Consider the following 56,719-nt stretch of genomic DNA (forward strand, 5'->3'; position numbering starts at 1 on the left):
GGCAAGAGTATCCATGCCGACCCGCTCTATGTGCCGGCGCTGGTGCTGATCCTGCTCGGGGTGTTCACCAAGTCGGCCCAGTTCCCGTTCCATTTCTGGCTGCCGCATGCGATGGCCGCGCCAACTCCGGTCAGCGCCTATCTTCACTCGGCGACCATGGTCAAGGCCGGCGTCTTCCTGCTCGCCCGGCTGTTCCCAGCACTCTCCGGCTCTGAGGCCTGGACCTGGATCGTCGCCCCTGTCGGCATGCTGACGCTGCTGATCGGTGCTTATAACGCCTTTTTCAAACATGACCTCAAGGGCCTGCTGGCCTATTCGACCATCAGCCACCTCGGCCTGATCACCTTGCTGTTCGGCATTGGCACGCCCTTGGCGGCGGTCGCTGGCGTGTTCCACATCATGAACCATGCGACCTTCAAGGCCTCGCTGTTCATGGCCGCCGGCATCATCGATCACGAGGCTGGCACGCGCGATATGCGACGCCTCGCCGGACTCTGGAAGTTCATGCCGCAGACCGGCCTGTTGGCAATGATTGCCGCCGCCGCGATGGCCGGCGTGCCGCTGCTGAATGGATTCTTGTCGAAGGAGATGTTCTTCGAGAAGACCGTCTATATGGCCAGCTTCGCCGAAAGCTTCTGGTTGTTGCCGGTGCTGGCGACGATTGCGGGCGCGCTCGCGGTCGCCTACTCGCTACGCTTCATCCATGACGTCTTCTTCAACGGCACCCCAACTGACCTGCCACGCACCCCGCATGACCCCTCGCGCTGGATGCTGGTGCCGGTCGAGGTGCTGGTAGTGATCTGCATCGCGGTCGGTATCCTACCGAGCCTCACCTTCGGGCCGCTGCTCGGAGTCGCGGTCGGTGCCGTGCTGCAAGGCCCCGCCCCAGACTACAGCCTCAAGGTCTGGCACGGCTTCACGCCAGCGCTCGGCATGAGCATGCTGGCGCTAGCCGGTGGCGCCCTGATCTACGCGATTCGCCAACCGCTGTTCCGCTGGCACGAGACACTGTTCGGCCGCATCGATGCGCGCGCCCTGTTCGAGGGCTTTGAGCGCGCCCTGCTCTGGAGCAGCCGCGCCCTAGATCAGCTGATCCATCGTCGATCATTACAGTTCATGCTGGTCGTGCTGATCAGTGCCGCACTCGTCATGCTGGCGCGCGGTTTCTGGGGCATGCCCATCACGGGCAGCGCCACCCTGCTCCCGATCGACCCGGTCAGCACCAGCGCCGCCATCTGCCTAGCAGCCGGTGCCATCGGCACGGTCGTCTGGCATCGGCAGCGCTGGACCGCGCTGGTGATGCTGAGCGTGGTCGGTCTGATCATCGCGCTGGCCTTCGTCAAGCTCTCAGCGCCGGACCTGGCACTCACCCAGCTCTCAGTCGAGATGGTCACCATCGTGCTGCTCTTGCTGGCGCTGCATTTTCTGCCCAAGCAGACGCCGCGCGAGTCCAGTCTGCCGCGCAAGCTGCGCGACCTGCTGCTGGCCCTGCTTGGCGGCGGCGCCACCGGACTGCTGACCTGGGCAGTGCTGACACGCCCCTACGACAGCATCTCCGGTTGGATGCTCGAGAACAGCGTTCCCGGTGGTGGCGGTACGAATGTGGTGAATGTGATCCTGGTCGACTTCCGCGGCTTCGACACCCTCGGTGAGATCACCGTGCTCGCCATCGCCGCGATCGGCATCTACATGATGCTGCGCGATCTGCGGCTCGACGTCCCGCTCACCGACGACCAGGGCCGGCCCTGGAGCAGCGATGTGAATCCGCTCATTCTCGCCACCTTCTCGCGCTTGCTGTTGCCCTTGGCGCTGATGGTCGCGGTGTTCATCTTCCTGCGCGGCCATAACCTCCCTGGCGGTGGCTTCATCGCCGGGCTGATCATCTCGGTGGCGCTGGTGATGCAATATCTGGCCAATGGCATCGCCTGGACCAAACTGCGCCTCTCTGGCGAGCTGCATCCGCTGATCGGCCTGGGCCTGCTGCTGGCAACCGCCACCGGGCTCGGCAGCTGGTACTTCGGCTATCCGTTCCTGACCTCGACCCATGGCCATCTGCATCTACCCGTCATCGGTGATCTCGAGCTTGCCTCGGTCATGCTGTTCGATCTCGGCGTCATGATGGTAGTCATCGGCATCACCCTGGTGATCCTGATCCGACTCGGCCGCATTGGTCTCGTGCAACGCCGTGTTGCCATCGACGATTCCGACTTAAACCGCTAATGGAAGCACTCATCGCTCTCTCCGTCGGGCTCCTAACGGCCTGTGGTATCTACCTGCTTCTGCGCGGACGGACCTTTCCGGTCGTGCTCGGCATCACCCTGCTGTCTTATGCGGTGAACCTGTTTTTATTCGTGATGGGCCGCCTGAGTATCGGGGTACCAGCGATCCTCGAGCCGAATCGCGCCGACTATGCCGACCCCTTACCCCAGGCGCTGGTGCTGACCGCGATCGTGATCGGCTTTGGCATGACGGCCTTTGTCGTCGTACTCGCACTGCGGGCGCGGGCCGACCTGGGTAACGACCATGTCGATGGACGCGAGCCATGACTGACCTTGGCAACCATGTAGTCATTGCGCCGATCCTGGTGCCGTTGCTGACCGGCACCCTGCTGGTGCTGCTGCGCGGCAGTGCGACGCCGCTGCGCCGCACCATCAGCATGCTCGGCATCCAGCTACTGCTCGCGGCCTCGCTCTGGCTGCTGCTGCAGGTTGCAGACGGCGATCTGCTGGTCTACCAGCTCGGTAGCTGGGCCGCTCCTTATGGCATCGTGCTGGTCGCCGATCGACTCTCCGCGGCGATGGTGATGGTGACCTCGGTGCTCGCGCTGTTCGCGATGATGCACGCGATCCAGGGCAGCGATCGGCGCGGGCGCCAATACCACGTGCTGTTCCAATTCCTGCTGATGGGCCTGAATGGCGCCTTCCTCACCGGCGATCTGTTCAACCTCTTTGTCTTCTTCGAGATCTTGCTGATCGCCTCCTATGGCATGCTGCTGCATGGCGGTGGCGCAGCCCGGAGCAAGGCTGGCCTGCATTACGTGGTCGTCAATCTGGTCGGCTCGAGCCTGTTCCTGTTCGCGGTCGGCACCCTCTACGGCGTGCTCGGCACGCTGAACATGGCCGATCTCGCACTGCGTGTCGCCGCCTTGCCGCCTGAAGAGGTGGGTCTGGTCCGTGCGGCGGCGCTGCTCTTATTCGTGGTGTTCGCACTCAAGGCCGCGCTGGTGCCCCTCCACCTCTGGCTGCCCGGCGCCTATTCGGCCGCGGGTCCGGCCTCAGTGGCCCTGTTCGCGATCATGACCAAGGTCGGCGGCTATTCGATCCTGCGTGTCTATAGCCTGATCTTTGGCGCCGAGGCGGGTCCGCTCGCCAACCTGGTCGAGCCCTGGCTGCTGGTGCTCGGGCTACTGACCATCGTCGTCGGCACCATCGGGGTCTTGGCCAGCCGCAACTTAGCCCTGTTGGTCGCGCATCTGGTGGTGATCTCGAGCGGCAGCATCCTGACTGCGTTTGGCCTTGGCAGCCAGGCAGCACTGAGCGCCGGCCTCTATTACAGTTTCCAATCCGCATTGGTCACCGCTGCCCTGTTCATGCTCACCGAGAATGTCGCCCGTACCCGCGGTGCCTTTGCCGACCAGCTGCGTGCGGGACCGATGCTGCCGGCAGCGAATCTGCTCGGCGGGCTCTTCCTGGTCTTGGCCCTGGCCGTGGCTGGCGTGCCGCCGCTGTCTGGATTCATCGGCAAGGTCTTGATCATCCAGGCCAGCCTGGACACCCCAGCAATCGCCTGGATCATGGCCATCGTGCTCAGCACCAGCCTACTAACGCTGATGGCATTGGCGCGCGCCGGCAGCACCCTGTTTTTCAAGACCGACACCAATGCCGGCGCTGCCACCTTGCCGAATGCGGCGAACCTGGTCCCGGTCGCAGCGGTGGCGGTGATCAGCCTGCTTTACGTGGTCTTCGCCAGTCCGATCTACAGCTATACCGAAGCGGCTGCAGCCCAGCTCCTGAGTCCCGCGGACTACATCGAAGCGGTCCTTGACGGTGAGACGCTCGCTGGCGGTGAGACGCGACTCGACAGCGAGACGACGTCCGACGGCATGCCTCCAGACTCAGGCGGGCATGATTAATCGATGAAAACGTTATTCCCACACCCGATCCTGTCACTCATGCTGCTAGGCCTCTGGCTGCTGCTGGTCAACTCGATCAGCCCCGGTCAGATCCTGCTCGGCACGCTGCTGGCTTGGCTGATCCCGCTCTACACCGCGCGCTTCTGGACGGCTCAGATCCATATCCGGCGACCTCTGTTACTGCTCAAGCTTACCGGCACCGTGCTCGTCGATATCCTGATCGCCAACATTGCGGTTGCGCGCTTGATCGTCGGACCAAGGGCGCGCATCCAGCCCGGCTTTATTCGCATGCCACTGCGCGTGAAGGGGAATGTCAGCGTCAGCCTGTTGGCGAATATCATCACCCTCACACCTGGCACCCTATCAGCCTCACTGAGCCCCGACCGCAGTGAGCTGATCATCCACGCGCTGCAGGGCGAGGACAGCGCGGCGATTATTACTGAAATACGCGAGCGCTATGAGCAACCGCTGCTGGATGCGTTGGAGCAGACCTGAGGCGCTGGCGACCGTTTTTGGAGGTGTGGAATGCGAACGGTGATCAACCATTTCACCCTGTTATCGATGGCGAAATGAAGTCTGGCCACTGCAAGTCTGGCCACTGCAAGTCTGGCCACTGCAAGTCTGGCCACTGATGGAGACAAGGCGATGAACGAGCTGCCCGAGACCGGGCTGATCCTGAACCTGGCGCTAGCAGTGGGCTTCCTGCTGGTGACTGTGGCGGTATTGCTATCGCTCTGGCGCCTGATCATCGGCCCAGATCAGCCAGACCGCATCCTGGCCCTCGACACCCTCTATGTGAACACCGTCGCGCTGCTGGTCCTGCTCGATATCAAGCTCGCCAGCAGTCTCTACTTTGAAGCCGCGCTGCTGATCGCCTTATTCGGCTTCGTCGGTACCGTGGCCTTAGCCAAGTTCTTGACCAGAGGGGACATCATCGAGTGACTACCGAGCTAACAACGCTGCTGGTCGAGATCTTCGTCGCGTTGCTGATCCTGATCGGCGCCGGCTTTACCCTGCTCGGCTCCTTCGGCCTGGTCCGTCTTCGCGATCTCTATGAGCGGCTGCACACCCCAACCAAAGCCACCACCCTTGGCGTCGGTAGCCTGCTGATCGCCTCAGCGGTGTTCTTTACCTGGCGCGAGCCTGGCGTCTCACTGCACGAGGTTCTCGTCGCGGTATTCCTCTTCATCACCGCACCGGTCAGCGCGCACCTCATCGCCAAGGCCGCATTGCATCAGCGCAGCCCAAGCCGTTCTGGCTTGCCACCGGAAAGCCTGCTCGAGAAGCACGATGGTCATGGCGCCAAACCTAGGCCCAACGCCGAGGCCAAACAGAAACCTAGTCAAACCGGCTGACACTGACCATTGACGGCCCAAGCTGTGGCTCGTTCCAACGTAGCAAGCCGTATCTCTTGATGACGGACGTCTCCCGGTCATGCGACGCCTGAATCAGATCTCTGGCGCATCGTAATAGGTCAGGTCCAGCCAGCCCGCCAGATCTCCTCGCTGGGCAAAGTTCCAGGCATTGATCCAGTCGTAGAAGGGCCAGAACTCGCTGCTGTTGCGTAAGATGCCGTAGCGCTGCTTGAATGCGCTCCAGTCCTGCTTGGTTTTCACCGTGCTCAAGGCCGACAAGAAGCCAGGCGCGTCCTTTAGATCCAGATCAACGAACAGGTTCGGAAATCCATTCACCAGGGTCGGATAGACACTCATCGTGTCCTTCTCCGGCATCGACTCGCCATTCTCGAACACCAGCGTGTACTGGGACTTGTAGGCTCGGTTTGCGATCAGCGAATAGATCCGATGCTCGTCACCCTGATTGAGCCGGAGCATGATCACGCTTGGCAGATGCGGCACGAAAGACAGGCCTTCGACAGCGGTTAGCGTCGAGATCGCCGCCTCCCAGTCGCTAAAGCCGGCCATCGATGCGTCAAGCTCGACCTTCGGTTTCTGCTGCGGGTTCAGGGGATCAGGCAGGCCGCTGATCGTTGGGCCGAGACGGCGCTCAAGCTGCTCGATCAGATCCATCAGGGGATCATCGCCACTGACCTCGACCTGAGTCGGCTGATCCTTACCCGCGAAGGGTACCGCAGCCAGACCAATGCGACCGATGCCCTGCGTCCATGTATGCCGCAATGCCTCCCGATCCTCGCTCGGCAGCAATGTCAGAAAGTTGTCCTCGAACGCTTGGCGCAGGAAGTTGAAGAACAGCAGCGTCTCGAGCTTGAGTCCGTCACCCTCCCAGTAGGCAAAGCCGGCGACGGTGTCGTAATACATGCGCTCGAAGCCGGCGAAGCTGATCAACCAGAGCGAGCGCGGCACACCGCCCTGAGCGCCCTTGACCACGGAGACATTGGTCTCGTGACGCAACACCGTCAGCCAGGCATTGCGATCCGTTCCGTCGCCATCCCAAACCGCATCGAGCGACCAGCCCTCCGGAAACAGCTTGTCCTTCGTCTCGGCGAAGGCCTTCAGGTAATCGGCATTGCCGAACACCGAGCGGTCCATGAAGGGCTCCCAGCTATCCAGACCCAGCATCGGCATTTGCACGGAAGGATCGAATTGGGGATCGAGAAAGAAGACCCAGAACTGGTCCTTGACCGCATAGGTCGCTGTTTGGCCATTGCAGACCGGCCCGTAGGTGATGCCGCCGACGATCACTTCGGCGTTTTCGAGCATGAACCGGTAGCGCGATTCGGTCGGGATCGCCGCAAAGACCTCAAGCGCGTTGTCGCTGCCCCAGCCTGGGGTGAGGTCGATCTCATTTCCCCAGCCCTTACCGGTGTCAAGCGCGAACAGCGTGGTCAGATGATCGATCTGATCCAGCGACAGGGTCCAGAGGAAATGATTCTTCTGCACCGGCGGCGCGCTGAGCTTCTCGAGCCGATACCAAAATTGCTCGACGTTCGCGTAGCTGTAGGGATCATCGTAGGGCAGACCGGTGCCAATGATCGAGACCAGCTGCCCGGGCGGTGTCTTCGAGCGCACGAGGCGGAACTGATCGCCAGGGCTTTCTTCCAGCAGGATGGTCGCCAGGAAGACATGCTCGAAGAGATAGCGACTGACCAGCTGCGCCCGCTTATTATCTTGGTTGAAGAAGGCCTCCCAGCGCGCGACGGCTGCCGGCTCCGCGATCTTTTCCGCGGCCTGCTTCTGGGCATCGCTCGGACCTGGCGAGCCGGCAGCGACCCAGTCTTTCAGGGTCGTGAACTGGGGTTCGGTCAAGGCCGGCAGTCCAAACGGCATGCCGATCGCCGGATGTTTTTTGAGCTCCGCCTTGAGCGCCGCAGGCGTGGGTGCGCAGGTCGCGTTGAAGCGATCTGGGCGCAGACCGTCGAGCGCATCGCGCGCGAACCCGTGGTCGTTGTGGCGCATGCCGGCCTCGACCATCAAATAGAGTAGCGACTGATCGAGGTTCTCCGCCGCTGCACCCTGGTCAGCGATGATCGGGAAAAAGCCGATGTTGCGCCAGGCTTTCACCGAATCGGCCGCGTCCATGTCTGTGCGAGGATAGCTGCCGATGTGATTCGAGTAGGCGTTCAGGCCGAATCCACCGCGCTGCAGGCCCCGGAATGAGTCCAGCTTGACATTGCAGGGTGAGCCCAGGCAGCCATGGCAGGCGATGCAGCGGCTGTTGAACAGCGGCTGCACGTCATCGACGTAGTCGGGCGTGTTGCCGGCGTCCGAGGATCGCTCCGGCTGCGCCGGATCTGCCACCGATGTTAACTGGTCAGCGTCATCCGCATCAGCGGCGAGTGCCGCAGACCATGCAAGCACCGACAGCAACGCCAAGGCGGCGACGCCATGCCAGCGGATGAGCGATAGAGTCATTCGAAGAGACCTCGACGCAGGTAACCACTTGGGGCGGTTAGATTAACATGCTGCATCGGCTGCCGAGACCGTGGCTCCTGTGGTTGGAGCGCGCGGACAGGCCATAAAAAAGGCCCGGCAAAGGGATTGCCGGGCCGAACTGTCTCTTGGGAGAGAGACGAGGAGGACACTGAGCTGGCGGCTCGTCAGGTGGGAGCCGGCCAGGCTGAACCTAAAACCAATTAGTGCATGAACAAGCCGCCGTTTACGGGCAGATTGGCGCCGGTGACATAGCCATTGGCCTCGTCTAGGAGGAAGGCGACCGCGCTCGCAATCTCATCTGGTCGCCCCATGCGGCGCATCGGCACACTGGCGACGATGGCCTCGCGCACATCGTCACGCATGGCCAAGGTCATCGCGGTCTCGACATAGCCCGGCGAGATCGTGTTCACGGTGATGCCCTTAGCGGCGCCTTCTTGCGCTAGCGTCATGGTGATGCCGTGCATGCCGGCCTTAGCGGCGGCATAGTTGGCCTGGCCGAATTGCCCACGCTGGCCGTTCACTGAGGAGATGTTGACCACACGCCCAAAACCGGCCTCGAGCATGTCTTCCCAGACCTGACGGGTGACGTTGAAGACGCTGTTCAGATTGACGTCGATCACGGCGCGCCACTGCGCCTCTTCCATCTTCTTGAAGGTCTTGTCGCGGGTGATGCCGGCGCAGTTGATCAGCGCTGCGACGGGGCCTTGGTCGGCCTTGATCGCGGCAATCATCCGCCCGCAATCCTCGAAGTCAGAGACATCGCCGGCGATGGTGTCGACCGTAAGACCTTCGCCAGCCAGATCATTACGCCAGGCAACGGCGGCCTCTTGCTCCGACGGGTGATGGTTGGCAACCACGCGCCAGCCATCCTGTGCCAGACGCCGGCAGATCGCTGTACCAATGCCGCCGATGCCGCCGGTGACCAACGCCACGCGGCCAGCGGGCTGCTGGGCAGCCACTGTGTTTGAGTCAGTCATATCAATCAATTCCCCGTCTGCTGCGCGCCACGACCGGACCTCAGCGGTGAGTCGCGAGCCCGCAGGCTCGCTCATCAGCAGAGGTCCAATCTCGCCGATCGCTGTTCAGGCCTTGGCTGCGGCCTCGACCAGACTGCCACCCTTGCGCATCTCGGCAACGGTGGTCTCGTACCAACCCCGATACTCATCACGAGCCTCGGTCGCGAGCTCCAGGTTGGTCTTGGACTCCGCCATCATCTGCTCGCTGGCCTCCTTGGTCATGTCGACCTGGGCCTTGTACAGATCGCTGTAGCCGCGGGCCTCGGTGGCGACGCGCATCAGCTTGGTGCCCTGCTCCATCCAACGGCCGAACAGGTCCATCTGGCGGGTCGCCATGCGCTCGGCCAGCTTCATGTTCAGCTCGCCCAGGGCGGTCATGCGCTCGACACTGTTGTTGGTCAGCTCGTTCAGGGTCTTCATGTTGTCGTTGAGGTTCATGGTGGTGCTCCGATTTGTGCAGTGCAGCAATTGTTGCAGTGCACAATAGTCGCCACTCGAAACGCTGTCAAGACTCCTGAGCAGAAAAATGCTGCAGCGCAGCATTCGGCACCTGTGAGCACAAACACCCCTACCAGCGGTCTTGATCAGGCTCGCGGCGAACAGGCTCCACCCAGGCTGAGTGATCGCCTATCGTCGTCTTCAGCATGCTTTGCCAGTGCTTTGCCAGACATCGGCATCCAGTCGGAAATGAGTTGATGAACGCTGCCTTGGCAAGGGCTTGCACAAGCAAGCAGGCTGCATCAATCAGATTGCATCAATGGGTTGCATAGACAATTGCAATGATCCGCACATAAGAATCCTCAAGGCGTCCTGAGTCTTCGATGGTGCCTAATCGGCGCCCACGCTGAGCAGGCACTTTAAGCCGCGCCAGCAGCACTGCATCGCACTGCTGCGTCGGCACCTGCCGTCCGCGCTCAAGATCACACCTAAGCGCTGCCCCGGCAGCCGGACAACACTGAGGACAACCCGCCCATGGCACTCGACCAATCCGCCCGTTACGCCAATCTCGACCTCCGTGAAGAGGATCTGATCGCCGGCGGTAAACACATCCTCTGCGCTTACAAGATGCAGCCCAAGGCCGGCTACGGCTATCTGGAGGCCGCCGCGCACTTCGCCGCCGAGTCCTCCACCGGCACCAACGTCGAGGTCTGCACCACCGACGAGTTCACCAAGGGCGTAGACGCGCTGGTGTATCACATCGACGAGGCGAGCCAGGACATGCGCATCGCCTACCCGCTGGAGCTGTTCGATCGCAACATGATCGACGGCCGCATGATGCTGGTCTCGTTCCTGACCCTGACCATCGGCAACAACCAGGGTATGGGCGACATCGAAAACGCCCAGATGATCGACTTCTATGTGCCGCCGCGTGCGCTGCAGCTGTTCGATGGCCCGGCCACCGACATCACCAAGCTGTGGAGCATCCTCGGCCGCCCGGTGCAAGACGGCGGCTACATCGCCGGCACCATCATCAAGCCCAAGCTCGGCCTGCGCCCGGAGCCCTTCGCCGAGGCGGCCTATGCGTTCTGGCTCGGTGGCGACTTCATCAAGAACGACGAGCCGCAAGGCAACCAAGTCTTCGCGCCGACCAAAAAGGTCATGCCGCTGGTCGCCGATGCCATGAAGCGCGCCCAGGACGAGACCGGCGAAGCCAAGCTATTCTCGGCCAACATCACCGCCGATGACCACTTCGAGATGTGCGCCCGCGCCGATTTCATCCTCGAGACCTTTGGCCCGGATGCGGACAAGGTCGCCTTCCTAGTCGATGGCTTCGTCGGCGGCCCTGGCATGATCACCACCGCCCGTCGCCAGTACCCGAACCAATACCTGCACTATCATCGCGCCGGTCACGGCATGATCACCTCGCCCAGCTCCAAGCGCGGCTACACCGCCTTCGTGCTGTCGAAGATGGCGCGCCTGCAAGGTGCCTCCGGCATCCATGTCGGCACCATGGGCTACGGCAAGATGGAAGGCGATGCCGATGACAAGATCATCGCCTACATGGTCGAGCGCGACAGCGCCGATGGCCCGATTTACCATCAGGAATGGCTCGGCATGCGGCCAACGACGCCGATCATCTCCGGCGGTATGAACGCGCTGCGTCTGGTCGGCTTCTTCGAGAACCTCGGCCACGGCAACCTGATCAACACCGCCGGTGGCGGTGCTTATGGTCATCTCGACGGCCCCGCCGCTGGCGCCAAGTCGCTGCGTCAGGCCTATGCGTGCTGGAAGGCCGGTGCCGACCCGATCGCCTGGGCCAAGGACCATCGTGAGTTCGCCCGTGCCTTCGAGTCGTTCCCATTCGATGCCGACAAGATCTTTGCCGGCTGGCGTGATCAGCTCAGCATCGCTGCCTGATCAGGCTGCAACCGGGATGAGCGCGATGGCCATGGATGGCCAGAAAAAAGAAAACCCCGCTTCCGCGGGGTTTTTTTATCCACGATCAAACAGACCCCGCGTTCAAGCCAGCCTTTCGCTGATCTGACCAAGCGCTGACCTCCTAGGGTCCATCTTGAGCCACTAAACGCTACTCCCCTTTGCGCTCAGGCTCTGACTCACCATGGCCAAAGCCAGCGGCGCGAAGAAATTCCTTCTGCGCATTAGCCCAGAGCTCGAGGTTACGCTCGGTCATTCGGCCGATAAGCTCTAAGGGCTTGGTGCCGAGGTCGTCGGCCAAGTGCTGCTGCTGGCGGGCGAAGGCATCGAGCGACTGCTCGAGATAGTGCGCGAACATGCCCTGCATGGTGCCGCCATAGAAACGGATGATCTGCGCGAGCATGTTGGCGCTGAAGAGTGGCTCGCCGCCGGTCTCCTCCTCCAGCATGATCTGCAGCAGGATCGAGCGCGTGAGATCCGCGTCGTTGGCGGTATCCAAGACCCGAAACGCGGTGCCCTGCATCACCAGCGCACGCACGTCCGCTAGCGTGATGTAGCGGCTTAGCTCGGTATCATAGAGCCGCCGATTCGGATATTTCTTGATGATGCGTTCGGCGGTCATCGCGTCGCCCTACTGCGTGACTGACTCATCGTTGCAGTGTAGCCCAGCCTCAAGCCGCGCAAACTGTGTGGGATCAACGCACTGCATCCCACAGAGCCAGTCGAAGTGCCGTGGGCTTCTCGGCTGTGGATCTCGCCTGAGGCGAGCCACAGCTGCCGACTCCAGCTCGCCTTAGCAGGCTTGCGATCGGCCTGCTCACGGCGAACGATGAGCGTGAGCAGGCCCGGGCAGCGAACTGCCAGGGTAGCTCGCTGGGCCAATGATCCCGGCAATGAGATCGATCAGTCGCGCGCCACCGCCAAGGCCACGCCCTGCCCACCACCGATACAAAGCGTCGCGAGACCCTTCTTCGCATCACGCCGCTGCATCTCATGCAGCAGGGTCACCAGCACCCGCGCGCCCGAGGCGCCGATCGGATGGCCGATCGAGATGGCGCCGCCGTTGACGTTGACCTTGTCCTGATCCCAGCCCATCTCCTGATTGACCGACAGCGCCTGCGCGGCGAACGCCTCGTTGGCCTCGATCAAATCCAGATCGGCGACCGTCCAGCCGGCCTTTTCCAAGCACTTGGTCGAGGCGGGGATCGGGCCGGTCCCCATGATCGCCGGATCAACACCGGCGCTAGCGAAGGCCACGACGCGCGCGAGCGGCGTCAGCCCCAGCGCCTTGGCCTTCGACTCACTCATCACCAGCACCGCGGCCGCACCATCGTTGACGCCGGAGGCATTGCCTGCGGTAACGGTCCCGTCCTTATCGAAGGCCGGACGCAGCTTGCCCAGGGTTTCGGCGGTCGTGCCCGCGCGCGGGAACTCATCGCGGTCAAACACCACCGGATCACCTTTGCGCTGCGGCACCGCGACCGGCACGATCTCGTCAGCAAAACGATTGGCAGCCTGCGCCGCCTCGGTCTTCTGTTGCGAATCAGCCGCGAACTGATCTTGGAGATCGCGAGAGAACGCATACTGCTTGGCAATATTCTCGGCGGTGACGCCCATATGGCACTGATTGAAGGCATCCATCAGGCCATCGCTGAGCATGGTATCGACCATCTTCCAGTCGCCCATGCGCTTGCCCTGACGCGAGCCTGGAACCACGTGGGCTGACTGACTCATGCTCTCCTGACCGCCAGCGATCACCACCTCAGCATCGCCGAGGGCGACCGCCTGCATGGCTAAATGCACCGCTTTCAAACCGCTGCCGCAGACCTTGTTGATCGTCATCGCTGGCACCTTATGCGGCAAGCCAGCGTTAAGCGTGGTCTGGCGCGCTGGGTTCTGACCGACACCCGCTGCCAACACCTGCCCGAGAATGACCTCATCGACCTGCTCCGGGTCGAGCCCAGTCTTTTCCAACAGCGCCTTCACCACAGTGGCACCGAGCGCGGTTGCCGGCAGTGACGACAGGCTACCGCCGAAGCTTCCGACCGGGGTGCGCACAGCGGCGACGATCACAACATGTTCTGGCATCAGAGTTCCTCCTCACGGATAGGGTTCGACAGGGGTCGAATGAGCTTATTTGTCATGCATGTGCCCGCCGCGCCTCTTGCTCCAAGCGGGCGGTGCACCGATCAACGGGAGGAGTCTACGGCCTTTTGTTGCAGTGCACAAATTTCCGTGCTAGCTTCGCCGACACTTGATCAGAGGAGGCCCTGGCAGGGGTAAGCACCATGACACAAAACGCATTCTTCGATGACAGCTGGCTCAAACTGCAGCGCGACTACTGGGACGGCCTGGCCAAGATGGGCAGCCAAGCGATGGGCATGGAAAGCAGCCCAGCCAGCAACAGCGCGGCGGCGCCCTGGCTGGCGGCGATGGAGCAGTGGCGGAAAGCACTCGCGCCAGCGGCATCTGACCCGGCGCGCGACTTCATGCAGCGCTTGATGGACCAGGGCCAGGCCTACTTCGGCCTCGCCGAGCAATTCACCAAGGGGCTCGGCGACGCTGGCCTCGGCCAAGGCGGCGACACCACCCGCGCTTGGGACTGGCTGAACCAGACCATCGAGCAGATGCAGAAGGGCTTCAGCGGCATCGGCGCTGACCAAGACGAGAGCCTACGCCGGATGCTCGGCTTCTGGGAGATGCCACTCGACAACTGGCAGCGGATGATGTCGTCGCTCTCGCCGATGATGCCCGGCGACATGCTGCGCAACATGCCGAACGGGATGATGCGCGGCCCGATGCAAGAAGGCCTAGAGCAGATGCTCTCAGCGCCTGGCCTCGGCTATTCGCGCGAGGAGCAGGCCCAATATCAAGACCTGATGCGCGCCGGAATCGACTATCAGCGCGCCTTCCAAGCCTACAGCGGCTTCTTCAATCAGCTCGGCGTCAAGGCCCTGCACCGGCTGCGCGACCAGCTGCAGCAGAAATCCGAGGCCGGCGAGACCATCAATTCCGCCCGCGGCCTCTATGACACCTGGGTCGGCTGCTGCGAGGCGGTCTATGCCGATGAGGTCATCACGCCTGAATACTCGCGCGTGCACGGCCAGCTGATCAACGCTCAGATGGCGCTCAAGCAGCGGCTCTCGATCATGGTCGACGAATCGCTTGGCGCGATGAACATGCCCACCCGCGGCGAGCTGCGCACCCTGCAGGACCGCCTGCAGGAGACGCGACGCGAGAACAAAAAGCTGCGCCAAGAGCTGGACCAGATCCAGCGCCGGCTTGCGACTTTGCCAGCAGTCGCGCCGGCCGACAGTCAAGCCAAGGCCAGCACAGGTGGATCGACCACCAGTGGCACGAGCACCGGCGCGGCGAAAAAGACCAGCGCCCGCAAGAAGACCGCAGCAAAGCCGAGCACCCAACCCGACGCCAGCTGATGCCGCATCCTGCGCCTGCTGGTCGTCAGCCAAGCACGGATTAAGAAGGGACACCGCCAAGACGGGTCCGAACCAACACGCTATAGAGGAGCGCTGCCCCATGTTTCCGATCGATATCCGCCCCGACAAGCTCGGCGAGGAGATGCTCGACTACAGCCGCAAGCTCGGTCAGGGCATGCAGAACCTGCTCGACGCTGGCGACATCGACAGTGGCGTCAGCCCCAAGGATGCCGTCTACCGCGAAGACAAGCTGGTGCTCTACCGCTATCAGCGCCCAGCCGAGGTGGCCCAGCAGGAGACGCCGCTGCTGGTCGTCTACGCCCTGGTCAACCGGCCCTACATGACCGACATTCAAGAAGACCGCTCGACCATCAAAGGTCTGCTCGCCACCGGCCAGGACGTCTATCTGATCGACTGGGGCTACCCGGATCAAGCCGACAGCTCGCTGACGCTTGACGACTACATCAACGGCTACATCGATCGCTGCGTCGACCACATCCGCCACACCCATGGCGTTGACAAGGTCAACATCTTGGGCATCTGCCAGGGCGGCAGCTTCAGCCTGATGTACAGCGCGCTGCATCCGGACAAGGTGCGGAACTTGGTGACCATGGTCACCCCGGTCGACTTCAAGACCCCCGACAACATGCTGTCGAACTGGGTGCAGAACGTCGATGTCGACCTCGCCGTCGACACCATGGGCAATATTCCGGGCGAGCTGTTGAACTGGAGCTTCCTATCGCTGAAGCCGTTCAGCCTCACCGGCCAGAAGTACGTGAACATGGTCGACATGCTCGACAAGCCGGAAAAGGCGAAGAACTTCCTGCGCATGGAGCAATGGATCTTCGATAGTCCCGACCAGGCTGGCGAGACCTTCCGTCAGTTCATCAAGGACTTCTATCAGCAGAACGCCTTCATCAACGGCACCGCCCGCGTCGGCGAGCGCCCGGTCGACCTCAAGCAGATCCGCTGCCCGGTGCTCAACATCTATGCGCTGCAAGACCATCTGGTGCCGCCGGATGCATCCAAGGCCCTCAATGGCCTGACCGGCAGCGAGGACTACACCGAACTCGCCTTCCCCGGCGGCCATATCGGCATCTACGTCAGCGGCAAGGCGCAGAAAGAGGTCACGCCGGCCATCGGCGAATGGCTGAACGCACGCTGAGCTGAGACTGGCGATGCGCGCTAACTTAGATGGTGGCCATTGGTGGGCGCATCGGCACCACGCCGTGGCGGTTCATCACTTGCGTAGAGATCATCGTCGTTGAGACATCCGCACGGCCCCGCAGCTTCTGCGCCGTGCGGATGTCATAGTGCCACCCTCGAGCATCGAGCATCGAGCAGTTAAGTGGCAAAAAAATGCCTCTGCTGAGCTTGGCGTTATCCTCTGATCCGTGCCCGGAACCATGCTGTCAGGTTGTGCCCTAGCCGACGGGCAGCGCGGTGCGCTCCAGCACCTGGCGCAGCACGAAGCTCGAGTGCACCCCTGAGACACCCTCGATGCGCGTGATCTTGTGCAACAACAGCTCCTGATAGGCCTCCATATCACGCACGATCACCTTGAGCTGGTAATCCGCATCGCGACCGGTGATCAGCGAGCACTCCAGCACTTCCGGCAGCGTCGAGACGATGGCATCGAAGTTGGCAAAGCGCTCCGGCGTATGCCGGTCCATCGAGATGCTAACGAAGGCGATCAGGCTCAGCCCGAGCTTCTTGGCATCCACCATCGCCCGATAGCCGGCGATGATGCCGGCCTCCTCCAACGCCCGCACCCGGCGCAGACAGGGCGAGGGTGACAGGCCGATGCGGTCGGCCAGCTCCTGATTGCTGATGCGACCATCGGCTTGCAGGATCTCGAGGATGTGGCGGTCGTAGCGGTCGAGGGTCATGTCTCCCCGCTGGAGTCCGCCCGCACCCTACGCGCGGCCTGTTGCTCCCGGGCGCCAGCGATGAGTGCCCGCGTCGTCGCGTAAGCCTCCCGGCAGAAAGCGATGAAGGCTGTCTCAAGCTCTGGCGTTGGCCAGAGACCAGTGCCCGGCGTCACCGGCCCGACGGCGAGCTGGTAATCGGCCAGGGTCTCGATATACCGCTTGCGCTCACGGACATCGATCACCACCGGTAGATGTCCGGCCCGCAATACAGGCAAGTTGGCGAGCAACCGTGCCATGCGGCCATTGCCGTCCCAGAACGGATGGATATGCACAAAGCTCAGATGCAGCCTCGCATAGGCGCTGAGCGCCGCGTCCTCGTCCAGCGGCTCCGCACCCAGGCGGTTCAGCTCCGCGAGCCAAGTGTCCATCACTATTGGCACGTCGGCAGGCGCCGCGTAGTCGATGAAGGTCTGCCGACCATCCTTGGTCACCGCATAGGTTCCGTTCGGCTCGACCTTCCAGGCACCGAGAGGCTTATAGATGTCCGTGACGAGTCGCGTCTGCACCGCGCGATGCAGATCGAAAAGCCGCGCTGGCGTCACGGGCCGCGCCGGCCAATCATCGAGCAATCCGTAGAGCAGCTCGATAGCACGGGCGTGACCGACAACCTCTTCATGATCCTTCAGCGGCTTGCCGGAGACCGTAAGCCCCTCCTCAATGACGAACTTGGTCTCGCCGAGCGTCAGGGTGTTGCCCTCAAGCGCCGTAGAGCCATGGGTCCACAGATCCCGCACCTGGGCCAACAGCGAACACTGGAGGTCTGGGTCCAGGCCGGCTAGGGGGGCGAGCTTCGGCAAAGGCGTGCTCATGTACCTCGTTGCTTGCAAGTTGCGACCATACTCAGACGGCGCGCTCCCGCCAGTCCGTGACCTCGACCAGGCTCTGCTTGGCGCGAACCTCCTCGACCACGGCCTCCAGTGCCACGGCGACTGGATCGTCGATCCACTCCTCGCCGCATTGATCACAGACTAAGGCTGGGACGTGGCGCACCACCACAACCCCGAAGCCGAGCTCGGCGGTGAACGTTGTCTGACCTGGTTCGCGGCGGCCACCACAGATAGGGCATGCGGGCTTCATCTTGGTCTCCTAGTCTTCAAGTCCGGCTCGAAATGGATCTCATCCGGCCGATAAGCAGTGATGATGAAACAGGTCTCTGACGTCAGGTCCAGCGCCGCGACCACATGCAGCGGCGGCGGACCTTTTGTGAGTCTAGACGAGGCCGCCTTCCCAGGTCGTTCGGATTCCGCTTAACGGCTTTTGCGAACCGATTGCGCACCGATTGCGCACCGATTGCGCACCGATTGCGCACAATCACGTTAGAAAGACAGATTATTGCTTTTCTTTGACATATATCTAGCAAGATCGCAAGCATCTATCGAGTGGGTTAGCGCATCCTATCAACCGTCGGCCACAAGCCGGCAGCCAGGGGAAGACCCACAAGGCCAGACCCCGATCAGGATCACCGGCGGCACCGGATCGACACCTAGCGATCCCGTCGCCGAGCAGGCGCTGCAACCCAGCCCGTTGTGACGAGCCCGGTGCATCCGGCCCATCGCGCTAGACCGGTACCGACATCGCGCCCGCCGTGCCGCACGCCAGCCTGACTCCGGGCTTGCGCTGCGCCACCGGCGGCAGCGCCCGGTCGCAGACACCGCTGACAGGTCCGATCGCGCCGGCGATCGATCCGAATCATAGGCCGAGCAGCTTGCCACGCGCCCACTGCCAAGCCGTTTGCTCACAGCCAAGCCGCTCGCCCACTGCCACAAGGAGCTCGCACCATGCCCGCCCAACACCACAAATATCGTCCAAGCCAGCCGGTGCCCATCCGCGACCGCACCTGGCCCGATCGCCGCATCGAACAGGCCCCGCGCTGGGCCAGTGTCGACCTGCGCGACGGCAACCAAGCCCTGCGCGCGCCGATGAGCGTGGCGCAGAAGCAGCAGCTCTGGGCCTTGCTGGTCGACATCGGCGTCAAGGAGATCGAGGTCGGTTTCCCGTCGGCCAGCCAGCCGGATTACGACTTCGTGCGCTGGCTGGTGGAGGAGCGTCAAATACCAGAGGATGTGACCATCCAGGTGCTGGTGCAGGCACGCGCTGACCTGATCGAGCGCACCTTTGCCGCCTTGGATGGGGTGCATCGGGCCATTGTCCATGTCTACAACTCGACCTCGCCGGTGCAGCGCGAATGGGTGTTCGGCGCCGATCGCGAGCGGATCAAGGCCATCGCGGTGCAGGGTGCCGAGTGGGTCCGCAATGAGGCGGCCAAGTATCCCGGCACCGACTGGACCTTTCAGTATTCGCCAGAGAGCTTCTCGCAGACCGAGCCGGACTATGCGGTCGAGGTCTGCAATGCGGTGGTCGACGTCTGGCAGCCAACACCAGAACGCCCCTGCATCCTGAATCTGCCGGCGACAGTCGAATCGGCCAGCCCGAACGTCTTTGCCGATCAGGTTGAATGGTTCTGCCGCCACATCGAGCGGCGCGACAGCGTGATCGTCTCCTTGCATACGCACAATGATCGCGGCGGCGCGGCGGCAGCGGCGGAGTTGGGCCTATTGGCGGGCGCCGATCGCATCGAGGGCACCCTGCTCGGCAACGGTGAGCGCACCGGCAACTGCGATCTGGTGACGCTGGCGATGAACCTCTATAGCCAGGGCATCGACCCGCAGCTGGATCTCAGCGATCCGGAGCGGATCATCGCGACCGTCGAGGAGTGCACCGACATCGCCTGCCATCCACGGCATCCCTGGATCGGCGAGCTGGTCTACACCGCTTTCTCCGGCAGTCATCAGGATGCCATCAACAAGTCGTTGAGACATCAGCGTGCCGAGCACAACCGCGCCCTGCCGTGGCAGGTCGCCTATCTGCCGATCGATCCGCAGGACCTCGGCCGCAGCTATGAGGCGGTGATCCGCGTCAACAGCCAGTCGGGCAAGGGCGGTATTGCCTTCGTGCTCGAGCGCGATTATGGGCTGCAGTTACCCCGCTGGGCGCAGCTTGAGCTGGCACCGGTGGTGCAGCGCGCGAGCGAGGAGCAAGGCGGCATCATCGACTCGGCCAGCATCCGGGCGCTGTTCGAGGCCCAGTTCATCCAAGATCAAGCGCCGCACCGGCTCGGCGGCTACCGCATCAGCCGCAATGGCCATGATCAGATCGAAGCGACCATTGTCAGCGTTGGGCGAGAAGTACAGGAGCAGCGCATCCAAGGCGAAGGTGAGGGCGTGATCGCCGCCTTCGCCGATGCCTGGAGCCGGGCCTTTGGTCAGACCATCGACGTGCGCGACTACCGCGAGCATGCGATCGGCGCTGGCACCGATGCCGAGGCCGCGGCCTATGTGCAGCTCGCGATCGACGGCCAGCCGGTCGCCGGCGTCGCCATCGATCGCGATACCGTCAGCGCCTCGCTGAAAGCGGTGCTCTCAGCCCTTAACCGAAGCGCTGGCATGGCCAAGAACGTCAGGATGCAGCAGGTTGCTTAGCCTGTCGCGCATTTTGGTAAGCTCAGACAGAGGGTCTGAGCAATGCCTGTTAAGGCAGGAGAGGACGACGAGATGGACGAGATGCAAGAAGAATGTCCACCGATGGACGGCCAGCCAGCGTACGCCCTCAAGGCGCAAAGATCAGCATCACATAAGCGCCGAACAAGATCAGATGCACCACGCCTTGCAGCACGTTGGTGCGCGGCGCGCTAAAGGTTAGGACTGCAACCAGTAGCGTTGTCACCAGCAACAAGATATCGGTGTCGTCTAGGCCAAGCTCGACCGGCTTGCCGGTAGCCAAGCTGATGGCCAAAACTGCGGGCACAGTCAGCCCAATGGTCGCCAACACTGAGCCGAGAAAGATATTGACCGCGCGCTGGAGCCGATTGGCGAGTGCCGAGCGGACAGCGCCAACGGCCTCGGGCGTCAGCACCAGCACGGCGACCACGAAACCACCCAAGGCCGCCGGGAGTGAGAGGGTCTCGATGCCATAGTCGATCGGGAGCGCGATCTTCTTCGCCAACAGCACCACCGGCACCAAGTAGGCGAGCAAGAGGACCGCATGCAGCGGCACTGGACCTGGCTCCTGGGCGTGATGGCCATGTTCCAGCGCGACATCTGACGCGGCATCTGGCGCCATCTCTGTTGCGGCATCTGGCGCAGCCTCCAGCGCGGCATCGTCGTATCGGAAATAGCCGCGATGGCGAACCGTCTGGATCAACAGAAAGCTGCCGTAGAGGGCGACACTGGCAAGGATCAAGAAGGTCGCCTGGAAGCCGCTCAGCGTTCTCACCGGCGTCGATTGGGTGAAGTCTGGCAGCACCAGGCTCAGCAAGGCCAGCGGGATGATCACCGAGAGATAGGCATTCGCACCCTGCAGGTTATAGCTCTGCTCACCATGGCGCAGCGCACCAAGCAGCAAGGTCAGACCCACCATGCCATTGAGCACAATCATCACCACCGCGAACATGGTATCGCGCGCCAGGGTCGGATTGTTGTCGCCGACGAACATCAGCGACGCAATCATCAACACCTCGATCGAGATCACTGCCAGGGTCAGGATGAGGGTGCCGTAAGGCTCGCCGAGCCGCTCCGCGAGCATGTCCGCGTGATGCACCACCTTGAGCGCAGCCCAGAGGATGGTGCCGAACAGCCAGGCGAACATCAGCGCGAGCCAAAGCGGATCACTCAGATCCCCGAGCCAGCCCTTGCCGAACACCAGGAACGCCGCGGTGGTGGCCAAAACGAACAGCAACGGCGCCTCACTGCGTACCCGATCACCGAGGTCAGCCTTACTCATTGGGCATCGGTCTCCAGAGGCTGATCGAGATGCTCTTGGAGCCAGGCGCGAATCTGCACGCTCGAGCGTGAGCCGCTGAAGCGCCCGTGCTCCTCGCCCTGTTGAAACAGCAGCACGGTCGGAAAGCCCCGCAACCGATAATGGCCAGCCAGCTTCATATTCTCGCCCTCATCGACCTCGACCTTGGCCAGCCCTATCGCCCCCTGAAGCTCATCGATCACGCGGTAGAGATGGGGCGCCAGCTGATGGCAAGGCGCGCACCAATCGGCCCAGAAGTCGACCAGGATCGGCCGCGTGCGCGACGCCTCGATCACGGCCTGCTCGAACCCTTCGTGGTCAACATCGAAACAATCTCCGCAGGGCGGTTGGTCGGAAGGAAAGCGCATCTATAGTTCTCCATCACTGCCGGGGTTTATCGCGCCACAGCAGAAGCAAAACCACCATTTTGAGTATCCGCATCAGCGGATTGCAAGCTGCAGCGGCAAGCCGTGAGCAGTAAGCCATAAAGCGTCGAGCACCGAGCGCGGGCACAACATGAATTCGAGTCAACGATCAGCATCGACAAGGCGCAACCGCTTGTCCCGATCGATACCAAAGCTTAAGCATCAGCAATCAGCATCAACGACTCTCCCTGCCGGTCACAGCAGCTGTCAACGACAAACCATAGGCACACTTGATGAGCACTTATGAAACCGACTTTCATCAGCGGATCGAAGAGCAAGCGGACCTGCTGCGCACCGGCCACTTACCGCAGCTGGATGTCACGCACTTGATCGAGGAACTGGAGAGCATGAGCGCACGCGAACGACGCGAGCTGATCAACCGCCTCGCCTTGTTGCTGGCGCACCTGCTCAAATGGGAGTATCAACCCGAGCGCCGCAGCACCAGCTGGCGCCTAACCATCAATGAGCAACGACGCCAACTCGCCCTGCTGCTGGAAGATAGCCCCAGCTTGCGGCAGCGCCTGCCAGAACTGCTGCTACGCAGCTACCGCAATGCGACCCGAGCGGCGATGGAAGAAACAGGATTTCTCAAGTCGCCTTTCCCAGAGCACTGCGCCTATAGCATCGTCGAGATACTGGACGAAGACTATTGGCCCGGCGTTTGAGCGCCTCCTTGTTGCTCGCTAAATTGAACACTTAGTCAATCGCCCAGTGCCTGTTCGATCTTCTCATGCAACTCAGCACCAGTGCGCTGAAACCCGAGCAAACGTGCAACCGCTTGAATGCACTCTTCTGGATCAACTCGACCATTCTCACGCTTTACGATCACTGCTGCTGCTTGAATCTCAAGATTCGAGAGATAAATAGCCTTGTTTGTCGGCAAACTTTCCTGGGAACGATCGCGAACGGGTGGATCATTTTGCTGTGCAGCAGTGAACCAGAATTCTTCGTCCCTGCACATTCGATCCTGCATCTGCGCATGGACAAGCGCCGCGCGAGTCGCATCTTGAATCCGAATGCCCGTCCGCGTCTTACCGCAACCAACCGCAATACGCCGAGCAACCTCAACGGTATGAATTGGTCCCTCGGCCTCGACTACCGTTGAAACATGCTCAGCCAATGTTTCTATCGGCATTTCATGAGGTTCAAAATTTATGCCTATCTGGGGAATCGCTCTCTGGTAAGGAACCGTCTGAAGTGAAGTCGGCACCGCCAAATTCGCTTCGGCCGAAACTGAATCGTCCCAAGGCTGCGCGGGATTTCGAGGATCATCATTTTCTGGCAGACCTTCGAAGATATCCTTTTGGCCGAATTGCCCAAAGACAGACTGATTGGCACCCTCGATAGACCAAGAATCCGCAGCAAAATGGGCATCTCGCAAAACTTCCTTTAGTCGCGCGACCTCTTGGTCACGCCGATAAAACCAATCCGTGCTCCAGATGCGGTGAAAACGCCAACCCAGGCCTTCCAGGACTTGCTGTCGGAGTCGGTCGCGTTCACGTGCCCACAACGCGCGGTGATAAGTTGCTCCATCACATTCAACCGCCAATATGTATTGTCCGGGGCGATCAGGATTGCGGACACCTAAGTCAATACGGAAACCTGCGCTGCCTACTTGCGCATCACACTGATAGCCTAACGTCGTGATGACATTCGCGACGTCTTCTTCAAACGGACTATCGGCATCAGCACCCGTTGGCAAAGCTTGTTCAAGCTCCCCTGTCTCGGCAAATTTAAGGAAACGTTTGAGTACGCGCGGACCGTCCTTTGTCGTTCGCGACAAATCAATCTCTTCCGGTGCAAATGATGCAAACACCTGGCAGCGAATTCGAGCCCGGCTGAACAAAACATTTAGCCTCCGTTCACCACCATCGGTATTGACCGGGCCAAAGTTCATGCTCGAAAGTCGACCATTAGGCTCATGGGGTCCGTAACCGACGCTAATCATGATGACGTCACGTTCGTCCCCCTGCACATTCTCGATGTTTTTCACGAAGACATCTTCGGTTCGCCCCTCACGCAGGAGCGCGTCGAGTAGCGAGTCTTCACGACGCCTAAGCTCCAGTAGTTCCGTCACCATGTCACTTTGCGCCTTCGAAAAGGTGACAACGCCAACAGAGAACTCTGCTGCATGCCTCGCATGCCTAGAGAGCGCGTTGACGATGGCCTCGGCTTCGATGCGGTTGGTTCCGGGCCGCCCGCCACCCCGGCTCTTACTGCTATAGACGCCTGGCACGCGAGTCAACTGGAGCCCGATATTGTCGTCGTGCTGAGTCGGCGTCGGTAGAAGTATTAGACGATTTTCATAGAACTCGGCATTCGAGACGGTGATGAGCGAAGGATCGCGGGAACGATAGTGCCATTCAAGCATGAGACGCCGTAGACCCCTAGCCTCACAAAGCGTAAGAATGCTCTCAAGCTCGATCGCTTGGGCCATTGGTGCAGTTCCATCCTCCTCTTCGTCCTCATCACCATCCTCGTCGGTTAAGCGGTCGAAAAAGGAACTGGGCGGCAGCTGTTTACTATCACCCACAACCACGATTTGCCTGGCTCTCGCCATCGCACCGATAGCGTCCTCCGGTTTAATCTGGCTTGCCTCATCGATGATGAGCAAATCAAAGCTCATCTGCTCTGGTGGCAAGAACTGCGCGATGGAAATCGGACTCATGAGGAAGACAGGCTTGATACGCTGGACCATGCGGCCGGCGTTGATCATAATTTGGCGAATGGAGCGGTGCCGACGTCGCTTCGCCATTTCGCCACGTAAGAACCCCATCTCACCGGTAGCTCCCGTGGGCAATTGCTGTCGATGCTGGTTGCGGATCAGTGCTCGGACGTCTGTTACCCTTTCAGCATCTAACGTCTGGAATTGTTCGACCAACTTATGCCGGTCGCAAGCGGCTAGCGGCGCGAGTTCTGGCTGAGCAGCGCGTGCATAATTCCAACGTGCTTCGGCGACCGCATAGTCGAACTCATCTAGCGCTGAAGCTAACGCGACATCCTGGTTATCTAGCGCTTCAAGCAGGGTTTGCAGCCCAACTTCTTCTAGCTGTTGGCGACTCTGAATATAATGAGCCCAGTCCACATAGCTGTCGAGATGAGCAAGCATGTTGCGAAGGCGTTGCAATAACTCTGATAACGAGGAGTTTGCCAGCGGCGTTGTGCTAGCGTCCTCACTCAAGCCTTCAAAGCTATACTCAAGTCGCTTCAATGGTGGGAAAACTGCGTCCTCGGCTTTCTTGAGCAACTCGGCTAGCTGATCGGCGCGCGATGCCGCCTCAGGTAGATCCGCAACCCAAGAGCAAAGAGTATGAGGCTCCTGCGGCAGCCATCCAGTTTCCGCCAGTGCTCGCAACCACTTGAGGGTCGCCAACGCGGCCTGAAAATCTGTGCGCTCCCCACGCCAAGCATCACCTAAGACCCTACGCAACCAGTCTTCATCTTCGCTGAGCAAAGCACGTTGCTCTTGCACTTGCAAAAGTTGATCGACCAGTTCGAGTCGTTCTGATGGCGCCTTGGGGGGCGGCCCTTTCAGCAACACCCGAAGTTCTCGGCTCGCACTGCGATAACGACCGAACAGACGCGAGAACCCGGAAGACACGCCTTTGGCGATTGGCCCCCTGAGCGCTTCCACTTCTGCATACCAAGCAGCGTCCTTGAACCCGGCCGCCGCTGTATCCCGATTGCGGCGCCAGGCAGCACCGGCCTCGAGTCCTTCTAATAAGCGCAACTCATCGAGATGACTGAATAAGGCGTCGACAAGATGAGTCTGTGCCGCAGCATCCGGCTGCAGACGGGAGAGGAAGGAACAGAACGCTAACGTGTCGTTTAGGCTATTCGGCGATGGCACTGCTAATACGCTCGCTACCCTATCGAGTTCGATGCCAAATGCGTCTAGCAACCCAACCGCAGTCGCCAGCTCCTGCTTAAGTCGTTGCTGATCCACAGGCTGTAGGTCTAAACGCTGCACACCGCAGAATGGATGTGTCGATGGGGCACCAATGGTCTTGCGAGCCGCGACATACTGCTGCACGAACGTCCGCCGGTGCATGCGCTCTTCGTCACTCAGCTCACAAAGAGCCTCGTTCTGAACAACAGGTGGTTGCAACTCACGCCCGAGGAACCCGATCACTTCTGCCATCGACTCAAAAGGCGAGTAAGTGCGACCACTTAGAGGTGCGTGTAGGTTTTCCGTGATCACGTTGAGCTCATCACGGCAATCACGAAGCGCCGAACCATCAGCCGCATTCTCACAGGGATGATTGACCCCTTGCAGTGTCCGCTTCAACTCCTGCAGCACAACCTTCTTGTTAGCCTGACGCGAATGCAGCTCTAGACAAAGATCAGCCAGGCCAAGCTTCTGCATGCGTCGATGGACGACATTCAACGCAGCCATCTTCTCGGCCATGAACAAAACTGTCTTGCCATCATGCACAGCTTTGGCGATGAGATTGGTGATGGTCTGAGATTTGCCCGTGCCGGGTGGGCCCTGTACGACTATATTCCGCCCAACACTTACCTCCTCAATGACTTTTGTCTGCGATGCATCGGCATCGATGACATGCAATAGGTCGGCAGGATCAAGCCTAGTATCGAGTCGCTCGCCGTCTGAAAACAAAGGTGACGTCGGCTCAAATCCGTCCTTCAGAAGTCCTTTCAAGATCGAGTTGGAAGCCAACTGGTCGCTTGACCAGCGATCCGGCTCCAAGTCATGCATCATCAACAGCTTAGCAAACGAAAAGAATCCAAGTTGCATCCCATCTGCATCGATCGACCAACGTGGCTGGTTAGCAATAACGCGTGAAACTTGTTCAAAGTATGCGCTTGGCCGCCACTCATTTTCGGAGTCTTCTCCAGCTGCCTGATCGGAAACTGTCTCGTCAAGCATCGGAAGGGGAATGCCGAAATCCGTCTCTAGCCGCCCTCTCAGCGGCAAATTGGTGCTCATATCCTCATCACGCACCTGCAACTGGTGGTGCCCTGTCTTCTTGTTCCTCACCAATTCTACTGGAATAAGAATCAGTGGTGCTTCACGCTGCACTTGAGACCGCTCATCCTCAAACCAGCACATAAAGCCAATGGCCAAATAGAGGATATTGATACCCTGCTCTTCTTCTGCCGTGCGAGCATCGCGATACAACCCGAGTAACCTTTTTTGCAGGGCGTCAACGGTCAATTCCGTTTTGAGGAAAGCACCTGAAAAGCGAGCTTCACTTTCGGTATCTTCTTCGGTATCTTCCGATAAAGCGACGGCATGGCCATTAAGAACTTGACTCTCATCGATCTGCTCTGTTGCGGAAGCCTTAAACCGCATGGGCCGACCACGCTGATGAAGAATCTCGTAGACCTTGTCAGCCTGCTCATTAATGATGTTTAACGACTTGCTACGTTTCTGCTTCCGATTGACATGAATAAGCCGGTTCCGTGTGCCTGTTTCAATCAAACGACGGCGCGCACTTTTCAACTCTTGCGTCAGCCGGTTGATGTTAGCGGAGTTTACTTCTTGGTCCATTGCCAGATTTGAGTCCGTTGTTCTGAAGAATATGACATCGATCCGGATGGCGATGGTAGTACCACATTGTCTACCAAGATCGCGAATCGCGCCCGAGCAAGTACTCTAACATCCGCACCCAGTTCGGCTGGCTGCCGGCTGCCGCGAGCGCGAGGCCTCGATCACAGCCTGCTCGAACCCTTCGTGGTCAACATCGAAACAATCGCCGCAGGGCGGTTGGTCGGAAGGAAAGCGCATCGAGTCTTCTCCATGGTTACTGCGGTCCACAAGCGCCGCGACGGAAGAAAAGGCGGCATTCTGAATGGGCTTATCAGCGTATCGCAAGCTGGAGTTGCAGACGCGAGACCTGACGAAGGTGTACTAAGCACTGCGCTTTCAGCATCGCCGAGATCCTGCACGGAGACGCTGGGCAGGGCCGATCGCGGCGGATCGCGGCGGATCTCAATGGCGCAGCCACTCGACCATGATGTCTGCAACCAGACTGGCCGCCGATCGGCCGGGTGCGCTATGGTTAGCGGCCGATACGCGAGCTGCTGATCAGCGGCTAACGCGCACGCCGAATCGCTTGCACCACCTCGTTTTTAAAAAAGAGCCGCCGATGTCCGATCTGCACCCCAATCGCGCACCCTATCCCACCACCCGCATGCGCCGGATGCGCCGCGATGATTTCTCGCGCCGGCTGATGCGTGAGACGACGCTGACGCCCGATGACTTCATCTATCCGGTCTTTGTGCTCGAAGGCCAAGGCGAGCGCGAGCCGGTGCCCTCCATGCCCGGCATCGAGCGCATGAGCATCGACCTGATGGTCGAGGAGGCGCAGACCATCGCCAAGCTGGGCATCCCAGCGATGGCGCTGTTTCCGGTCACGCCGATGTCGGCCAAGTCCGAAGACGCCCGCGAGGCCTTCAATCCGGACGGCCTGGCCCAGCGCGCAGTGCGCGCACTCAAGGACGCGGTGCCGGAGCTGGGCGTGATGACCGATGTTGCCCTCGACCCTTTCACTACCCATGGCCAAGATGGACTGATCGATGAGACCGGCTACGTGACGAACGATGCCACCGTCGAGGTGCTGGTGCAGCAAGCAGTCTCGCATGCCGCAGCCGGCGCCGACATCGTCGCGCCGTCCGACATGATGGACGGGCGCATCGGCGCGGTGCGTGAAGCGCTCGAGTCCGCTGGTCACATCAACACTCGCATCATGGCCTACTCGGCCAAGTACGCCTCCAGCTTCTACGGCCCATTCCGGGATGCGGTTGGCTCTGCAGCCAACCTTGGCGGCGGCAACAAGTACACCTATCAGATGGACCCGGCGAACTCGGATGAGGCGCTGCACGAGGTCGGGCTCGACCTAGCCGAGGGTGCCGACATGGTGATGGTCAAGCCCGGCATGCCGTACTTGGACATCGTGCGTCGGGTCAAAGACCGTTTCGGCGCACCGACCTTCGTCTACCAGGTCAGCGGTGAATACGCGATGCTGAAGGCCGCGTGCCAGAACGGCTGGCTCGAAGAAGAAGCGGTGGTCCTCGAGGCGCTGATGGGCGTTAAGCGCGCCGGCGGTGACGGCATCCTCACCTACTACGCCAAGCAGGCCGCACAGTGGATGGGTGCCTGAGTCAACTGATATGGCCTGGCCAACTCAGCGTGCATCGCCGCGACGCGCGGCTGGGTAGCGGACAATGACCGATCGATACGCCGTGATCGGCAACCCCATCGCGCACAGTAAGTCGCCGACCATCCATGCCGCTTTCGCGGCCCAGACCGGCGAGCCGATCGAGTACGGCCGCATCCTCGGCGACCTCAACGACTTCGCTGGCGATGTGCGGCGTTTCGTTGCCGAGGGTGGGCGTGGACTCAATGTCACGGTGCCATTCAAGACCGATGCCTTCGAGCTGCTCGACGATCTCAGCGAGCAGGCGCGCACCGCGGGCGCAGTCAACACCCTAATCGTGCGCGATGGCGGCCTGCTGCGCGGTGATAACACCGACGGCGTCGGCTTGCTGCGCGATCTGACCGAGAATCACGGCTTCGCGCTGGCCGGCAAGCGGGTGCTGCTGCTCGGCGCCGGCGGTGCCGCGCGTGGCGTGTTGAGACCGCTGTTCGATGCCAGGCCAGCCGAGCTACTGATCGCCAATCGCACCGCTGAGAAGGCCGAGGCATTGGCCACTCAGCTCGCCACTAGCGCGATCGCCAGCCCAGAAACCCGCGCTGACGCCCAGATCGACCAGCAAGAAACCGCGGTCAGCGGCTGCGGCCTCGTCGCACTCCGCAGTCAGCGCTTTGACTTGATCATCAACGCCACCTCAAGCGGCCTTGACGATCAGGTTCCAGCGATCCCTGATCACTGCCTGGCCGCCGGCGGCTGGGTCTATGACCTGCTCTATGCCAACGAGCCGACCCCGTTTTGCCGTTGGGGCCAGACCCATGGCGCCGCCCGCGTTCTGGACGGACTCGGCATGCTGGTCGAACAGGCAGCGGAATCCTTCTGGCTGTGGCGTGGCGTGCGACCGCAAACAGCGCCGGTGATCGACCTGTTGCGCCACGGTTGATGCCGCTCGACCTCGTGAGGCCAAGAATGCTCAACACCATGGAACTGCCCTTCACCCACAAGCCCGGTCGCCGCGAGCGCCAGCTTCGACGTCGGCACGAGAACCCTCTATTCGCCTGGCCACCGCAAGAGGTGCCACCTGAGGAGCTACTCGCTGCGCAGCAGGCCGATCATGAGGACATGCTGGCCTTTCGCGAGCACTTTCGATCACTGATCCAGCGCGCAGTCGATCTCCCCGCCGATGCGGGCAGTGACGCCGTGCTGAGCCTCAAGGAAGCGCTCGAGGCCCATTACGAGCAAAGCTATGCCTTACCCGAGGATCATCGCGAGGAGCGTGCGGCGCTCAAGCGTCTGATCGATCTGGTGATGAAAACGCTGTGGCGCCATGCCGGGTCCGATCCCCTCGCACACCAAGAGCTGAGTGACGAAGAGACCGCACGCGCCATCCATTTTCGCTTACTCGAGCAACCGCTGGTCGCCGACCTCCTGCATCCCAACAGTGGCATCGGCGCGGATGAGCTCGCGGCAACGGTCCTCTCGGCCACCACGGCTGAGATCGAGGCCGTCTGCGAACTGTTTGACGGGGATGAGCTGGCTCAGCTACTTGCGCACGGCGAAGCGCGCTTGGCCGAGTTGGACCAGCAGGACATCGGCATCGATCTCAGTCAAGCGCGAGATCGGCTGGCGCTGATTCGATTGCGCGCAGAGGCGTACGATGCCGCCCCACCCTCGCACTGAGTCCGTAGCGAACGGCCAGCTCAGCGTCACAACCTGGCAAGAACGGCAGCCATGTCGGTCCTGATCTTCCGGCTCAACGGCGTCGAGGACGACGAAGCGGCCGATGTGCGACGCCTACTCGATGAGCAGGGTTTCGACTACCATGAGACCAGCGGCGGCTTTCTCGGTCTCGGCGTTGCCGGACTCTGGCTGCTAGATAGCAGCCAGAAGGCGGCGGCTCGCGCACTGATCGACCGCTACCAAGAAGAACGCTCGGCACGCCTCGCGGCCAACTATGCAGCCCTATGTCGCACTGGCCAGGCCGAGACCACGCTGCAACGGGCCATGCGCCATCCGCTGCGCACCCTGTTTTATCTCGCTGGCGCTGCCGCCGTGCTCTACCTGATGCTGGTGCCCTTCTTGACGCTGGGTCGCTAAAGTCACCCAGGTCGCTTTGATCAAACCAAAAGCGGTCATGATCAATGATCCCAAAAGAGCGTTTCAACCGCAGATGGCGACGACAAAGACCAATCGGCACTCGCGCATCCACCGGGAGACATAGATGACTGAAACCATCGGCTTCATCGGGCTCGGCATCATGGGCCGCCCGATGGCCCTGAATCTGATCAACGCCGGCTACCGGCTCGCCGTGCACGCACGGCGCGAGGCATCGATGCAACCGCTGCTCGAGGCCGGAGCCGAGCCCTGCTCGAGCCCGGCCGAGGTTGCGCGCCGCTCCGCGATCCTGTTCACCATGGTCTCGGATACCCCCGATGTCGAGCAGGTCATCCTCGGCGAGCAAGGCGTCATCGAGGGCGTCCAGGCCGGTGCCGTCGTTGTTGACATGAGCACGATCTCGCCGTCAGCGACCCGCGCCATGGCTGAGCGTTTGCGCACAGTGGGCGCCGAGATGCTCGATGCACCTGTCTCGGGTGGCGATATCGGCGCGGCAGCGGGCAGGTTATCGATCATGGTCGGCGGCCCCGAAGTCGCCTTTGAGCGCGTGCGACCCTTATTCGAAGTGATGGGTCAGAATATCGTCCATGTCGGCGATCACGGCGCCGGACAGGTCTGTAAGGCCTGCAACCAGGTGCTGGTCGCGCAAACCATTGCCGGTGTCGGCGAGGCGATGCTGTTGGCCAAGGCCTCCGGCGTCGATCCCGCCAAGGTGCGCGAGGCGCTGCTCGGCGGCTTTGCCAACAGCCGAGTGCTGGAGGTGCACGGGCGGCGCATGCTGGAGGACGATTATGCGCCCGGCTTTAAGGCCGCGCTGCATCAAAAGGACATGCGCATCGTCCTCGAGGCCGCGCATGAGCTGAATCTTGCGCTACCCGGCGCGGCGCAGGCGGCTCAATGGCTCAACGCGCTAGTCGGCCAGGGACTCGGCGACCTGGACTCGGCGGCAATCTATAAGATACAAGCGCAATTCAGCCTAGAAACGGCAGTTGACCGCTCCACCACAGACACCAATCCTTGAGTGCATTAGAACTGTGAGTCAGTCTCAAGCTCATCTTTTGGTCCGGGGCGCTACGAACTCCAGGACACGCCCCGTTTAGGTCAGGGGCATAGCGCGTCGCCACTCCGCAAGATGAAGCGATTGATTCAGGGCGCGCGTTAGCGCTCAACGAAGTTGCGCAGCAGATCATGGCCATGCTGAGTCAAGATCGACTCCGGATGAAATTGCACGCCTTCGATTGGCAACTCGCGATGACGCATACCCATGATATCATCGCGTTCGCCAGCGGCCGTTTCGGTCCAGGCCGTGACCTCAAGCTCGGCCGGTAACGATGCCTCCTCGACCACCAATGAGTGATAGCGCGTGGCCTCGAACGGCTGCGCGAGCCCCTTGAAGACGCCAAGATGCTGATGATGGATCGGCGAGGTCTTGCCATGCATCACCTCACGCGCCTTGACCACTTTGCCACCGAAGGCCTGGCCGATCGACTGATGGCCCAAGCAGACGCCCAGCAGCGGCACCTTGCCGGCCGCGGCCCGGATCAGCTCGACTGAGATACCAGCTTCCTTAGGCGTGCAAGGCCCCGGCGAGATCACGATCCGCTCCGGGCGCAACGCCAAAGCATCGGCGACCGACAGCTCATCATTGCGCACCACCCGCACCTCCACCCCTAGCTCACCCAGGTATTGCACCAGGTTGTAGGTGAAGGAGTCGTAGTTATCGATCATCAATAGCATTGGGGCATTCACCGACGGTGTCTGCAGCGATGGCTGCGATTGGTCGAAAAGCTGATCAACCTCGGCCCCGCGGACAAAAAGGTTTCAAGACGATATCGCCATTATACCGGTCAGCGGAACAAACTTGAGCGCGAGGAGACCATCGCCTCGTGCCAACAGCCAACTGTAGCGACGTCAAGCGATCAGCCGCATCCTCGACCGTTGCACAAGGCTTCAGCGGCATTCTCGCGCGTTGACCTCACACTTTCCGCCCGTTAATCTCATCAACAGGCTCCTGTAATCGATGGACAAATCATGCAGAATCTCACCGTACAGCAACGCCTGTTGATTGCCTTCGCGCTAGTGCTGCTGATCCTGCTCGTGCCGATCAGTGTCGCCTACACAGGACTCGATGCGATCGAACAACAGCTTGCGCAGTATGAGACGCTGCATGAGGCGCAACATGAAGCCCAACCGAACGACTCGGCGCAGTCCAACACCGCTCGCCAGTCGCTGCCGTCAGCAGTGTCAGCAGGGTCAGCAGGGCTAGCAGGGCTAGCAAGCTCTCCGTTGGAATCCATCGAGCAGATCAAGCGGTTTGTGCTGTTCAGCGCAATCATGGCATCCGTGCTGGCCGTGCTGCTCGCACTGATCACATCCCGGGCGCTCAGCGCAGCCTTGACGCCCCCGGCTGACGCGCCTCGTCATCCCCGATGATTCAACCGCCTGACCAAGATCGCCCAGCGCGACTCGCCACAGATGGCACCTGCTCCGGTACGGGAGGGCAAGCCAGCGGCACGGGCAGGCCGATGCAGACTCGGCGTGCTGAGCAGCTTGGATGGCTGCTCGGATGGGCCGGCGGCTACCTCTGGATACTAGCCCTAGCGCTAGTATTCCTAGTCCGAGGGCAGCTTGCCGTCGGACTCTCGGGATTGGCGCTGGCGGCGCTGGGCTATGGCGCGGTGGTGCAGGGTCGGCCCTGGCGCGCTCCGCGCACCCGCTACTGGCGGCTGATGCTGTTGCCTTATTTGGCGATGCTCGCTGGCGTGCCTTGGGCGATCTGGGGCTTCGGTCCCGAGGCGGCTGGGCAACTGAACGCCTGGCAGGCGCTGATCCTACTGCCGGTCCTCTCACCCATCGTCAGCCTCGGCTGGCGGTGCTGGGATCGCTGACAACCAAGATCAGGCCATGAGCCCGCATCCGAGACGCGCTAGCTTCTCGCACTCTTCACAGACGATGAAGGATTGTGGCTCTTGAATCTGCGTTTGAGCATAATCAACCAGCGGGTCGAGCTGTTTTTGTGCCATCTACCATGGAGAAAAGATGGAACTGTATCGCCATCTAGTGCGCGATGCGCCGACCATTTAACTGAACGGTGCCCGGGACGGCTAGACGAAACGCAGCCCACAGCCACCCGGGCGGTCAGACGCGATGGCGGTGTCCAGACTCCGGCTCTTCAGCCGCGGCGCTGGCACCCGCAACACAGGGCTGACGCTCAATGCCGGCCTCAGCCATGGCCACGGCGCGGAAGATGGCGCGCCCCTTGTTCATGGTCTCTTTCCATTCCAGATCCGGCACCGAATCGGCGACGACGCCAGCACCGGCCTGAATATGCAGCTGACCATCCTTGATCACCGCGGTGCGGATGGCGATGGCGGTATCCATATTGCCGTTGAAGGCTAGATAGCCGACTGCTCCCGAGTAGATGCCGCGCTTGATCGGCTCAAGCTCGTCGATGATCTCCATCGCGCGGATCTTCGGCGCGCCAGAGACGGTGCCAGCCGGGAAGGTGGCGCGCAACACGTCCATCGCACTCATGCCCTGCTTGAGCTGCCCGGTGACATTGCTGACGATGTGCATCACGTGTGAATAACGCTCGACGATCATCCGGTCGGTCAGGTTCACGCTGCCAATCTCGGCGACGCGACCGCAATCGTTGCGGCCGAGGTCGATCAGCATCAGATGCTCGGCCAGCTCTTTTGGATCAGCGAGGAGCTCCTGCTCGAGCGCCTGATCCTCGTCCTCGGTATAGCCACGGCGCCGGGTGCCGGCGATCGGGCGCACGGTGACCAGGCCGTCCTCGAGCCGGGTCAGGATCTCGGGTGAGGAGCCGACGATCTGGAACTCGCCGAGGTTGAGGAAGTACATATAGGGCGAGGGGTTGAGCCCACGCAGCGCGCGATAGAGATCGAGCGGGCGCGCCTGATAGGGGATCGAGAGCCGCTGCGAGAGCACCACCTGCATGCAGTCGCCTTCGAGGATGTACGCCTTGATCCGCTCGACCGCTTGTTTGTAGCCGGCCTCGGTGAAGCCAGAGACGAAATCGGTCTCGTCGATGTGGCGGCCACCGGCGCTTGGGTCGCGCGGCGCACCGCGCTGCATGCCATGGACCAGCTCGTCGATGCGGCGCTGGCCAGAGTCGAGCGTATCGCCAACGCTCGGGTCCAAATGCACGATGATATACATCCGCCCCTGCAGGTTGTCGAACACCACGACCTCCTCAGACACCATCAGCAGGATGTCGGGCGTGTCCATGGCATCTGGATTCGGGCAGGGATCGAGCCGCGGCTCGATGTAGCGCACAGTGTCATAGCCGAAGTAGCCAACCAGCCCGCCGGCGAAGCGTGGCATGCCAAGATGCTCGGCAACCTTGAAGCGCTGCTGAAAGGCTTCGATCCAGGCCAGCGGATCGGCGGCCTCGGCCTCTTCAACGATCGCCCCATCGCGCTCGATCAGGATGCGGTGACCAAAGACCTTGAGCACCGTGCGGCAGGGCAGACCAATGATCGAGTACCGACCCCATTTCTCACCACCCTGCACGGATTCGAACAGGTAGCTGTAAGGGGCATCGGCCAGCTTTAGATAGCAGCTGAGTGGGGTGTCGAGGTCGGCCAGGACCTCACAGATCAGCGGGATTCGATTATGGCCCTGCGCGGCGAGGGCGTGAAGATTCTCGGGGGTCATCGGGCGGACTCCAGACGATGCGGAAACCAAGGGCGGGCTCGAGATCGGCAGTCGAGCGACGCCATCGGCCTGCGATGCACATGCCAGAGCCATCGCTTGGATCACCGCCGGCGCGCGACCGCTGGCGATCGCTCAGCTGGATCTCCGCCGGAAAACCGCACCAAAAACCAGCCTGCAAAGCTTGGTCGCGAGCTTCGGCGCAGACTCCGGATCGATGTCCAACAGGACGCTCTGCAGCACAGCCCGCTAGCGATGAGTGCAGGTCTGGAGCCTTGTCACGCTCGGAAGCCGTCATCATGCGCGTCGGGATCGACTCTTCGGCACTGTGGTCTGAGTCGCGTTGTCAACCTAGCCCCGCGGGTCCGCGAGGAGGTCGTCAAGCTCGGTGAGAGCGTCGATCACCGCATCAGGCTCGGCAGTGCGAATATCATCGCCATGATTGTAGCCATAGCTGACACAGATGATGCCAAATCCGGCCGCTCGCGCCGCCCTGACGTCGCTGACCGAATCGCCGAGCATCAGCGCCGCCGTTGGCTCGACGCCAAAATGCTTGGCCGCGTGCAGCAGCGGCAGCGGGCTGGGCTTCTTCTCGGGCAAGGCATCGCCGCTGACGACCAGCTCAAAGGTATCGCGGATACCAACGGCCTTCAGCAATGGCTCGGTAAAGCGGCCCGCCTTATTGGTGACGCAGCCCAGTCGGTAGCCTCGGGCGCGCAGCAGGTCGAGCCCCTCGCGAACGCCTGGATAGAGCACTGAGCGCGTGGCAGTATTCTCTGCGTAAAGCTCGAGGAAGATCGGCAACGCGCGCTCGAAGTCGGCGGCATCAGGCTCACCATCGAGCTGGCCGGTCAGCGCACGGACGACGAGGCGCTCGACGCCGTTGCCCACCCATTGACGCACCGCCGGCTCGCCGCGCGGCGGGCGCCCAAGCCGAGCCATCATCTCATCGACGCAAAAGGTCAGATCCGGCACGCTATCAACCAGCGTGCCGTCGAGATCGATCAGGACCATACCAGGGCGGAAGGGGAACTGCATGTAGGCGCTGCCGAGAACTGCGGATCAATGAGAGTGGGGGGGATCAGCGGCCAGCGCCCGCGAGCGCCTCGCGCATCTGGCGGATGATGCCGTTGTAGCGGTTCGGGTCGCTGTCTTGACCCTTGCCAAAGATCCCCGAGCCGGAGACGAAGGTGTCGGCGCCGGCGGCCTTGATCTCGGCGATGTTATCAACCTTGACGCCGCCGTCGATCTCGAGCCGGATGTCGCGACCACTGGCATCGATCATTGCCCGCGCCTCGCGCAGCTTGTCGAGCGCCGATGGGATGAAGCTCTGGCCACCGAAGCCAGGGTTCACCGACATCAACAAGACCATGTCGACATTGTCGAGCTCGTACTTCAGGTAGTCGAGCGAGGTCGCCGGATTGAACACCAGGCCCGCCTTGCAACCTTCCGCTTTGATCAGCTGCAGGGTGCGGTCGACGTGCTCACTGGCCTCAGGGTGGAAGGTGATATAGGTCGCGCCGGCTTGGGCAAAGTCCGGAATGATCCGATCGACCGGCTTGACCATCAGATGCACATCGATCGGAGCGGTGACGCCATGCTTACGCAGCGCGTCACAGATCAGCGGACCGATGGTCAGATTCGGTACGTAATGGTTGTCCATCACGTCGAAGTGCACGATATCGGCACCAGAGGCGAGCACGTTGTCGACCTCTTCGCCAAGACGCGCGAAATCGGCGGACAGGATGGACGGGGCGATCAGGTCTTCTGCTGCGGCCATGGGAGCCTCCAGTTAAGGGCACCTAGCGGTTCGGCCACCGTCGTGCCAAGCATGAAAAAGACGTTAAGTGTAGCCGACTGGAGGCCTTTTTTCACTGGCCAATGCCAGATTGATCGCGACAACCGGGACCGCCCGACGCCGCATCGGTGCGGGACGAGAAGGACGACCAGCTAGAGCAGGAAGAGGGTCGCTAGGCCGAGGAAGCTGAGGAAGCCGACGACGTCGGTGACCGTGGTGAGGATGACCCCACCGGCAAGGGCGGGGTCGATGCCAAAGCGGTCAAGCACCAGTGGCAGGAGCGCGCCGGCGAGCGTGGCGGCGAGCACGTTGAGAGTGATCGCGGTGGCGATGATGAGCGCGATACTGCTGTTGCCGAACCACAGCCAGGCGATGCTGGCGACGACCAGCGCCCAGAGCAGGCCATTGAGGGCGGCGACGGCCATCTCTTTGGAGACCAGCCAGCGGATGTTCTTCGCTGAGAGCTGCCCGAGCGCGATGCCGCGGATGGCGAGGGTGAGGGTCTGGGTGCCAGCGATGCCGCCCATGCTGGCGACCACGGGCATGAGCACGGCGAGGGCGACGACCTTCTCGATGGTCGCCTCGAACAGCCCGATGACCCAGGCGGCAAGGAAGGCGGTCATCAGGTTGATGCCGAGCCAGACCGCACGCCGGCGGGCGCTGAGCAGGACCGGCGCGAACATGTCTTCGCCTTCGCTGAGGCCGGCGTGGCCGAGGAATTGGTGATCGGCCTCTTCGCGGATGACGTCCATCACATCATCGACGGTAATGCGACCGAGAACGCGACCATCGGGATCGATCACGGGCGCTGTAATCAGGTCGAGCTGCTCGAAGCGGTTGGCGACGTCACGGGCCTTGGCATCAGCGGGGATCGGCTGTACGTCGAGGGTCATCACCTCCGCCACCGAGTCGTCTGGGTCGCTGGTGAGCAGGTCGGTGAGGTAGAGAACACCAAGGTAGCGGCCCTGGCGGCTGACCACGATCAGGTTATCGGTCAGCTCGGGCAGGCCATCCTTGCGCCGACGCAGGTAACGCAGGACGACGTCGAGGGTCACCTCGGGGCGGACCGTGACCACATCGGGGTTCATGAGGCCGCCAGCGCTATCCTCCGGATAGCTGAGCGCTGTCTCCAGACGCTCCCGGCGCTGTTCATCGAGTGAGCTCAGAACCTCCGAGGTGACCTTGGCCGGGAGGTCCTGCACCAGGTCGGCGAGATCATCGACGTCCAGCCCCTCGGCGGCCGCCAAGATCTCGGTCGCGTCCATGCCACGCAGGATCTCGTCGCGGACGTCGTCGTTGAGGTAAAGCAGAACCTCACCTTCGGCGGCATGATCCACCATCTGCCAGACGATCTTGCGCTGCCGCGGCGGCAGCGACTGCAGCACGTGGGCGATCTCGGCTGGGTGCAGCGCATTCAGCATCCGCGTCGCCTTGCGCACGGAGCCGCTCTCCAAGACCTGATGGAGAAGATCGATGCGGTCAGCCTCAGGCGGGGTCTCGGCGGGCTCGGTCATGCGGCAGGGCTCGGGCAGCGGTGGGGCGGCTTTGGGCCGCGACTAGCCGCTCAGTGTAGCGAGAATCCGCCTGACACTGCGAATGGACACTGCGAATGGACCGAGCGCCGGAGCATTCGCTGCGCGCCTTTCCGGCAATCACCTCAGTCGTTCGCGACCTCGTTGACGGCATCCAGCAACTGCGCCGAGGTCAGGTCATCAAGACGATCCATGAGCTGATCCATGCGGTTGCTGACGCGGCCGACATCGCAGCTGCGAACAACCTCCTTGACCTCAAGCAGCGAGGCCGGCTGCATGCTCATCTCGCGCAGGCCAAGCCCTAGCAGGATCGCAGTGTAGCGCGGATCACCCGCCATCTCGCCGCACATGCTGACGCGGGTGCGCGACTCCGCCGCACGGCTGAGCGTGATCCGGATCAGCCTGAGCACGGCGGGGTGCAGCGGGTCATAGAGATAGTTGACGCTGTCGTCGACCCGATCGATGGCCAAGGTGTACTGGATCAGGTCGTTGGTACCGATCGACAGGAAGTCGACGCGCTTGGCTATGCCGCCGGCGCAGAGTGCGGCTGCCGGAACCTCGATCATCGCGCCAACCGGCATCAGCGGATCGAATGGCAGCCCTTGGCGGCGCAGTGTCCGGCGGGTCTCAGCGATCATCCCGAGCACCGTCTCGACCTCGGCGATCGCTGAGATCATCGGCAGCATGAGCCGCACCGGGCCATGCGCCGAGGCACGCAGAATGGCTCGCAGCTGGGGCACAAACAGACCCGGCTCGCGCAGGCAGAGCCGAATCGCCCGCAGCCCCAGGGCGGGATTGGTCAGACTCCCTGAGCTGCCAGCAAGCCCATCGACCTGCTTATCCATGCCGAGGTCGAGGGTGCGGATCGTCAGCGGGATGCCATCGAGCCCACGCATCACCCCGAGATAGGTCTCCAAGTGCTCTTCTTCGTCCGGCAATCCGCTGCGGTTCATGTACAAGAACTCGGTGCGGTAGAGCCCAACGCCAGATGCGCCACTGGAGCGCACCGCGTCGACATCCTCGGGCAGTTCAAGATTGGCAAGCAGCACCACCGGCACGCCATCTCGGCTGGTCGACGGCTCCCGCACCAGCTCGCGCAGCCGGTGTCGACGTTGATCGGCGCTGACCAGACGCTTGCGGTAATGGGCGAGGATGCTCTCATCGGCGCCAGCGAGCACGGTCCCGCTCTCGGCATTCACCACCAAGAGCTCATCCTGTCGCAGCAGATGAGTCGCGTTGTGCACACCCAGCACCGCCGGGATATCGAGGCTGCGAGCCAAGATCGCGGTGTGCGACATTGGACCGCCGTGCTCGATCACAAAGGCACAGATACCGCGATGTCGAAGCAGGATGGTATCGGCCGGGGTCAAGTCATCGGCGACGATGACCCGATCTTTGAGATCGCTCGCGGAGACCGACTGCGCCGACGGCTCGCCGCTCAGAAAGACCTGGATCTGGCGCACGACATGGTCGACATCATCACGCCGGGTGCGCAAATAGGCATCGCCCATGGCGTCGAACACCTCGACCAAGGTGTCGCGCTGGATCTGCAAGGCCCAGCCTGCATTGATGCTGCGCTCGCGGATCAGATCGCGGGTGGCATCGACCAGGGCCGAATCCGTCAGCATCAGCAGATGCGCGTCGATGAATTCGGCAATATGCAGCGGCGTCGAATTTGGGATCTGGCCCCGAACCGACTCGAGATGATGGCGTGCGCACTCGAGCGCGGCATCAAGCCGCGCCACCTCGGCCTCGATCTGCGCGGGATCGATCTCTTCCGTGACAACGGTGGGCTCGCGCGCAAACAGCTGGGCGCGGCCAATCGCGACGGGTCGCGAGCCGCAAACGCCAACCCCGAGCAGCGCGGCGGTCACTCACCCTCTCCGAAGCGGTCGGCGACCAAGGCCTCGAGCGCGTCGGCCACCTGCTCGGCATCGGGCCCCTCGACCTCAATCGTGATCCGCGTGCCGCAGGCGGCGGCCAACATCATCACACCCATAATGCTCTTGCCGTTGACACGACGTCCCTGACGCTCGACCTGGACATGGCTTTCAAAACCACTTGCGCAGGTCACGAACTTGGCCGCAGCACGGGCATGGAGCCCGAGGCGATTGATGATGTCGAGCTCTCTGCGGATCATGACAGCCTCTCCTCATTACAGCCGAACACGCCGTCACGACCACCGCTCAGCGCCTTCTCCGCGAGCGCCGCCAGCTCGAGCTGACAGTAGTTGAGCACACGCACCACCATCGGCAGATTGACCCCGCTCAGCACGCGAACGTGCCCACGGCGGCAGAGCGCATCGGTGATGTTGGTGGGCGTTGCGCCATAGAGGTCGGTCAGTACTAACAGGCCGGCGCCGTCATCGAGGCGCTCGGCGCACTCCAAGATCTGCCGCCGCAGCTGGTCAGGATCATCCTGCTCGTGCACATCGATCGCAACCGCTGCCAGGGGGCAGCAGCCGAGCATACGGGTTGCGGTTTCTAGCAACTCCGCACCGATCCGGTTGTGCGTGATCAGCAAGATCCCAACGCTCATCCCAGCTCCCGATGGCGTACCAAGATTTGGTGGCCCTGTGCCTCGAAGTGCCGACGTAAGGCCTCCACCATGTAGACCGAGCGATGGCGTCCGCCCGTGCAGCCAATGCTGATGGTCAAGTAGCTACGGCCATCGGTCTCGAACCGCGGCACCCAGCGGTCGAGGAAGGCGATCAGATCGTCGCGCATTTGCATCGCCTCAGACGAGCTTTCGAGAAACGCAGCCACCTCCGGGTCCATCCCGGTCAGCGGACGCAGCCCTGGCTGCCAGTGCGGATTCGGCAAGCAGCGCAGGTCGAAGACGAAGTCTGCAGCGCTCGGGATACCGTTCTTAAACCCGAACGACTGCAGCAACACCGGCGCCTGGCCGCGACCCTTGCGGTTCAGATTCTCCCTGACCAGCTCCTTCAGCTCGTGCACATTGGTACTGGAGGTATCAATCTGGGTCTTGGCAATCCGCCGCAGGGGCTCGAGCAAGCGGCGCTCGAGCTCAATCGCCTCGGCGAGCGGACGATCGGCACCCGTCAGCGGGTGCTTGCGGCGGGTCTCGCTGAAACGGGTCACCAGCGTCGGCGTGTCCGCTTCAAGGAAGATGACCCGAATCGCGATGCCCTGCGCCTCCAGTGCCTCGATCACCCCGGGCAGCTGATCGAGCAGCTCAGGGCCGCTACGCGCATCGATACCAATGGCCGTCCCGCCGCGGCCATCCCCGCCCTCAGGACGCGACTGCTTGAGCCCAAGCGCCAGGTCATGCAGCAGAAACAAGGGCAGATTATCGATACAGACGTAGCCGATATCTTCCAGCGTGCGAAGCGCAACGCTCTTACCGGCACCAGACAGTCCGCTGATGATGATCAACTCCATGCCGATAACCTGTTTGCAGGCACACAATGCATAGGCTGCTGAGCTAAACGAAAGGCGTCGGGGTCAGGCATCGGGCGTTCTCATCAATAGAGCGGGATTGTCGATCGATCAGATCGACGCCGGCATCATAGCCACGCAACCGCAGGATTTGGTTACGCACTGCGGTCTCCAGCAGCACAGCAAGGTTACGACCAGGGGCCACGGGCAAGGTGACCTCTGGAACCGACACGCCAAGGATCGTCCGCGTCGAGAGGCTGCCCCGCAGGCGGTCCATTTGCGCCAGCGCGTCTCCATCGAACGACCGCATGTTGACGATCAAGTTCAGCTGCTCTCGCCGTTGCAGCGCCCCCTCACCAAACATCGCCCGAACATTGAGCACGCCGAGTCCCCGCACCTCCAGGAAGTCTCTGAGCAGCTCAGGACAGCTTCCCTCTAAGGTCTCCGGGCCAATGCGCGCGACCTCGGGGGCGTCGTCGGCGATCAGCCGGTGACCGCGCACTACCATCTCGAGCGCAAGCTCGCTCTTACCGATGCCAGGGTCGCCCATCAAGAGCACCCCCATGCCCAGCACGTCAAGAAAAACGCCGTGCAGGGTTGTGCGCTCGGCAAGGGCGTAGGTGAGGAAGTACTGAAGCCGGTCGACGATCTCCTCTTCGGCGCGGGGCGAAGAGAGCAGGGGCGTGCCAGACTGCTCAGCGCGGGCAAAGAAGCCAGGCGGAGGATCGATGTCCTGGGCGAAGATGACCGCCGCAGGCTGAGCGGCAAATAACCGCTCGACGATGTCACGGCCGGCTGCGCGGCTCAGATCCGCGAGATGGTGGATCTCGGCAAGCCCCAGCACCTGCAGGCGGTTGGGATGGATGCAGTTCAGGGAGCCAACCAGACTCTGAGCCGCACCGGCCGATGAGTCGGAGCTGAGCAGCGCAAGCGGCTGATCAGGCACTGGCGTTAGCCAACGCAGCCCGAGCCGAGGGCCTAGGTGCTCAACCAACCCCTGTAACGTGTCGACGGGCGGCATCGGCGCGATGAGCCTGGCTTAATCGCGGCGCTGCAACACATCCAGCACAATGCTGGCATCATTCGCAGCCCTCAGAGCCGAGCGCAGTTGCGGATCACTGAAACGCTCGGCGAGTTGGGCGAGCAGGTTCAGATGAGCATCGGTTGCCTCCTGCGGCACGAGCAGCCCAAAGGCGAGATCAACCGGCTGGTCATCCGGCGCATCGAAGCTCACCCCTTCGCTCAGCTGAACAAAGGCGCCAACGGCGTTATCGATACCCTCAATGCGGGCATGCGGCAGCGCGATACCCTCACCCAAACCAGTGCTTCCGAGCCGCTCGCGCTCGTTCAGCAGGTCAAAGACCGAGGCCGGCGGGCAGTCCGGCCGCGCTGTCGCCAACAGCTCAGCCAAGGATTCTAGCAATCGCTTCTTACTCGTGACCTCGACACGGCAGCGAATTCGTGGCTCAGCAATCAAACTGGGGGGAAACATCGACCGTCGCTCCAGAAAATAGGTCTTCGCGTGCGGGACGCAGCACGGCCTGGTCGGATAAAGGCAACGACGCCGGAGACAGCAGGCTGACGGCGTCGCAAAGGGGGCCGGAGCCAACGCGGTCTCGCTCCGGCGCAGTCGTAAACTTGCAGCTCATCGCTGCAAGCAGCGCGAGCAGCGCTCAGTGCAGCGCTCAGTGCAGCGGCGCATCGATCTCATCGACCTCATCGTCCGGCTCGCCGCTGACGGTCTCGCCTTCGGCCGGCGTCTTGGTTGCACTGCCGCGGTGACTCTGGCGCTTTTCCTTATGCTTCAGCACCTGGCGGTCGAGCTTGTCGATCAGCCCATCAATGGCAGCATACATATCCTCATGCACGGCATCCGCAAAAACATCAGCGCCGTTCATGTGGATACGGGCCTCGGCCTTCTGCCGGAGCTTCTCGATACTCAGGATCACATGCACCTTGATCACATGATCGAAGTGGCGCTCTAGGCGCTCGAATTTACTCTCGACATAGCCCTTCAGGGGCTCGGTAATATCGACATGATGACCCGTCAGGTTGATTTGCATAGTGTCACTCCTGGGTTGGCAAGGAAGCCTGAACCGCGGTTAATCAACAACGCGGCTAGAGGCGCTTGCGCTCGTTCGAGGGTGGGATACCCATGGCCTCGCGGTACTTGGCGACGGTACGTCGCGCGACATTGATGCCCTGTTCGGACAGAATGCCGGCGATCTTGCTGTCGCTCAGCGGTTTGTTCGCCGTCTCGGCGGCGACGAGCTTGCGGATAAAGGCGCGAATCGCGGTCGAAGAGCATTCGCCGCCCGACGCCGTGCCCACATAGCTGGAAAAGAAATATTTGAATTCGAGTGTGCCCCGCGGCGTGTGCATGTACTTTTGCGTGGTCACGCGCGAGACCGTCGATTCGTGCAGCTCGAGCGAGTCTGCAACATCTCTGAGGATCAGCGGACGCATCGCCTCCTCGCCGTAATCGAAGAAATCGCGCTGTAGCTCGACGATCTTCGCCGCCACCCTCAGCACCGTATCGTTGCGGCTGAGCAGACTCTTGATGAACCAACGGGCCTCCTGCAGATGCGTCTTCAGACAGACATTCTCGGCGCCATCATCGGCGCGCCGGATCAGCTTTGCATAGTCTTCGTTCACTCTCAGTTTAGGCTGAGTTTCAGGATTTAGCTCGACCTGCCACACACCCGCTCGTTTCCGCACCAGCACGTCGGGGATCACGTAGTCGGTCTGGTGATCGCTGATCAGGGAGCCGGGCCGCGGTTGCAACGACCGAATCAGCGCTAATGAGTGCCCCAAATCCAGGTCGGAGAGCTTGGTATGGCGCCTCAGCTCGTCGAGGTCATTACGCGCCAGCGCATCGAACAGGGTATCGCAAATCTTGAGTGCCCCAGCCCGATGCGCCGTCTCAGGAGGCAGCTGACGCAGTTGTAGCATCAGGCACTCGCGCGGATCACGAGCCCCCACGCCTGCCGGGTCGAGGGCCTGAATGCCGTGCAGAACCGCCTCGATCTCGTCCAGCTCGAGGTCATCGAGTTCCAGGGTCTCGAGCAGCTCGGCAGGATCGAGCCGCAGATAGCCGTCGGCATCGATGGCATCGATGAGCGCCTCGGCGATCACCCGGTCTCGCGCCCCCAGATGGCCCAGATTGAGCTGCCATTCGAGGTGGTCGTGAAGGGTTTGCGGTCGTGACTGCTGCGCGAACAGGTCGACATCGCCGGACGAGCTCTGGCCCGGAGCGCTGGAGGGCCCCGCGTACTGTGCGCTCAGATCACTGTCGTAGGTATCGCTCCACTCACTGTCGAGCGGCAGCTCATCGGGCAGCGTGCTGGATTCAGCCGAAACCTCAGCATCGACGGCCGCGTCGGCCCGTTCTTGATGCGGCTCAACGGCCTCGCGCGAAGGCTCCATGGCGCCGTCTCGCCCTCTCTCATCGTCCTCCGATGTCTCCAGCATCAGGTTGGACTCGAGCGCATCCTGAATCTCGCGCTGGAGATCGAGCGTGGAGAGCTGTAACAGCTTGATCGCTTGCTGGAGCTGCGGCGTCATGGTCAGGTGCTGACCAAGACGGAGCTGGATGCTTTGCTTCATTCCGAGCGGCTATGCGGGTACAAAAGTCCTTACTGCCATGCAGTCTAGACGAAAAGGCTGCTCATTCGCAGCGCGAAGCTCATGTTCGGTGGTTTCTGGCAACGCTTTCAAAGCCGAAAGTGCTCGCCAAGATAGACCGCGCGCACCTGCGGGTCTTGCAACAACTCCGCTGGCGCGCCACTGGCAATCACCCGACCGGCGTTGATGATATACGCCCGGTCGCAGATGTCGAGCGTCTCCCGAACATTATGATCTGTGATCAGCACACCGATCTGACGATCGCGTAGATGACTGATAATCCCTTTGATATCGCCGACCGCAATGGGGTCAACCCCAGCGAAAGGCTCATCGAGCAGCATGACCTTGGGCTCGACGGCGAGCGCGCGGGCGATCTCGAGCCGCCGACGCTCACCGCCCGAGAGGCTGAGCGCCAGCGAATCGGCAACATGGCCGATCCCCAGCTCATCCAAGAGCTCATCGCAGCGCTGGCGACGATCCTCGCGGCTGGTGCCGTTACGCATCTCGAGCACCGCCGTCAGATTATCCCGCGCCGTGAGCTTGCGGAACACCGAAGGCTCCTGCGCCAAATAGCTCAGGCCGCTCCGTGCTCGCGCGTGCATCGGCCGATGGGTAATGTCCTCGCCATCAAGGGTGATGCGGCCAGCGTTAGCGCCCACCAGCCCGACGATCATGTAAAAGCTGGTGGTCTTACCCGCCCCGTTCGGCCCCAACAACCCAACCACCTCGCCGGCGTTGACGGCAAGATCGACGCCATCAACCACGCGGCGGCGGCGATAGGTCTTGGCCAGCGCACGCGCCTCAAGGGTCGCCATCACTGAGCCGAAGCCGGCTTGGGCGCAGACTCCGCTGCCGACTCGGGCTCGATGCGGATCTTAACCCGATCGCGGCCCTGCGCGCTGCTGCCGGCAGTCACGCGCTCGGTGATGCGATTGTAGACGATGCGGTCGCTGGCAAAACGATCCTCGCCTTGGACCAGCACCGCATCGTCGATCAACGTCAACTCTTCGCGATCCGCCTCGTACTCCATGCGCAACGCGCGCCCGGTTACCTCGTCCGGGTCATCATCAAGCTGCTGCCGATAATGCACCGGCTGACCGATCGCAATGATCTTCTCGGCGCGGCGGTCTGGCTTATGGTGCACCAGCACCTCATCCGCCTGGATAAACATGCTGCCCTGCGTCACCTCGACGTTGCCGATGTAGAGGCTGGTCAACTGCTTTTCGTCAAGCTCAGCGGCATCAGCCTCGATGTACATCGGCTGATATTGATCCGCCTCGAGCGCCAGCACGGCTGTCGCGGCCGCAAACAGCGTAGCCGCAAACAGCAGACCCAACGGCGCGGCTAGCCCCCAACCGCAGTCTTGATTCGGGCTCATGGCCGTCTCCTCATGGTGCATTCATCTTGCGTCATCATCGGTGCTAGGAACCAGCGCCGCGCGGGCACGCCCGAACAGCTGGATGCGCGTCGTCTCGCCGATCCAGGCACGCATGCCCTCGGTCGCGGTGATCCAATCCTCAGCGCGCTCGATCTCGACAAAATCCGCGGTCTCGGCATAATCGACCTCTGGCAACACCAACAGCTCACTGGTGCGAAGCTCGACCGGCGCCGACTGGGCTGTCGCGCCCCGCTGCAGCCGCACCTCTTGCTCGAGCAGGATCTCGTCGCCGCGCGCATTGATCCAGGCACGCGCCGAGCGCGCATGCAAGGGCGGTCCATCATCGCTGTAGACAACGAGCACCGGGTCATCCAGCTCGCTGCTCCCATCATCCGGATAGTGGCGAAGGCGTTGTGCGCTAAGACGGCGCTCGGGCTGGCCAACAGCATCGAGTGTCATCGCACGCAGCCCTTCGACGACATAGTCGGGCCGGCGCTCAGTGCTCGGCGTTAGACTCTGATCGGTGTCGCGCACGGACAACCACCACCACGCAGCCAGTCCTGTGGCGATCAACAGCGCCGCCAGGGATAATTCGCGCTGCGTTAGAGGCATGGAGCGACCACAAAACCGACCGCCCCAGGGCATTCAGCAGCACGTCGCCAGGCCTGCGCTGCCTCTGCCTCTGCCTCTGCCTCTGCCTCTGCCTCTGCCTCTGCCTCTGCCTCTGACAGTAAGCCAAGGATCAAGCGCCGGGGTCCCATCAGCGACGAAGATAGTCGGCAAAAATGGTCTCGAGCTTGCCCTGCGCCGCAAGCAGGCCCTCACACACCTCACGCGCCGCACCTTGACCGCCGGCCAATCGCGTTTGCCAATGACAGTGCTCCCGCACTAGAGGATGAGCATCAGCCACCGCGATGGCCAAACCCACCTGCAACATCACCGGCAAGTCAACAACGTCATCGCCCACATAGGCAATTTGTGCGTGCTCGAGCCCACACGCCTGGCGCAGTTGCGCATAGGCCGGGCGCTTGTCGCGCTGCCCCTGGTAGAGGTGCGTCACGCCCAGACTTTCCATGCGGATCCGCACCACCTCGGATTGACGCCCGGTAATCACGGCCATGGCGATACCCGCCTGGCGCAACATCGCCATGCCATGGCCATCGCGCGAGTTGAAGGCCTTGTATTCTTGGCCATCGTCACCGAGAAAGAGGCTCCCGTCCGTCAGCACTCCGTCAACATCGAAGATCACCATCTCAATCGCTTTGGCGCGCGCTTTGTAATCGGTCATGTGGCTCTCGCTCTTCACCCCAGTGCACCCAGACGGCTCTCGGCTCTATGATACCCGGATGAGCAACACAACGATGGTTACCTGCCGCGGCTGGTGGGATCTTGCCGACAGCGATCTATTCTATCCAGAAGACCTGCCGCAAGACTGGCGTCTAAGCTATTTTGCCAACAGCTTTCGCGCCGCCCTGCTGCCAGCCGCGCTTTGGACCGACGCCGATCCGCAGACCGCAGCGCAATGGTATGACGACGTACCACCAGGCTTCCGCTTCGCCGCCGAGCAGTCGCTGACGCCATCGCAAGCGACGCAAGCGCGTCGCCAACCGCTCGTGCCGGCGGAGCTTGAACAGCGGCTCGGAGCCAAACTCGACGCCTGGATAGAGCCGATTGACGAGTCGGCATCGACGACCCTCTCGACCATAACCGGCAGCGACGCCAACCGCCGCTTGCGCTATCAACGCCGCCCAACCGATCAGCGAGGCGAGACTGACCCAGAGCGCAGTTGCCCCTCCTGCTACGGCCTCATCGCCCCGGCCGAACTGCATCGCGATCTGCGCCGGGCGCGAGATTGGCTGCGCAAGATGGCTGAGCAACAGGGCCAAGCACCCAGCTTGATCATCATGGCACGGCCGAGCAGCACTGACCTGTCGGCCTGGCAAGAGCTGTTAGACCTCCTCGGGCTCGGTTAACCGGCATCGCGCGCGAGTCATCTGCGGTGGCGCGGCGCCCTGAGCCTTCGCCTCCGAGTCGGGGCTGCACCAGGCTTGAGCGAGAAGCAGGGCGAGAAGCAGACGGGGCACAGCGGATCAGTCGGCGTCGCCTCATCCTTGACGCTACCAGGTACAGACCGCGAGAATGCCGGGCTTTGGATCGTCGCCAAAATAAGGACTCCCGTCCCATGGCAACAGCGCAGTCAGAGCAAGTACCAGCGACGCTGCCGCGTGCGGAACGCCCCGGCATGACTGACAAGCAAATGCTCGTCAACGTGCGCGGCCTGCGTTTCTGCCACGGGGATCGCTGCATCTTCGACGGCATCGATCTAGACATCCAGCGCGGTCGGATCACCGCCATCATGGGTCCGAGTGGAACCGGCAAGACCACCCTGTTGAAGCTCATCAGCGGCCAGTTGCATGCCGACGCCGGGACCGTTGAAGTGGACGGCCAGACCATCCAGGAGCTCAGCCGGGACGCGCTTTACCAACTTCGCATTCGCATGGGCATGTTGTTTCAGAGCGGCGCCTTGCTGACCGATCTGAACGTGTTCGAGAATGTCGCGTTTCCGATCCGCGAGCATGCCAAGCTACCAGAGTCCGTGCTGCGCAAGCTGGTGTTGATCAAGCTTGAGGCCGTTGGCCTGCGCGGCGCGGCTGCACTGATGCCGAGCCAGCTCTCGGGCGGCATGGCGCGGCGCGTGGCGCTGGCCCGAGCCATCGCACTCGACCCGATGATGATCATGTACGATGAGCCCTTCACCGGACAGGACCCGATCTCGATGGGGGTGTTGGTCTCGCTGATCCGGCAATTGAACGATGCCAGCGAGATGACCAGTATCATCGTCAGCCACGACGTGACCGAGACCACCAGCATCGCTGATTATCTCTATATCATCGCCAACGGTCAGATCATGGCCGAAGGCACACCGCAAGAGGTTGCCGCGAATGAGTCGGACTGGGTCCGACAATTCATGCAAGGCGAGCCGGATGGCCCCGTCCATTATCACTACCCAGCACAGACGCTGGAGCAGGATCTGCTCCAGAGCGTCCGCCACTGAGCACCGCCCCATTGCTTGACTCACTGGCGAGACTCGGTCGCGTCGGGCTTGCGATGTTAGCGAGCCTTGGCCGTGCCCACCTGTTGCTCATTAGCATCCTCCGCGGCCTGCCCTCGATGCTGGTGCGTCCGCGCTTGTTGCTGGTGCAGATCTACGGCGTCGGCGTGCTCTCATTGTTGATCATCGTCGTCTCGGGCCTCTTTGTCGGCATGGTGTTAGGCCTTCAGGGCTACTATGTACTGTCCCAATTCGGGGCCGCTGAAAGCCTGGGCGTGATGGTCGCCGCCTCCCTGGTCCGCGAGCTCGGCCCAGTGGTGACAGCGCTGTTGTTCGCCGGCCGCGCCGGCTCCGCGCTGACCGCCGAGATCGGCTTGATGAAGGCGACCGAGCAATTGTCTGGCCTGGAGATGATGGCCGTAGACCCGGTCAAACGGGTGCTGACGCCACGTTTTTTCGCCGGCCTGATCTCAATGCCGCTACTGGCCGCGCTGTTTAGCGCCATCGGCGTGATCGGCGGCTGGTTTGTCGGTGTCGGCCTGCTCGGCATCGATGACGGCGCCTTTTGGGGGCAGATGCAGAACAAGATCGACTTTGATGAAGACCTGGTCAATGGCGTGATCAAAAGCCTGGCCTTTGGTCTGGTCGTGACCTGGATCGCGCTCTACGAGGGCTATGATGCGACCCCAACCTCGGCCGGAGTCAGCCGTGCCACCACCCGTACCGTGGTGCAGTCGGCGCTCGCGATCCTGGGGCTGGATTTCATTCTCACTGCTTTGATGTTCGGAGGCTGAAGCCATGGCGCGAATCCGCCTGAGCGAGATCCTGGTCGGCGTCTTCATGGCGCTCGGCTTCGTCGCGCTCTTCTTCCTGGCCATGCGGGTCAGCAATCTAAGCACCGCGGCCACCGGCGAGGGCTACAACCTGACCGCCAAGTTCGACAACATCGGTAGCCTTCGGGTGCGCGCGCCCGTGACCATGGCCGGGGTTCGGCTGGGCCGGGTCGAGGCGATCGATTTCGACCAGGAAACCTACCAGGCGCTGGTCACCTTGCGCATCGAAGACCGTTACGACCAGATCCCGACCGACACCTTTGCCAACATCTTCACCGCTGGGCTGCTCGGCGAGCAGTATATCGGCCTTGATCCAGGCGGTAGCCCAGAGGTCTTAGGCAATGGCGATCGCATTGAATTCACACAATCAGCCTTGGTACTCGAACAGATGATTGGACAATTTCTCTTGAGCAAAGCAGAGGAGGGTGGCGAATGAGCGCACTCCGAATGAGAACACGCCGAATAAGAACACTCTTAGTCGCTGGCATCCTGTTACTAGCATGGCCTCTAGCCAGCCTAGGCGCGGAACCCTCAGCGACGCAGTTGGTCGAGCGCACGGCCGATAAGATGCTCAGCACGCTCGAGAATCGGCGCGCCGAGGTCGAGCGCAAGCCGCAGCTGATCAACGAGCTGGTGGATAGCATCCTGGCGCCGCACTTCGACTTCGAGCAGATGACCCGGCTCGCCGTCGGTCGCGACTGGCGCACTGCTAGCCCGACTCAACAACAGGGGCTCACCGACAGTTTCCGCGATCTATTGGTCCGCACCTATGCCAAATCGATCATGAAATACTCGGGCCAGGACATCGTCTATGAGGCCGCGCGCCCAGGCACACGCTCAGGAACTGTCGTCGTGCCGACCGAGGTCCGGGCTCCAGGATCGGCCCCGATCCCCATCGACTATTACATGCTCGAGCGCGGCAGCAGCTGGATGGTCTATGACGTCGTCATCGACGGCGTCAGCATGATCTCCAACTATCGCAGCCAGTTCCGCACTACAATCGCCACTTCGGGCATCAACGGTCTGATCGAGCAATTGCGCGCGAAGACGGCACGCGGTGCCTAGAGCGATGCGGCATCGACAAGCAGAGCAGCCGGCAACCGATCGGCTGTCAACACTGGCGGAGATCAGCCCCGGGCAATTCGAGCTGAAGGGTGCCTTGATCCTCAGCACCGTGCCCACGCTGGCGCGGCAGGGCGCGCGGCTACTGAAGGCCGTGCGTACCAAGCGCGATAGCATGCCCTTGGCGGTCGAGATCGACCTCAGCGGTGTCAAGCGCAGCAGCAGTGCCGGTATCGCGCTGTTGCTCGATTGGGTCGATCAGGCTGGCTGCGACGGCATCGACCTGCAGTTTCGCAACTGGCCAGAGGCCCTGGTGCGCATCGCCAGCTTCTCCAACGTCGAGGGTCTGCTCCGCATCGAGACCGCCCAGCATGGATAAACTCTTAATCAGCGGCGGCGCCCGGCTCAATGGTGAGGTGCGTGCCTCCGGCGCTAAGAACGCGGCCTTGCCGATCATGGCCGCCACCCTCTTAGCAGATGGCATCTGCACGCTTTCCAACGTCCCGCATCTGCGCGACATCACGACCACGATGGAGCTGCTCGGGCGACTCGGGGTGCAGCTGACGGTCGACGAGCGCATGGGCATTCAGGCCGATGCGCGGGAGGTCACGAGCGTCGAAGCACCCTACGAGCTGGTGAAGACGATGCGTGCATCGATCCTAGTGCTCGGCCCCCTGCTGGCGCGGTTCGGCGCGGCCGACGTGTCGCTGCCCGGCGGCTGCGCGATCGGTGCCCGCCCGGTGAATATCCATCTCGATGGGCTGCGCGCCATGGGCGCCGAGGTCCGGGTCGAGAACGGCTTTGTGCATGCCCGCGCCAAACGTTTGCGCGGCGCGCGCTTTGTGATGGACATGGTCACCGTCACCGGCACCGAGAACCTGATGATGGCGGCCGCGCTCGCCGACGGCGAGACCATCCTCGAGAATGCCGCGCGCGAACCTGAGGTGGTCGATCTGGCGCAGTTCCTGAACCGAATGGGCGCGCGCATCAGCGGCGCCGGCACCGATAGCATTCGCATTCAGGGGGTTGAGCGGCTCGCCGGCACCGACTATGCCGTGATGCCGGATCGGATCGAGACCGGCACCTACCTGGTCGCGGCGGCGATGACCGGCGGCCGCGTTCGGGTGCGCGACACCCGTGCCGATCTCCTCGATGCGGTGCTGATGAAGCTACGCGAGGCTGGCGCCCAGGTCAGCACCGGCGAGGGCTGGATCGAGGTCGATATGCAAGGCAAGCGACCGCGCGCCGTCGACATCCAAACCGCGCCACATCCCGCCTTCCCGACCGACATGCAGGCGCAGTTCTGCGCCCTCAACAGCATCGCCGAGGGCACCGCCACGGTGAAGGAGACGGTGTTCGAGAACCGGTTCATGCATGCGCTGGAGATGCAGCGCATGGGCGCCGATATCCGCATCGAAGGCAATGTCGCCATCTGCCGCGGTGTCGAGCGACTGACCGCCGCGCCGGTGATGGCGACCGATCTGCGCGCCTCAGCCAGTCTGGTCCTCGCCGGTCTGGTCGCCGAGGGCGATACACTGATCGATCGCATCTACCATATCGATCGCGGCTACGACAATATCGAGGAGAAGTTTGCCGCGCTGGGTGCTGTGATCCGGCGCGTGCATTAACCCGAGCTAGCCACGACTAATCCGCCCTAGCCATTGCTGATCTGCCCTCACCCAGGCTGAGATCCCCTGACCCGTCCAGTTGCCGAGAGTGACCGTATCTATGTCCGACGACCAAAGGCTCACCATCGCGCTCTCCAAGGGACGCATCTTCGAGCAGACACTGCCATTGCTCGAGGCCGCCGGGCTTCAGGCAGCGGAAGACCCGGAGACCAGCCGCAAGCTGATCTTGGATACCAATGATCCGCGCGTGAAGCTGGTCATCATCCGCGCCAGTGACGTGCCCACCTATGTGCAATATGGCGCCGCCGACCTCGGCGTCGCCGGTAAAGACGTCCTACTCGAGCATGGCGGCGAAGGACTCTACGAACCGCTCGACCTGCGCATCGCCTGCTGCCGGCTGATGGTCGCTGGCCGGCCCGATACCGCGCTGGTGCCACCGCCGGCGCGCGGTCGGCTGCGGATCGCGACCAAATACGTCCGTGGTGCTGAGCGCCACTTCGCCGCCAAGGGCCAGCAGGTTGAGATCATCAAGCTGTATGGCTCGATGGAGCTCGCGCCGCTGGTTGGGCTCGCAGACCTCATCGTCGACCTCGTCGAGAGTGGTAACACCCTCAAAGCCAACGGACTGGTACCGATCGAGCATATCAGCGACATCAGCTCGCGCTTGATCGTCAACAAGGCCTCCTGGAAGATGAAACACGCGCGTGTGAGAGCACTGGTCGAGTCGCTGCAGGAAGCGGTCGAGGCGCAGGCCGCAGCAGGCCGATAACGACGCGCCATCAACCGTCAACCGGGCAGAAAAGACCTTTTTGAGCAGTATCCGGTTTCAGGAGTCACCAACAGCGTGACCAGAATGAACCACAGATGAACACGGATAAACACAGAATTGAAGCATGACTAAGATCGCTCACCCCAGGATCGCTCGTCTGAGTACCACAGATGCGGATTTCGACGCCCGCCTTGATGCCCTCCTCGCCTGGGAGTCAGTCTCGGATGCGGGCGTGAAGCAGATCGTCGAGACCGTGATCGCGGACATTCGTCAGCGCGGTGATGCCGCGCTGATCGACTACACCGCGCGCTTTGATCATTGGCAACCTGAGAACGCCGCTGCTCTCGAGCTGGATCAGGCCCGGCTCAGCGAAGCGCTGGAGCGCATCCCGTCCGCTCAGCGCCAAGCCCTGGAGACCGCGGCCGAGCGTATCCGCGCCTATGCCGAGCATCAGCGCCTACAGGGCTGGGAGATCACCGATGCCGAGGGCAACCTGCTCGGCCAAAAGGTCAGCCCGCTCGATCGGGTCGGGCTCTATGTGCCCGGCGGCAAGGCGGCTTATCCGTCATCGGTGCTGATGAATGCGCTGCCGGCCAAGGTCGCTGGCGTGCCAGAGCTGGTGATGGTGGTGCCGACCCCCGGCGGCGAGCTCAATGAGTTGGTGCTGGCAGCGGCCGCGATCGCTGGCGTTGATCGCGCCTTCGCGGTCGGCGGTGCGCAAGCGGTCGCCGCCCTCGCCTACGGCACCGAGACCGTACCGGCCTGCGACAAGATCGTCGGCCCCGGCAACATCTATGTCGCCACCGCCAAGCGCGCCGTGTTTGGCCAGGTCGGCATCGACATGGTCGCCGGCCCGTCCGAGATCCTGATCCTCTGCGACGGCGAGACCGATCCGGATTGGATCGCGATGGACCTGTTCTCGCAGGCCGAGCATGATGAGGACGCCCAATCGATCTTGATCGCTTGGGATGCCGACTACCTGGACCAGGTCAGCGCCAGCATCGAGCGACTGCTGCCGCAGATGGAGCGCAGCGAGATCATCGCTCAGGCGCTGAGCGCGCGCGGCGCGCTGATCCTCGCACGCGACCAGGACGAGGCAGCTGAGATGGCCAATCGCATCGCGCCCGAGCATCTGGAGCTGTCGGTGGCAGAGCCTCAGGCCCTCGCCGAAAAGATCCGCCACGCTGGCGCCATCTTCATGGGCCGCTACACCGCTGAGGCGCTGGGCGACTACTGTGCCGGGCCGAATCATGTGTTGCCCACCTCGCGCACCGCCCGCTTCTCATCACCACTCGGCGTCTACGACTTCCAAAAGCGCTCGAGCCTGATCATGGCCTCTGCGGCTGGTGCCGCGGCGCTTGCCGATTCCGCGTCAGCGCTCGCCCGCGGCGAGGGGCTGACCGCCCATGCCCGTTCGGCTGAGTATCGTGGCGGCGGTCGAGATTGATCCTCCTACCCTTTTCTGCAGGACCAGGGGGCCAAAAGCCATGAATCAACTGATCGAGCAGCTGATACGCCCAGAGATTCGGGCGCTCAAGGCCTATCATGTGCCGGACGCTACCGGCATGATCAAGCTCGACGCGATGGAGAACCCGTATCCCTGGCCGGAATCCCTCGCCAACGACTGGCTTGAGGCGCTGCGCGATGCCGAGCTAAATCGCTATCCGGACCCTCGTGCGCGCGCACTGCAGGCGGCGCTGCGCGAGGCGATGCAGATACCCGTAGGCATGGACCTGCTGCTCGGCAACGGCTCCGACGAGCTGATCCAGATGC

General features: G+C 62.1%; 56 protein-coding genes (2 of these 56 cut by a window edge). 28 read left to right on the top strand and 28 right to left on the bottom strand.

Annotated elements, in window-relative coordinates; all coding sequences use genetic code 11:
* The 6 genes from CKO42_RS04140 to CKO42_RS04165 form a co-directional block, all read left to right on the top strand.
* Positions 1-2,220, top strand: the 3' portion of a protein-coding gene (locus tag CKO42_RS04140; protein ID WP_200239672.1) for a monovalent cation/H+ antiporter subunit A. Its footprint begins 591 nt before the window's first position; 2,220 of the gene's 2,811 nt are visible here — the last part of the coding sequence; its start codon lies off the left edge, out of view; it ends in the stop codon at positions 2,218-2,220.
* The gene (locus CKO42_RS04145; protein WP_200239674.1) at positions 2,220-2,546 is read left to right on the top strand and encodes a Na+/H+ antiporter subunit C; all 327 of its coding nucleotides are present in this window, start codon (positions 2,220-2,222) and stop codon (positions 2,544-2,546) included. Before CKO42_RS04140 ends, CKO42_RS04145 begins: the two co-directional genes overlap by 1 nt.
* Positions 2,543-4,132: a monovalent cation/H+ antiporter subunit D gene (locus CKO42_RS04150; RefSeq protein ID WP_200239677.1), complete on the top strand. Its 1,590-nt coding sequence runs from the start codon at positions 2,543-2,545 to the stop codon at positions 4,130-4,132. The genes CKO42_RS04145 and CKO42_RS04150 overlap by 4 nt, the downstream gene beginning before the upstream one ends.
* 3 nt (positions 4,133-4,135) lie before the next feature.
* Entirely contained in the window at positions 4,136-4,627 is a 492-nt protein-coding gene (locus CKO42_RS04155; protein ID WP_200239679.1) for a Na+/H+ antiporter subunit E, read from the top strand.
* 150 nt (positions 4,628-4,777) lie between these two features.
* Positions 4,778-5,074 carry a K+/H+ antiporter subunit F gene (locus tag CKO42_RS04160; RefSeq protein WP_207148649.1) on the top strand — a complete coding sequence of 99 codons (297 nt, stop codon included), beginning with the start codon at positions 4,778-4,780 and terminating at the stop codon, positions 5,072-5,074.
* The gene (locus CKO42_RS04165; RefSeq protein ID WP_338034845.1) at positions 5,071-5,487 is read left to right on the top strand and encodes a Na+/H+ antiporter subunit G; all 417 of its coding nucleotides are present in this window, start codon (positions 5,071-5,073) and stop codon (positions 5,485-5,487) included. The genes CKO42_RS04160 and CKO42_RS04165 overlap by 4 nt, the downstream gene beginning before the upstream one ends.
* Before the next feature lie 93 nt (positions 5,488-5,580).
* On the opposite strand, the gene CKO42_RS04170 is transcribed toward CKO42_RS04165, so the two are convergent.
* The 3 genes from CKO42_RS04170 to CKO42_RS04180 form a co-directional block, all read right to left on the bottom strand.
* Entirely contained in the window at positions 5,581-7,962 is a 2,382-nt protein-coding gene (locus tag CKO42_RS04170; RefSeq protein ID WP_200239682.1) for a fatty acid cis/trans isomerase, read from the bottom strand.
* 221 nt (positions 7,963-8,183) lie between these two features.
* Positions 8,184-8,960, bottom strand: a complete 777-nt coding sequence (phbB, locus tag CKO42_RS04175) for an acetoacetyl-CoA reductase (protein ID WP_200239685.1) — start codon at positions 8,958-8,960, stop codon at positions 8,184-8,186.
* A 105-nt stretch (positions 8,961-9,065) separates the two neighbouring features.
* Positions 9,066-9,437 (bottom strand): phasin family protein, encoded by a 372-nt coding sequence (locus tag CKO42_RS04180; protein WP_200239688.1) that lies wholly within the window; start codon positions 9,435-9,437, stop codon positions 9,066-9,068.
* Positions 9,438-9,971: 534 nt separating this feature from the next.
* On the opposite strand from CKO42_RS04180, the gene CKO42_RS04185 reads away from it, so the two are divergent.
* The gene (locus tag CKO42_RS04185; RefSeq protein WP_200239690.1) at positions 9,972-11,357 is read left to right on the top strand and encodes a ribulose-bisphosphate carboxylase; all 1,386 of its coding nucleotides are present in this window, start codon (positions 9,972-9,974) and stop codon (positions 11,355-11,357) included.
* A 169-nt stretch (positions 11,358-11,526) separates the two neighbouring features.
* Here the strand turns inward: CKO42_RS04185 and phaR are convergent, their stop codons facing one another.
* On the bottom strand, positions 11,527-11,997 hold the full coding sequence (gene phaR / locus CKO42_RS04190) for a polyhydroxyalkanoate synthesis repressor PhaR (protein WP_200239693.1): 471 nt from the start codon (positions 11,995-11,997) through the stop codon (positions 11,527-11,529).
* Positions 11,998-12,278: 281 nt separating this feature from the next.
* Positions 12,279-13,463, bottom strand: coding sequence for an acetyl-CoA C-acetyltransferase (locus tag CKO42_RS04195; protein ID WP_200239695.1), 1,185 nt, complete (start codon positions 13,461-13,463; stop codon positions 12,279-12,281).
* Positions 13,464-13,663: 200 nt separating this feature from the next.
* On the opposite strand from CKO42_RS04195, the gene phaE reads away from it, so the two are divergent.
* Both phaE and CKO42_RS04205 read left to right on the top strand, forming a co-directional pair.
* Positions 13,664-14,812 (top strand): class III poly(R)-hydroxyalkanoic acid synthase subunit PhaE, encoded by a 1,149-nt coding sequence (gene phaE, locus CKO42_RS04200; RefSeq protein ID WP_200239698.1) that lies wholly within the window; start codon positions 13,664-13,666, stop codon positions 14,810-14,812.
* A gap of 100 nt (positions 14,813-14,912) precedes the next feature.
* Positions 14,913-15,977 (top strand): class III poly(R)-hydroxyalkanoic acid synthase subunit PhaC, encoded by a 1,065-nt coding sequence (locus tag CKO42_RS04205; RefSeq protein ID WP_200239701.1) that lies wholly within the window; start codon positions 14,913-14,915, stop codon positions 15,975-15,977.
* Between the two features lie 259 nt (positions 15,978-16,236).
* On the opposite strand, the gene CKO42_RS04210 is transcribed toward CKO42_RS04205, so the two are convergent.
* The 3 genes from CKO42_RS04210 to CKO42_RS04220 are packed head-to-tail and all read right to left on the bottom strand — an operon-like array spanning position 16,237 to position 17,820.
* Positions 16,237-16,701 (bottom strand): Lrp/AsnC family transcriptional regulator, encoded by a 465-nt coding sequence (locus tag CKO42_RS04210; protein ID WP_200239703.1) that lies wholly within the window; start codon positions 16,699-16,701, stop codon positions 16,237-16,239.
* Positions 16,698-17,540 (bottom strand): Fic family protein, encoded by an 843-nt coding sequence (locus CKO42_RS04215; protein WP_242479107.1) that lies wholly within the window; start codon positions 17,538-17,540, stop codon positions 16,698-16,700. Before CKO42_RS04215 ends, CKO42_RS04210 begins: the two co-directional genes overlap by 4 nt.
* Before the next feature lie 43 nt (positions 17,541-17,583).
* Positions 17,584-17,820 carry a type II toxin-antitoxin system MqsA family antitoxin gene (locus CKO42_RS04220; protein WP_200239707.1) on the bottom strand — a complete coding sequence of 79 codons (237 nt, stop codon included), beginning with the start codon at positions 17,818-17,820 and terminating at the stop codon, positions 17,584-17,586.
* Between the two features lie 701 nt (positions 17,821-18,521).
* Here CKO42_RS04220 and leuA point away from each other — a divergent pair.
* Positions 18,522-20,222 (top strand): 2-isopropylmalate synthase, encoded by a 1,701-nt coding sequence (gene leuA, locus CKO42_RS04225; RefSeq protein ID WP_200239709.1) that lies wholly within the window; start codon positions 18,522-18,524, stop codon positions 20,220-20,222.
* Positions 20,223-20,349: 127 nt separating this feature from the next.
* Here leuA and CKO42_RS04230 read toward each other — a convergent pair whose 3' ends face one another.
* Together CKO42_RS04230 and CKO42_RS04235 are read right to left on the bottom strand one after the other, a co-directional pair.
* Positions 20,350-21,522 carry a calcium:cation antiporter gene (locus CKO42_RS04230; RefSeq protein ID WP_200239712.1) on the bottom strand — a complete coding sequence of 391 codons (1,173 nt, stop codon included), beginning with the start codon at positions 21,520-21,522 and terminating at the stop codon, positions 20,350-20,352.
* Complete coding sequence (locus CKO42_RS04235; RefSeq protein WP_200239714.1) at positions 21,519-21,908, bottom strand: thioredoxin family protein; 390 nt, start codon at positions 21,906-21,908, stop codon at positions 21,519-21,521. Before CKO42_RS04235 ends, CKO42_RS04230 begins: the two co-directional genes overlap by 4 nt.
* Before the next feature lie 290 nt (positions 21,909-22,198).
* On the opposite strand from CKO42_RS04235, the gene CKO42_RS04240 reads away from it, so the two are divergent.
* Positions 22,199-22,630, top strand: a complete 432-nt coding sequence (locus CKO42_RS04240; RefSeq protein ID WP_200239717.1) for a DUF29 domain-containing protein — start codon at positions 22,199-22,201, stop codon at positions 22,628-22,630.
* A 35-nt stretch (positions 22,631-22,665) separates the two neighbouring features.
* Here the strand turns inward: CKO42_RS04240 and CKO42_RS04245 are convergent, their stop codons facing one another.
* Positions 22,666-27,477, bottom strand: coding sequence for a DUF3320 domain-containing protein (locus tag CKO42_RS04245; RefSeq protein WP_200239719.1), 4,812 nt, complete (start codon positions 27,475-27,477; stop codon positions 22,666-22,668).
* A 598-nt stretch (positions 27,478-28,075) separates the two neighbouring features.
* Here CKO42_RS04245 and hemB point away from each other — a divergent pair.
* The 5 genes from hemB (at position 28,076) to CKO42_RS04270 (ending at position 32,216) form a co-directional block, all read left to right on the top strand.
* Positions 28,076-29,089 carry a porphobilinogen synthase gene (hemB, locus tag CKO42_RS04250; RefSeq protein ID WP_200239721.1) on the top strand — a complete coding sequence of 338 codons (1,014 nt, stop codon included), beginning with the start codon at positions 28,076-28,078 and terminating at the stop codon, positions 29,087-29,089.
* Positions 29,090-29,153: 64 nt separating this feature from the next.
* A complete protein-coding gene (gene aroE / locus CKO42_RS04255) occupies positions 29,154-30,023 on the top strand; it encodes a shikimate dehydrogenase (protein WP_200239724.1) in 870 nt (289 codons plus the stop codon).
* 26 nt (positions 30,024-30,049) lie between these two features.
* Positions 30,050-30,760, top strand: coding sequence for a hypothetical protein (locus CKO42_RS04260; protein WP_242479108.1), 711 nt, complete (start codon positions 30,050-30,052; stop codon positions 30,758-30,760).
* Positions 30,761-30,811: 51 nt separating this feature from the next.
* A complete protein-coding gene (locus tag CKO42_RS04265) occupies positions 30,812-31,177 on the top strand; it encodes a DUF6164 family protein (RefSeq protein WP_200239726.1) in 366 nt (121 codons plus the stop codon).
* A 124-nt stretch (positions 31,178-31,301) separates the two neighbouring features.
* Complete coding sequence (locus CKO42_RS04270) at positions 31,302-32,216, top strand: 2-hydroxy-3-oxopropionate reductase (protein ID WP_200239728.1); 915 nt, start codon at positions 31,302-31,304, stop codon at positions 32,214-32,216.
* Between the two features lie 137 nt (positions 32,217-32,353).
* Here CKO42_RS04270 and CKO42_RS04275 read toward each other — a convergent pair whose 3' ends face one another.
* Positions 32,354-32,932, bottom strand: a complete 579-nt coding sequence (locus CKO42_RS04275) for an anthranilate synthase component II (protein WP_200239925.1) — start codon at positions 32,930-32,932, stop codon at positions 32,354-32,356.
* Positions 32,933-33,226: 294 nt separating this feature from the next.
* On the opposite strand from CKO42_RS04275, the gene CKO42_RS04280 reads away from it, so the two are divergent.
* Together CKO42_RS04280 and CKO42_RS04285 are read left to right on the top strand one after the other, a co-directional pair.
* Entirely contained in the window at positions 33,227-33,628 is a 402-nt protein-coding gene (locus CKO42_RS04280; protein ID WP_200239731.1) for a hypothetical protein, read from the top strand.
* 92 nt (positions 33,629-33,720) lie between these two features.
* Positions 33,721-34,083 (top strand): hypothetical protein, encoded by a 363-nt coding sequence (locus CKO42_RS04285; RefSeq protein ID WP_200239734.1) that lies wholly within the window; start codon positions 33,721-33,723, stop codon positions 34,081-34,083.
* A gap of 250 nt (positions 34,084-34,333) precedes the next feature.
* On the opposite strand, the gene trpE is transcribed toward CKO42_RS04285, so the two are convergent.
* From trpE to kdsC, 16 genes are all read right to left on the bottom strand, one after another.
* Positions 34,334-35,875 (bottom strand): anthranilate synthase component I, encoded by a 1,542-nt coding sequence (trpE, locus tag CKO42_RS04290; protein WP_200239736.1) that lies wholly within the window; start codon positions 35,873-35,875, stop codon positions 34,334-34,336.
* A gap of 348 nt (positions 35,876-36,223) precedes the next feature.
* Entirely contained in the window at positions 36,224-36,910 is a 687-nt protein-coding gene (locus tag CKO42_RS04295; RefSeq protein ID WP_200239738.1) for a phosphoglycolate phosphatase, read from the bottom strand.
* A gap of 43 nt (positions 36,911-36,953) precedes the next feature.
* The gene (gene rpe / locus CKO42_RS04300) at positions 36,954-37,652 is read right to left on the bottom strand and encodes a ribulose-phosphate 3-epimerase (protein WP_200239740.1); all 699 of its coding nucleotides are present in this window, start codon (positions 37,650-37,652) and stop codon (positions 36,954-36,956) included.
* A 170-nt stretch (positions 37,653-37,822) separates the two neighbouring features.
* Positions 37,823-39,184, bottom strand: coding sequence for a magnesium transporter (gene mgtE / locus CKO42_RS04305; RefSeq protein WP_200239742.1), 1,362 nt, complete (start codon positions 39,182-39,184; stop codon positions 37,823-37,825).
* Between the two features lie 143 nt (positions 39,185-39,327).
* On the bottom strand, positions 39,328-41,076 hold the full coding sequence (gene ptsP, locus CKO42_RS04310; RefSeq protein ID WP_200239745.1) for a phosphoenolpyruvate--protein phosphotransferase: 1,749 nt from the start codon (positions 41,074-41,076) through the stop codon (positions 39,328-39,330).
* A complete protein-coding gene (locus CKO42_RS04315) occupies positions 41,073-41,342 on the bottom strand; it encodes an HPr family phosphocarrier protein (RefSeq protein WP_200239747.1) in 270 nt (89 codons plus the stop codon). Before CKO42_RS04315 ends, ptsP begins: the two co-directional genes overlap by 4 nt.
* On the bottom strand, positions 41,339-41,740 hold the full coding sequence (locus CKO42_RS04320) for a PTS sugar transporter subunit IIA (protein ID WP_200239750.1): 402 nt from the start codon (positions 41,738-41,740) through the stop codon (positions 41,339-41,341). Before CKO42_RS04320 ends, CKO42_RS04315 begins: the two co-directional genes overlap by 4 nt.
* Positions 41,737-42,603, bottom strand: a complete 867-nt coding sequence (gene rapZ / locus CKO42_RS04325; RefSeq protein ID WP_200239752.1) for an RNase adapter RapZ — start codon at positions 42,601-42,603, stop codon at positions 41,737-41,739. The genes CKO42_RS04320 and rapZ overlap by 4 nt, the downstream gene beginning before the upstream one ends.
* 43 nt (positions 42,604-42,646) lie before the next feature.
* A complete protein-coding gene (gene hprK, locus CKO42_RS04330; protein WP_200239755.1) occupies positions 42,647-43,621 on the bottom strand; it encodes an HPr(Ser) kinase/phosphatase in 975 nt (324 codons plus the stop codon).
* A gap of 18 nt (positions 43,622-43,639) precedes the next feature.
* A complete protein-coding gene (locus CKO42_RS04335; RefSeq protein WP_200239758.1) occupies positions 43,640-44,092 on the bottom strand; it encodes a PTS sugar transporter subunit IIA in 453 nt (150 codons plus the stop codon).
* 193 nt (positions 44,093-44,285) lie between these two features.
* On the bottom strand, positions 44,286-44,663 hold the full coding sequence (hpf, locus tag CKO42_RS04340) for a ribosome hibernation-promoting factor, HPF/YfiA family (RefSeq protein WP_200239760.1): 378 nt from the start codon (positions 44,661-44,663) through the stop codon (positions 44,286-44,288).
* A 55-nt stretch (positions 44,664-44,718) separates the two neighbouring features.
* Positions 44,719-46,206, bottom strand: coding sequence for an RNA polymerase factor sigma-54 (locus CKO42_RS04345; protein WP_200239762.1), 1,488 nt, complete (start codon positions 46,204-46,206; stop codon positions 44,719-44,721).
* A gap of 107 nt (positions 46,207-46,313) precedes the next feature.
* Positions 46,314-47,039 (bottom strand): LPS export ABC transporter ATP-binding protein, encoded by a 726-nt coding sequence (gene lptB, locus CKO42_RS04350; RefSeq protein WP_200239764.1) that lies wholly within the window; start codon positions 47,037-47,039, stop codon positions 46,314-46,316.
* Complete coding sequence (lptA, locus tag CKO42_RS04355; protein ID WP_200239766.1) at positions 47,039-47,602, bottom strand: lipopolysaccharide transport periplasmic protein LptA; 564 nt, start codon at positions 47,600-47,602, stop codon at positions 47,039-47,041. The genes lptB and lptA overlap by 1 nt, the downstream gene beginning before the upstream one ends.
* 21 nt (positions 47,603-47,623) lie before the next feature.
* A complete protein-coding gene (gene lptC, locus CKO42_RS04360; protein ID WP_200239768.1) occupies positions 47,624-48,214 on the bottom strand; it encodes an LPS export ABC transporter periplasmic protein LptC in 591 nt (196 codons plus the stop codon).
* 148 nt (positions 48,215-48,362) lie between these two features.
* Entirely contained in the window at positions 48,363-48,890 is a 528-nt protein-coding gene (kdsC, locus tag CKO42_RS04365) for a 3-deoxy-manno-octulosonate-8-phosphatase KdsC (RefSeq protein ID WP_200239770.1), read from the bottom strand.
* A gap of 58 nt (positions 48,891-48,948) precedes the next feature.
* Between kdsC and CKO42_RS04370 the strand changes: the two genes are divergently transcribed.
* The 10 genes from CKO42_RS04370 to CKO42_RS04415 all read left to right on the top strand — a co-directional run.
* A complete protein-coding gene (locus CKO42_RS04370; RefSeq protein ID WP_200239772.1) occupies positions 48,949-49,575 on the top strand; it encodes a DUF72 domain-containing protein in 627 nt (208 codons plus the stop codon).
* 269 nt (positions 49,576-49,844) lie between these two features.
* A complete protein-coding gene (locus CKO42_RS04375) occupies positions 49,845-50,657 on the top strand; it encodes an ABC transporter ATP-binding protein (RefSeq protein ID WP_242479109.1) in 813 nt (270 codons plus the stop codon).
* An 11-nt stretch (positions 50,658-50,668) separates the two neighbouring features.
* On the top strand, positions 50,669-51,448 hold the full coding sequence (gene mlaE, locus CKO42_RS04380; RefSeq protein ID WP_200239776.1) for a lipid asymmetry maintenance ABC transporter permease subunit MlaE: 780 nt from the start codon (positions 50,669-50,671) through the stop codon (positions 51,446-51,448).
* Positions 51,449-51,452: 4 nt separating this feature from the next.
* Positions 51,453-51,923 carry an outer membrane lipid asymmetry maintenance protein MlaD gene (gene mlaD / locus CKO42_RS04385; protein ID WP_200239778.1) on the top strand — a complete coding sequence of 157 codons (471 nt, stop codon included), beginning with the start codon at positions 51,453-51,455 and terminating at the stop codon, positions 51,921-51,923.
* Positions 51,920-52,552: an MlaC/ttg2D family ABC transporter substrate-binding protein gene (locus CKO42_RS04390; RefSeq protein WP_242479110.1), complete on the top strand. Its 633-nt coding sequence runs from the start codon at positions 51,920-51,922 to the stop codon at positions 52,550-52,552. The genes mlaD and CKO42_RS04390 overlap by 4 nt, the downstream gene beginning before the upstream one ends.
* 4 nt (positions 52,553-52,556) lie before the next feature.
* Positions 52,557-52,928 (top strand): STAS domain-containing protein, encoded by a 372-nt coding sequence (locus CKO42_RS04395; protein WP_200239780.1) that lies wholly within the window; start codon positions 52,557-52,559, stop codon positions 52,926-52,928.
* On the top strand, positions 52,921-54,177 hold the full coding sequence (murA, locus tag CKO42_RS04400) for a UDP-N-acetylglucosamine 1-carboxyvinyltransferase (protein WP_200239782.1): 1,257 nt from the start codon (positions 52,921-52,923) through the stop codon (positions 54,175-54,177). Before CKO42_RS04395 ends, murA begins: the two co-directional genes overlap by 8 nt.
* A 100-nt stretch (positions 54,178-54,277) precedes the next feature.
* Positions 54,278-54,946, top strand: coding sequence for an ATP phosphoribosyltransferase (gene hisG / locus CKO42_RS04405; RefSeq protein ID WP_200239784.1), 669 nt, complete (start codon positions 54,278-54,280; stop codon positions 54,944-54,946).
* A 124-nt stretch (positions 54,947-55,070) separates the two neighbouring features.
* A complete protein-coding gene (gene hisD, locus CKO42_RS04410) occupies positions 55,071-56,393 on the top strand; it encodes a histidinol dehydrogenase (RefSeq protein ID WP_200239786.1) in 1,323 nt (440 codons plus the stop codon).
* A 40-nt stretch (positions 56,394-56,433) separates the two neighbouring features.
* A protein-coding gene (locus tag CKO42_RS04415) for a pyridoxal phosphate-dependent aminotransferase (RefSeq protein WP_200239788.1) crosses the window boundary here: on the top strand, positions 56,434-56,719 show its start. The gene runs 944 nt beyond the window's last position; 286 of the gene's 1,230 nt are visible here — the first part of the coding sequence; its start codon is at positions 56,434-56,436; its stop codon lies off the right edge, out of view.

This window comes from Lamprobacter modestohalophilus (genome assembly GCF_016583905.1).
Taxonomy (GTDB): Bacteria; Pseudomonadota; Gammaproteobacteria; order Chromatiales; family Chromatiaceae; genus Lamprobacter; species Lamprobacter modestohalophilus.

Coding starts and splice junctions, on each gene's coding strand:
- CKO42_RS04235 (WP_200239714.1), bottom strand. CDS start 21,908: ATGCGCTTTCCTTCCGACCAACCGCCCTGCGGAGATTGTTTCGATGTT.
- hemB (WP_200239721.1), top strand. CDS start 28,076: ATGTCCGATCTGCACCCCAATCGCGCACCCTATCCCACCACCCGCATG.
- CKO42_RS04145 (WP_200239674.1), top strand. CDS start 2,220: ATGGAAGCACTCATCGCTCTCTCCGTCGGGCTCCTAACGGCCTGTGGT.
- CKO42_RS04390 (WP_242479110.1), top strand. CDS start 51,920: ATGAGCGCACTCCGAATGAGAACACGCCGAATAAGAACACTCTTAGTC.
- CKO42_RS04220 (WP_200239707.1), bottom strand. CDS start 17,820: ATGAAGCCCGCATGCCCTATCTGTGGTGGCCGCCGCGAACCAGGTCAG.
- trpE (WP_200239736.1), bottom strand. CDS start 35,875: ATGACCCCCGAGAATCTTCACGCCCTCGCCGCGCAGGGCCATAATCGA.
- CKO42_RS04335 (WP_200239758.1), bottom strand. CDS start 44,092: ATGTTTCCCCCCAGTTTGATTGCTGAGCCACGAATTCGCTGCCGTGTC.
- CKO42_RS04295 (WP_200239738.1), bottom strand. CDS start 36,910: ATGCAGTTCCCCTTCCGCCCTGGTATGGTCCTGATCGATCTCGACGGC.
- CKO42_RS04280 (WP_200239731.1), top strand. CDS start 33,227: ATGCAGAATCTCACCGTACAGCAACGCCTGTTGATTGCCTTCGCGCTA.
- CKO42_RS04170 (WP_200239682.1), bottom strand. CDS start 7,962: ATGACTCTATCGCTCATCCGCTGGCATGGCGTCGCCGCCTTGGCGTTG.
- CKO42_RS04155 (WP_200239679.1), top strand. CDS start 4,136: ATGAAAACGTTATTCCCACACCCGATCCTGTCACTCATGCTGCTAGGC.
- CKO42_RS04150 (WP_200239677.1), top strand. CDS start 2,543: ATGACTGACCTTGGCAACCATGTAGTCATTGCGCCGATCCTGGTGCCG.
- CKO42_RS04345 (WP_200239762.1), bottom strand. CDS start 46,206: ATGAAGCAAAGCATCCAGCTCCGTCTTGGTCAGCACCTGACCATGACG.
- CKO42_RS04185 (WP_200239690.1), top strand. CDS start 9,972: ATGGCACTCGACCAATCCGCCCGTTACGCCAATCTCGACCTCCGTGAA.
- phbB (WP_200239685.1), bottom strand. CDS start 8,960: ATGACTGACTCAAACACAGTGGCTGCCCAGCAGCCCGCTGGCCGCGTG.
- CKO42_RS04285 (WP_200239734.1), top strand. CDS start 33,721: ATGCAGACTCGGCGTGCTGAGCAGCTTGGATGGCTGCTCGGATGGGCC.
- CKO42_RS04270 (WP_200239728.1), top strand. CDS start 31,302: ATGACTGAAACCATCGGCTTCATCGGGCTCGGCATCATGGGCCGCCCG.
- CKO42_RS04265 (WP_200239726.1), top strand. CDS start 30,812: ATGTCGGTCCTGATCTTCCGGCTCAACGGCGTCGAGGACGACGAAGCG.
- hisG (WP_200239784.1), top strand. CDS start 54,278: ATGTCCGACGACCAAAGGCTCACCATCGCGCTCTCCAAGGGACGCATC.
- CKO42_RS04395 (WP_200239780.1), top strand. CDS start 52,557: ATGCGGCATCGACAAGCAGAGCAGCCGGCAACCGATCGGCTGTCAACA.
- rapZ (WP_200239752.1), bottom strand. CDS start 42,603: ATGGAGTTGATCATCATCAGCGGACTGTCTGGTGCCGGTAAGAGCGTT.
- mgtE (WP_200239742.1), bottom strand. CDS start 39,184: ATGACCGAGCCCGCCGAGACCCCGCCTGAGGCTGACCGCATCGATCTT.
- kdsC (WP_200239770.1), bottom strand. CDS start 48,890: ATGACCGATTACAAAGCGCGCGCCAAAGCGATTGAGATGGTGATCTTC.
- phaE (WP_200239698.1), top strand. CDS start 13,664: ATGACACAAAACGCATTCTTCGATGACAGCTGGCTCAAACTGCAGCGC.
- hprK (WP_200239755.1), bottom strand. CDS start 43,621: ATGCCGCCCGTCGACACGTTACAGGGGTTGGTTGAGCACCTAGGCCCT.
- CKO42_RS04370 (WP_200239772.1), top strand. CDS start 48,949: ATGAGCAACACAACGATGGTTACCTGCCGCGGCTGGTGGGATCTTGCC.
- aroE (WP_200239724.1), top strand. CDS start 29,154: ATGACCGATCGATACGCCGTGATCGGCAACCCCATCGCGCACAGTAAG.
- CKO42_RS04205 (WP_200239701.1), top strand. CDS start 14,913: ATGTTTCCGATCGATATCCGCCCCGACAAGCTCGGCGAGGAGATGCTC.
- CKO42_RS04180 (WP_200239688.1), bottom strand. CDS start 9,437: ATGAACCTCAACGACAACATGAAGACCCTGAACGAGCTGACCAACAAC.
- CKO42_RS04320 (WP_200239750.1), bottom strand. CDS start 41,740: ATGAGCGTTGGGATCTTGCTGATCACGCACAACCGGATCGGTGCGGAG.
- hisD (WP_200239786.1), top strand. CDS start 55,071: ATGACTAAGATCGCTCACCCCAGGATCGCTCGTCTGAGTACCACAGAT.
- CKO42_RS04245 (WP_200239719.1), bottom strand. CDS start 27,477: ATGGACCAAGAAGTAAACTCCGCTAACATCAACCGGCTGACGCAAGAG.
- CKO42_RS04240 (WP_200239717.1), top strand. CDS start 22,199: ATGAGCACTTATGAAACCGACTTTCATCAGCGGATCGAAGAGCAAGCG.
- rpe (WP_200239740.1), bottom strand. CDS start 37,652: ATGGCCGCAGCAGAAGACCTGATCGCCCCGTCCATCCTGTCCGCCGAT.
- leuA (WP_200239709.1), top strand. CDS start 18,522: ATGCCCGCCCAACACCACAAATATCGTCCAAGCCAGCCGGTGCCCATC.
- CKO42_RS04260 (WP_242479108.1), top strand. CDS start 30,050: ATGCTCAACACCATGGAACTGCCCTTCACCCACAAGCCCGGTCGCCGC.
- phaR (WP_200239693.1), bottom strand. CDS start 11,997: ATGACCGCCGAACGCATCATCAAGAAATATCCGAATCGGCGGCTCTAT.
- CKO42_RS04160 (WP_207148649.1), top strand. CDS start 4,778: ATGAACGAGCTGCCCGAGACCGGGCTGATCCTGAACCTGGCGCTAGCA.
- murA (WP_200239782.1), top strand. CDS start 52,921: ATGGATAAACTCTTAATCAGCGGCGGCGCCCGGCTCAATGGTGAGGTG.
- CKO42_RS04210 (WP_200239703.1), bottom strand. CDS start 16,701: ATGACCCTCGACCGCTACGACCGCCACATCCTCGAGATCCTGCAAGCC.
- mlaD (WP_200239778.1), top strand. CDS start 51,453: ATGGCGCGAATCCGCCTGAGCGAGATCCTGGTCGGCGTCTTCATGGCG.
- CKO42_RS04230 (WP_200239712.1), bottom strand. CDS start 21,522: ATGAGTAAGGCTGACCTCGGTGATCGGGTACGCAGTGAGGCGCCGTTG.
- lptA (WP_200239766.1), bottom strand. CDS start 47,602: ATGAGCCCGAATCAAGACTGCGGTTGGGGGCTAGCCGCGCCGTTGGGT.
- CKO42_RS04275 (WP_200239925.1), bottom strand. CDS start 32,932: ATGCTATTGATGATCGATAACTACGACTCCTTCACCTACAACCTGGTG.
- lptB (WP_200239764.1), bottom strand. CDS start 47,039: ATGGCGACCCTTGAGGCGCGTGCGCTGGCCAAGACCTATCGCCGCCGC.
- lptC (WP_200239768.1), bottom strand. CDS start 48,214: ATGCCTCTAACGCAGCGCGAATTATCCCTGGCGGCGCTGTTGATCGCC.
- CKO42_RS04375 (WP_242479109.1), top strand. CDS start 49,845: ATGACTGACAAGCAAATGCTCGTCAACGTGCGCGGCCTGCGTTTCTGC.
- CKO42_RS04315 (WP_200239747.1), bottom strand. CDS start 41,342: ATGATCCGCAGAGAGCTCGACATCATCAATCGCCTCGGGCTCCATGCC.
- CKO42_RS04195 (WP_200239695.1), bottom strand. CDS start 13,463: ATGCCAGAACATGTTGTGATCGTCGCCGCTGTGCGCACCCCGGTCGGA.
- hpf (WP_200239760.1), bottom strand. CDS start 44,663: ATGCAAATCAACCTGACGGGTCATCATGTCGATATTACCGAGCCCCTG.